Annotated in this window: 45 protein-coding genes and 2 tRNA genes (1 of these 47 cut by a window edge); 20 read left to right on the top strand and 27 right to left on the bottom strand. The window is 62.7% G+C overall.

Annotated features, from left to right (window positions below; all coding sequences use genetic code 11):
- Positions 1-203, bottom strand: a 203-nt coding sequence (locus G7Y51_RS04540) for an IS1 family transposase (protein WP_165175190.1), incomplete at its 3' end; no start/stop codon positions are given.
- 316 nt (positions 204-519) lie between these two features.
- A tRNA-Met gene (locus tag G7Y51_RS04535) sits at positions 520-596 on the bottom strand.
- Positions 597-1,335: 739 nt separating this feature from the next.
- Here G7Y51_RS04535 and G7Y51_RS04530 point away from each other — a divergent pair.
- From G7Y51_RS04530 to G7Y51_RS04490, 9 genes are all read left to right on the top strand, one after another.
- Positions 1,336-2,265, top strand: a complete 930-nt coding sequence (locus G7Y51_RS04530; RefSeq protein WP_165175189.1) for a shikimate dehydrogenase — start codon at positions 1,336-1,338, stop codon at positions 2,263-2,265.
- A 67-nt stretch (positions 2,266-2,332) separates the two neighbouring features.
- Positions 2,333-2,809 carry a type II 3-dehydroquinate dehydratase gene (aroQ, locus tag G7Y51_RS04525; protein ID WP_165175188.1) on the top strand — a complete coding sequence of 159 codons (477 nt, stop codon included), beginning with the start codon at positions 2,333-2,335 and terminating at the stop codon, positions 2,807-2,809.
- Positions 2,810-2,921: 112 nt separating this feature from the next.
- Positions 2,922-3,506 carry a 4Fe-4S dicluster domain-containing protein gene (locus tag G7Y51_RS04520; protein ID WP_165175187.1) on the top strand — a complete coding sequence of 195 codons (585 nt, stop codon included), beginning with the start codon at positions 2,922-2,924 and terminating at the stop codon, positions 3,504-3,506.
- Positions 3,503-4,480, top strand: a complete 978-nt coding sequence (locus G7Y51_RS04515) for a CoB--CoM heterodisulfide reductase iron-sulfur subunit B family protein (protein WP_165175186.1) — start codon at positions 3,503-3,505, stop codon at positions 4,478-4,480. The genes G7Y51_RS04520 and G7Y51_RS04515 overlap by 4 nt, the downstream gene beginning before the upstream one ends.
- Entirely contained in the window at positions 4,477-6,438 is a 1,962-nt protein-coding gene (locus G7Y51_RS04510; RefSeq protein WP_165175185.1) for a CoB--CoM heterodisulfide reductase iron-sulfur subunit A family protein, read from the top strand. Before G7Y51_RS04515 ends, G7Y51_RS04510 begins: the two co-directional genes overlap by 4 nt.
- Complete coding sequence (locus tag G7Y51_RS04505) at positions 6,426-7,874, top strand: hydrogenase iron-sulfur subunit (protein ID WP_165175184.1); 1,449 nt, start codon at positions 6,426-6,428, stop codon at positions 7,872-7,874. Before G7Y51_RS04510 ends, G7Y51_RS04505 begins: the two co-directional genes overlap by 13 nt.
- Positions 7,871-8,944, top strand: a complete 1,074-nt coding sequence (locus G7Y51_RS04500; RefSeq protein WP_165175183.1) for a 4Fe-4S dicluster domain-containing protein — start codon at positions 7,871-7,873, stop codon at positions 8,942-8,944. The genes G7Y51_RS04505 and G7Y51_RS04500 overlap by 4 nt, the downstream gene beginning before the upstream one ends.
- A gap of 326 nt (positions 8,945-9,270) precedes the next feature.
- Positions 9,271-10,131, top strand: coding sequence for an FAD/NAD(P)-binding protein (locus G7Y51_RS04495; protein ID WP_165175195.1), 861 nt, complete (start codon positions 9,271-9,273; stop codon positions 10,129-10,131).
- A 126-nt stretch (positions 10,132-10,257) separates the two neighbouring features.
- Entirely contained in the window at positions 10,258-10,794 is a 537-nt protein-coding gene (locus tag G7Y51_RS04490; protein ID WP_165175182.1) for an HdeA/HdeB family chaperone, read from the top strand.
- 32 nt (positions 10,795-10,826) lie between these two features.
- Here the strand turns inward: G7Y51_RS04490 and G7Y51_RS04485 are convergent, their stop codons facing one another.
- The 6 genes from G7Y51_RS04485 to G7Y51_RS04460 form a co-directional block, all read right to left on the bottom strand.
- Positions 10,827-11,405, bottom strand: a complete 579-nt coding sequence (locus G7Y51_RS04485) for a nitroreductase family protein (RefSeq protein WP_165175181.1) — start codon at positions 11,403-11,405, stop codon at positions 10,827-10,829.
- Between the two features lie 74 nt (positions 11,406-11,479).
- The gene (locus tag G7Y51_RS04480) at positions 11,480-12,307 is read right to left on the bottom strand and encodes an adenosylcobinamide-GDP ribazoletransferase (protein ID WP_241160130.1); all 828 of its coding nucleotides are present in this window, start codon (positions 12,305-12,307) and stop codon (positions 11,480-11,482) included.
- A gap of 282 nt (positions 12,308-12,589) precedes the next feature.
- Positions 12,590-13,231, bottom strand: coding sequence for a redox-sensing transcriptional repressor Rex (locus G7Y51_RS04475; RefSeq protein WP_165175179.1), 642 nt, complete (start codon positions 13,229-13,231; stop codon positions 12,590-12,592).
- Between the two features lie 305 nt (positions 13,232-13,536).
- Entirely contained in the window at positions 13,537-15,036 is a 1,500-nt protein-coding gene (locus tag G7Y51_RS04470) for a flagellar hook-basal body complex protein (RefSeq protein WP_165175178.1), read from the bottom strand.
- A 229-nt stretch (positions 15,037-15,265) separates the two neighbouring features.
- Positions 15,266-15,685 (bottom strand): rhodanese-like domain-containing protein, encoded by a 420-nt coding sequence (locus tag G7Y51_RS04465; protein WP_165175177.1) that lies wholly within the window; start codon positions 15,683-15,685, stop codon positions 15,266-15,268.
- Between the two features lie 62 nt (positions 15,686-15,747).
- Complete coding sequence (locus G7Y51_RS04460) at positions 15,748-16,938, bottom strand: pyridoxal phosphate-dependent aminotransferase (protein ID WP_165175176.1); 1,191 nt, start codon at positions 16,936-16,938, stop codon at positions 15,748-15,750.
- A gap of 89 nt (positions 16,939-17,027) precedes the next feature.
- Here G7Y51_RS04460 and G7Y51_RS04455 point away from each other — a divergent pair, with 89 nt between their 5' ends.
- Entirely contained in the window at positions 17,028-17,462 is a 435-nt protein-coding gene (locus G7Y51_RS04455; protein ID WP_165175175.1) for an MbtF, read from the top strand.
- 225 nt (positions 17,463-17,687) lie between these two features.
- Here G7Y51_RS04455 and G7Y51_RS04450 read toward each other — a convergent pair whose 3' ends face one another.
- The 3 genes from G7Y51_RS04450 to G7Y51_RS04440 all read right to left on the bottom strand — a co-directional run bounded on the left by G7Y51_RS04450 (position 17,688) and on the right by G7Y51_RS04440 (position 21,951).
- Positions 17,688-18,935: a glycosyltransferase family 2 protein gene (locus tag G7Y51_RS04450; RefSeq protein ID WP_241160129.1), complete on the bottom strand. Its 1,248-nt coding sequence runs from the start codon at positions 18,933-18,935 to the stop codon at positions 17,688-17,690.
- A complete protein-coding gene (locus tag G7Y51_RS04445; protein WP_165175174.1) occupies positions 18,928-20,544 on the bottom strand; it encodes a cobyrinate a,c-diamide synthase in 1,617 nt (538 codons plus the stop codon). The genes G7Y51_RS04450 and G7Y51_RS04445 overlap by 8 nt, the downstream gene beginning before the upstream one ends.
- Before the next feature lie 129 nt (positions 20,545-20,673).
- A complete protein-coding gene (locus tag G7Y51_RS04440; protein ID WP_165175173.1) occupies positions 20,674-21,951 on the bottom strand; it encodes an IMP cyclohydrolase in 1,278 nt (425 codons plus the stop codon).
- A 212-nt stretch (positions 21,952-22,163) separates the two neighbouring features.
- Here G7Y51_RS04440 and G7Y51_RS04435 point away from each other — a divergent pair, with 212 nt between their 5' ends.
- The 3 genes from G7Y51_RS04435 (at position 22,164) to G7Y51_RS04425 (ending at position 25,024) form a co-directional block, all read left to right on the top strand.
- Positions 22,164-22,529 carry a hypothetical protein gene (locus G7Y51_RS04435; protein WP_165175172.1) on the top strand — a complete coding sequence of 122 codons (366 nt, stop codon included), beginning with the start codon at positions 22,164-22,166 and terminating at the stop codon, positions 22,527-22,529.
- Between the two features lie 234 nt (positions 22,530-22,763).
- Positions 22,764-24,041 carry an adenylosuccinate synthase gene (locus G7Y51_RS04430; protein ID WP_165175171.1) on the top strand — a complete coding sequence of 426 codons (1,278 nt, stop codon included), beginning with the start codon at positions 22,764-22,766 and terminating at the stop codon, positions 24,039-24,041.
- 80 nt (positions 24,042-24,121) lie between these two features.
- Positions 24,122-25,024, top strand: a complete 903-nt coding sequence (locus tag G7Y51_RS04425; protein ID WP_165175170.1) for a DNA polymerase III subunit delta' — start codon at positions 24,122-24,124, stop codon at positions 25,022-25,024.
- A gap of 112 nt (positions 25,025-25,136) precedes the next feature.
- Here the strand turns inward: G7Y51_RS04425 and G7Y51_RS04420 are convergent, their stop codons facing one another.
- Both G7Y51_RS04420 and G7Y51_RS04415 read right to left on the bottom strand, forming a co-directional pair.
- Positions 25,137-25,946 carry a YkgJ family cysteine cluster protein gene (locus G7Y51_RS04420; RefSeq protein ID WP_165175169.1) on the bottom strand — a complete coding sequence of 270 codons (810 nt, stop codon included), beginning with the start codon at positions 25,944-25,946 and terminating at the stop codon, positions 25,137-25,139.
- A gap of 436 nt (positions 25,947-26,382) precedes the next feature.
- Positions 26,383-26,458, bottom strand: a tRNA-Phe gene (locus tag G7Y51_RS04415).
- Between the two features lie 352 nt (positions 26,459-26,810).
- On the opposite strand from G7Y51_RS04415, the gene G7Y51_RS04410 reads away from it, so the two are divergent.
- The 5 genes from G7Y51_RS04410 (at position 26,811) to G7Y51_RS04390 (ending at position 33,030) form a co-directional block, all read left to right on the top strand.
- Complete coding sequence (locus G7Y51_RS04410) at positions 26,811-28,169, top strand: ClC family H(+)/Cl(-) exchange transporter (protein ID WP_241160128.1); 1,359 nt, start codon at positions 26,811-26,813, stop codon at positions 28,167-28,169.
- A gap of 423 nt (positions 28,170-28,592) precedes the next feature.
- Complete coding sequence (locus tag G7Y51_RS04405; protein WP_165175167.1) at positions 28,593-29,858, top strand: AMP-binding protein; 1,266 nt, start codon at positions 28,593-28,595, stop codon at positions 29,856-29,858.
- 65 nt (positions 29,859-29,923) lie between these two features.
- Positions 29,924-30,325 carry a hypothetical protein gene (locus G7Y51_RS04400; RefSeq protein WP_165175166.1) on the top strand — a complete coding sequence of 134 codons (402 nt, stop codon included), beginning with the start codon at positions 29,924-29,926 and terminating at the stop codon, positions 30,323-30,325.
- A gap of 160 nt (positions 30,326-30,485) precedes the next feature.
- On the top strand, positions 30,486-30,911 hold the full coding sequence (locus G7Y51_RS04395) for a calcium-binding protein (RefSeq protein WP_165175165.1): 426 nt from the start codon (positions 30,486-30,488) through the stop codon (positions 30,909-30,911).
- Between the two features lie 325 nt (positions 30,912-31,236).
- On the top strand, positions 31,237-33,030 hold the full coding sequence (locus G7Y51_RS04390; protein ID WP_165175193.1) for a YgiQ family radical SAM protein: 1,794 nt from the start codon (positions 31,237-31,239) through the stop codon (positions 33,028-33,030).
- A 47-nt stretch (positions 33,031-33,077) separates the two neighbouring features.
- Here the strand turns inward: G7Y51_RS04390 and G7Y51_RS04385 are convergent, their stop codons facing one another.
- Entirely contained in the window at positions 33,078-33,479 is a 402-nt protein-coding gene (locus tag G7Y51_RS04385; RefSeq protein ID WP_165175164.1) for a diacylglycerol kinase, read from the bottom strand.
- Positions 33,480-33,720: 241 nt separating this feature from the next.
- Between G7Y51_RS04385 and G7Y51_RS04380 the strand changes: the two genes are divergently transcribed.
- Complete coding sequence (locus G7Y51_RS04380; protein WP_165175163.1) at positions 33,721-33,945, top strand: SlyX family protein; 225 nt, start codon at positions 33,721-33,723, stop codon at positions 33,943-33,945.
- Positions 33,946-34,140: 195 nt separating this feature from the next.
- Here G7Y51_RS04380 and G7Y51_RS04375 read toward each other — a convergent pair whose 3' ends face one another.
- The 6 genes from G7Y51_RS04375 to aprB all read right to left on the bottom strand — a co-directional run bounded on the left by G7Y51_RS04375 (position 34,141) and on the right by aprB (position 42,641).
- On the bottom strand, positions 34,141-34,860 hold the full coding sequence (locus G7Y51_RS04375) for a DUF4200 domain-containing protein (protein WP_165175162.1): 720 nt from the start codon (positions 34,858-34,860) through the stop codon (positions 34,141-34,143).
- 68 nt (positions 34,861-34,928) lie between these two features.
- Complete coding sequence (gene qmoC / locus G7Y51_RS04370) at positions 34,929-36,110, bottom strand: quinone-interacting membrane-bound oxidoreductase complex subunit QmoC (protein WP_165175161.1); 1,182 nt, start codon at positions 36,108-36,110, stop codon at positions 34,929-34,931.
- A 13-nt stretch (positions 36,111-36,123) separates the two neighbouring features.
- A complete protein-coding gene (locus tag G7Y51_RS04365) occupies positions 36,124-38,406 on the bottom strand; it encodes a hydrogenase iron-sulfur subunit (protein WP_165175160.1) in 2,283 nt (760 codons plus the stop codon).
- Between the two features lie 5 nt (positions 38,407-38,411).
- Complete coding sequence (locus G7Y51_RS04360) at positions 38,412-39,647, bottom strand: FAD-dependent oxidoreductase (RefSeq protein ID WP_165175159.1); 1,236 nt, start codon at positions 39,645-39,647, stop codon at positions 38,412-38,414.
- A 478-nt stretch (positions 39,648-40,125) separates the two neighbouring features.
- On the bottom strand, positions 40,126-42,114 hold the full coding sequence (gene aprA, locus G7Y51_RS04355; protein WP_165175158.1) for an adenylyl-sulfate reductase subunit alpha: 1,989 nt from the start codon (positions 42,112-42,114) through the stop codon (positions 40,126-40,128).
- Positions 42,115-42,152: 38 nt separating this feature from the next.
- Positions 42,153-42,641 carry an adenylyl-sulfate reductase subunit beta gene (gene aprB, locus G7Y51_RS04350; RefSeq protein ID WP_165175157.1) on the bottom strand — a complete coding sequence of 163 codons (489 nt, stop codon included), beginning with the start codon at positions 42,639-42,641 and terminating at the stop codon, positions 42,153-42,155.
- 573 nt (positions 42,642-43,214) lie between these two features.
- On the opposite strand from aprB, the gene G7Y51_RS04345 reads away from it, so the two are divergent.
- Complete coding sequence (locus tag G7Y51_RS04345; RefSeq protein WP_165175156.1) at positions 43,215-44,903, top strand: 3-phosphoshikimate 1-carboxyvinyltransferase; 1,689 nt, start codon at positions 43,215-43,217, stop codon at positions 44,901-44,903.
- Between the two features lie 256 nt (positions 44,904-45,159).
- On the opposite strand, the gene G7Y51_RS04340 is transcribed toward G7Y51_RS04345, so the two are convergent.
- The 7 genes from G7Y51_RS04340 to grdB all read right to left on the bottom strand — a co-directional run.
- Complete coding sequence (locus G7Y51_RS04340; RefSeq protein ID WP_165175155.1) at positions 45,160-46,095, bottom strand: AEC family transporter; 936 nt, start codon at positions 46,093-46,095, stop codon at positions 45,160-45,162.
- 205 nt (positions 46,096-46,300) lie between these two features.
- Positions 46,301-46,777, bottom strand: coding sequence for a glycine/sarcosine/betaine reductase complex selenoprotein A (grdA, locus tag G7Y51_RS04335; RefSeq protein WP_165175154.1), 477 nt, complete (start codon positions 46,775-46,777; stop codon positions 46,301-46,303).
- Between the two features lie 94 nt (positions 46,778-46,871).
- Positions 46,872-47,192, bottom strand: coding sequence for a thioredoxin domain-containing protein (locus G7Y51_RS04330; RefSeq protein WP_165175153.1), 321 nt, complete (start codon positions 47,190-47,192; stop codon positions 46,872-46,874).
- Between the two features lie 99 nt (positions 47,193-47,291).
- Positions 47,292-48,518 carry a glycine/sarcosine/betaine reductase complex component C subunit alpha gene (gene grdD, locus G7Y51_RS04325; RefSeq protein WP_165175152.1) on the bottom strand — a complete coding sequence of 409 codons (1,227 nt, stop codon included), beginning with the start codon at positions 48,516-48,518 and terminating at the stop codon, positions 47,292-47,294.
- An 8-nt stretch (positions 48,519-48,526) separates the two neighbouring features.
- A complete protein-coding gene (gene grdC / locus G7Y51_RS04320) occupies positions 48,527-50,077 on the bottom strand; it encodes a glycine/sarcosine/betaine reductase complex component C subunit beta (protein ID WP_165175151.1) in 1,551 nt (516 codons plus the stop codon).
- 59 nt (positions 50,078-50,136) lie between these two features.
- Positions 50,137-51,054, bottom strand: coding sequence for a thioredoxin-disulfide reductase (gene trxB, locus G7Y51_RS04315; RefSeq protein WP_165175150.1), 918 nt, complete (start codon positions 51,052-51,054; stop codon positions 50,137-50,139).
- 56 nt (positions 51,055-51,110) lie between these two features.
- A protein-coding gene (gene grdB, locus G7Y51_RS04310; protein WP_165175149.1) for a glycine reductase complex selenoprotein B crosses the window boundary here: on the bottom strand, positions 51,111-51,406 show its final stretch. Its footprint extends 1,015 nt past the window's final position; the window shows 296 of its 1,311 coding nt (coding positions 1,016-1,311); its start codon lies off the right edge, out of view — the gene reads right to left on this strand; the stop codon is at positions 51,111-51,113.

The raw sequence follows: 51,406 nt of genomic DNA, 5'->3' as shown, positions 1-51,406 counted from the left end.
ATTCGGGCAATGGCAGACAGGGACAGACCCATGGTATAAAGCGTGACAGCAAGGGCTTTTTCACTTGCCGGGCGGCCGCGTGGAGTGGTGCGAGTAAATTGAAATCCACAATTCTTGCAGCGATACCGTTGTTTTCCCAGAATCTTTCCGCTTCGATATACCGTGCTGGCATGGCACTTTGGGCAGTCGGGCTTTGCTTCCATGTGTTTCTCCTTTTGGAGGGATATAACATATTTACATTATATTGTTAATACTCTCCGGGGACTTTGTGGGATGGATAATTGAGGGCTAGATTTGTGTATGCTCTGACACACGCGGGCAACGCGGATTGAGGCCATACACAAAGAACGTGCCAGAGCGTAAAAAATGCTCCGGCACGTTCTCATTTATCGTGAAAAAAATTCTCATTTTACGCGACAGCTCACATCAGCCGTAGCAAAAGCGCGCCGTGCTAGCAATTTGTTAGCACCGAACGAAAAAAGCGGTCAGCTTTTTACAGCTAACCGCCTGTAATTCTTTTGGTTGCGGGGGCAGGATTTGAACCTGCGGCCTTCGGGTTATGAGCCCGACGAGCTACCGAGCTGCTCCACCCCGCGCCATGCGCGATATTTCTTATCGCGGAAGAATATATAGGCCCTGGGGCCGCGGCTGTCAAGCGGCGACATGTATTTTCCTGTGGATCGCCTGTTTTTCTCTGGTCCGGCTTCTGTTTTCGCTGAGAGTGTTTTGCTCATGAAATTGGCTAAACGCTCTGGCGACAGCGTTAGAGTATTTTCACTTTAAAAATGCTCTGCTGACGCGAAAGCGGCAGCCGCCGCAACGCGGCGTACATTCAGGCGAAAACCGCGTTTTTCGCCTGAATGGCACCTTTGACTTTCATAAAAAGTCAAAGGTAATCTGCTCTAGCTGGCGTCCGCGCCGGCGGTAGCCGTTAGCAAGCTTTGCTTGCTTGCGCCAGCCGTTGGCGAGTCTGCGAGCCTTACGGATGGCGACAGCGGTTTCGTTGCATGTTTTTTGTGGTAACTAATTGCTGTCTCCATCCGTAGCTTCCTTCGTCGCAACGGCTGAAGCCTGGACGCGAAATGATGGCAGCGAAGTGATTAAAAATGAATATTTTCAATCAAAAAATATTCTAACTGAAAGGGGCGGCAAAGAAGAGCTCAGTAAAATCAGGAAGGAGCTGCCCCTCCCTTGGATGCGGCGCGCCCAGCCTTGCCTGCCCATGCGCAATACGCTATGCTGGGGGAACTACGCCACAGCAAAATCCCACACGCGCAGGCGCGGCCTTTTTTCGCGCCGTCTCACGGCGCGTTGCGCAGCCGTGCCGGAGGGTGCATGTCCCCGTCGTTATCCGCTCCATTCCTGCCCGCAGCGCTCTACGGCGTGATCGGCTGGCCTCTGGGCCAGAGTCTTTCGCCGCTGCTGCACAACACCGGCTTTCAGGCCCTGGGCATCCCGGCCGTTTATCTGCGCTGGGAAATCGCGCCCCAACGCCTGGCCGCTTTCATCGACAGCATGCGGCTGCTGGATATTCAGGGCTGCTCTGTGACCATTCCGCACAAAATGGCCCTCATGCCTCTGCTGGATGAGGTCAGCGAGCAGGCGCGCCTGGCCGGAGCCGCCAATACCGTCTATTGGCGGGACGGACGTTTGTGCGGGGAAAATACGGATGTGGCCGGTTTTCTTGCTCCGCTGGCAGGCCTGCCGCTGGCAGGCATGACTGTGCTGCTGCTGGGCGCGGGCGGCGCGGCCCATGCGGCCGCGGCCGGGCTGGCCGCCGCCGGAACGCGCCAGGTCTGGGTGGCCACGCCCTCGGATCGCTCTCATCTGCCCCTGGCCGAGCGTTTTTCGTTCACGCCTCTGGCCTGGAAGGATCGCCATGAGGCGCCCGCGCAGCTCATTGTCAATGCCACGCCCCTGGGCATGCGCGGCAAGCACGAGACGGAAAGCCCCTATGATTTTTTCGCCAACGTGCCCGGCAGTGTCGCGGATGCGATAGACAGCGCGGGCGGGACTTCCTACTGTGACGGCCGGGATGCGGCTGCGCCCTCAGCGCCGCGGGGCCTGGCCTATGACATTGTTTATAACCCGCTGGAAACCCGCTTTTTGCGTCAGGCCCGCCGGGCCGGCCGGCAGTGCGTCTCCGGTCTGGAAATGTTTTTCGGCCAGGCTGACGCCCAGTTCCGGCTCTGGACCGGCCAGAGCCTGCCCCTGGCGGCACGGCAGGCCCTGGAAGCGGCTCTGGGCAAAGAGGCGGCATGCTGACGCGTGCGGCGCATTTACAGGCATACAGTGCGCGGATTCCTCCCAACTTCTTACCCGTGAGCAGCCCATGCCCCATATTCTGATCCTGCACGGCGTCAACCTGAACATGTTCGGCAGGCGCGATCCCGTGCACTACGGCACTGCCGATCTCAAGGAAATCAACGAGCGCCTTGAGGCCCTGGCCGCAGAGCTGGGCGCAAGGCTGAGCTTTTTTCAGACCAACCATGAAGGCGCAATGGTGGAGCGCATTCACCGGGCTCTGGATGAGGACATCCGGGGCGTGGTGATCAATGCCGGAGCCTGGACCCACTACAGCTACGCCATTGCCGACGCTCTGGCCATGCTCCGGGACAAAAAGCCTCCCACGCCGGTGGTGGAAGTGCATATGTCCAATGTGCACGCCCGCGAGGCCTTCCGGCAGGTGTCCGTGCTTTCCGGGGTTTGCGCGGGCAGCATTGCGGGCTTTGGGGTGCAAAGCTATCTTTTGGGCCTGCGCGCGGCGTGCGATCTGGCGCTAAGCATGCGGGAAGCCGGGAGCGTGTGACCATATTTGACTTTCTCCGGCCGGTAGCTAGATTTTTACTGTATCTTCCTGTAGACAAAAAAATCTTGGCTTTCATCCGTCCACATCTTCAGCCTCTAACCAGAGAGTTGCCATGAACGACGCCATCAACCTGAGCCGGATGCGCGACGCCGCCTTTACGGCGGAAGTGGAGGCGCAAAGCGGCCAAAACGTGTCCACCTGCTACCAGTGCGGCAATTGCACGGCAGGCTGTCCCGCCGGTTTCGCCTATGACCGGCAGGTCAATCAGATCATGCGCGGCGTGCAGCTCGGTCTGAAAGACGAGGTGCTCAACTCGCGCGCCATCTGGATGTGCCTGTCCTGCTCCACCTGTTCCCTGCGCTGCCCCAACAATATCGACGTGGCGGCCGTCATGGAGACGCTGCGGCACATGGCCCGCAAGGAAGGCCGGGTTGCCGTGCCCAAGGTGGAAAAGTTCTGGTTTTCTTTTCTGGATACGGTGCGCGCTTTCGGCAGAACCTATGAGATCGGAACCATGGCCCTGTACATGATGCGTTCCATGCACCTGTTCACGGATCTGGATCTTGCGCCCGAGGCCCTGAAAAAGAAAAAGCTGGGCTTCAAGCCCCACGCCATCCCTGACGGCGGCGCCGCGGCCGTGGCCCGCATTTTCAAACGCTACAAGGAACGCGCCAGACACGAGGGGGTGCGGCCATGAAGTTCGCCTATTATCCCGGCTGCTCGGCCAAGGGCTCCTCGGCGGATTACGAAAAATCCACCCAGGCCGTCTGCGCTGCCCTGGGCATGCGCCTGGAGGAAATCCCCGGCTGGAACTGCTGCGGCTCCACCCCGGCCCATGCCGTGGACACCGAGCTTTCCGCGGCGCTCTGCGCCCGCAATCTGGACATTGCGGCGCGGCAGGAGGCGGAAGTTTTGCTCACGCCCTGCCCAAGCTGCCTTTCCAATTTGCGCCACGCTTCCAAACGCATGGAAGACGCCGCATTCCGCGCGCGCGTGGACGCGCTGCTGGACAATCCCGCGGCCGCGCACTTTCCGCCGGTCACCTCGGTGATGCAGGGCATTGCCGCAAACTGCGACGCGGCCGCCATTGCCGCGCGTGTGCGCAAAAGCCTCAAGGGTCTCAGGCTGGCCGCATATTACGGCTGCCTGATGAGCCGCCCGCCGGAAATCATGGATTTCGGCGATCCTGAAAATCCCACGCTCATGGAAAGCCTGCTGACCGCCTGCGGCGCGGAAATGGTCGATTTTCCGCTCAAGACCGCCTGTTGCGGGGCCTCCTACGGCATTCCCGAACGGGCCATGACCGCGCGCAATTCCGGCCGCATCCTGGAGCTGGCCACGCGCCTGGGCGTGGATGCCGTGGTGGTGGCCTGCCCGCTCTGCCAGATGAATCTGGATTTGCGGCAGGCTCAGGCCTCCAGGGCGGTGGATGCCTTTTTCTGTATGCCCGTGCTCTACTTCACGCAGATGATGGGCCTGGCCTTCGGCTTTGCGCCCGAGCACCTCGGCCTGGAAAAACTCCGCGTGAGCGCCGACGGCCTGATCAACAAGCTGGACGGCCTGCGGCAGGCCGAGGCGCGCGAGGCCGCAGCGCGGGAAGCGAAAACGGCCGCAGCCAAAGCGGCTGAACAGCCGGATCGGGCCGAAGCCGCTGAAGGAGGCAGATCATGAGAATAGGCGTTTTTATCTGCCATTGCGGCAGCAATATCGGCGGCACGGTGGACTGCGCCAGGGTGGCTGAAATGGCCCGCGGCCTGCCGGACGTGGTCTATGCCGACGATCCCATGTATACCTGCGCCGAGCCGGGCCAGGCCGCCATTGAGGCCGCCATCCACGAGCACAGGCTGGACGGCGTGGTCGTGGCCTCCTGCACTCCGCGCATGCACGAGCCCACCTTCCGCCGCACTGTGGAGCGGGCGGGCCTGAACCGCTACATGTTTGAAATGGCCAATATCCGCGAGCATGTCTCCTGGATCGGCAAGGACAAGGAAGCCAATACCAACAAGGCCGCCGAACTGGTGGAAATGGCCGTGGCCAAGCTGCGCAACAACAAGCCGCTGCAGGCCAAATCCTTTGACGTGACCAGAAAGGTGCTGATCATCGGCGGCGGCGTGGCCGGCATTCAGGCCGCCCTGGACTGCGCCGACGGCGGCGTGCCCGTGATTCTGGTGGAGCGCGAGGCCACCATTGGCGGCAAAATGGCCAAGCTGGACAAGACCTTTCCCACGGTGGACTGCTCGGCCTGCATCCTGGGGCCCAAGATGGTGGACGTGGCCCAGCACCCCAACATCACGCTCTACGCCTATTCGGAAGTGGAGGATATTTCCGGCTATGTGGGCAATTTCACGGTCAAGATCCGCAAAAAGGCCACCTATGTGGACTGGAGCAAGTGCACGGGCTGCGGGGCCTGCACCGAAAAATGCCCGAGCAAAAAAACTCCCGACGCCTTCAACGAGTTCACGGGCCTGACCACGGCCATCACCATTGCCTTTCCCCAGGCCATCCCCAAGAAGGCGGTGATCAACGCCGCGCACTGCCGCCAGCTCGTCAAGGGCAAGTGTGGGGTCTGCGCCAAGGTCTGCCCTACCGGGGCCATCCGGTACGACATGCAGGACGAGGTCGTCACTGAGGAGGTGGGTTCCATTGTGGCGGCCACGGGCTATGATCTGATGGACTGGACCATTTACCAGGAGTACGGCGGCGGCCGCTACCCGGACGTGATCACCTCCCTGCAGTACGAGCGCCTGCTTTCCGCATCGGGCCCCACGGGCGGGCACATCCTGCGGCCCTCGGACGGCCGCGAGCCGCAGAAGGTGGTCTTCATCCAGTGCGTGGGCTCGCGTGACAAATCCATCGGCCGCCCCTACTGCTCTGGCTTCTGCTGCATGTACACGGCCAAGCAGGCCGTGCTGACCAGGGACCACATCCCCAATTCCCAGTCCTATGTCTTTTACATGGACATCCGCGCGCCGGGCAAGATGTACGACGAATTCACCCGCCGGGCCATGGAGGAATACGGCACAGAATACATCCGGGGCCGCGTTTCGCAGATTTATCCCGACGGCAACGGCCAGTATGTGGTCATGGGCGTGGACACCCTGCTGGGCGAGCCCGTGGAGATCAGGGCCGACCTGGTGGTTCTGGCCGTGGGCATTGAGGCCAGCGAGGGCTCGCCGCAACTGGCCGAGAAACTGCGCATTTCCTATGACCAGTACGGCTTTTTCATGGAAAGCCATGTGAAGCTCAAGCCCGTGGAGACCAATACCGCCGGGGTCTTTCTGGCAGGCGTCTGCCAGGGGGCCAAGGACATCCCGGCCTCCGTGGCCCAGGGCTCGGCCGCCGCGGCCAAAGTGCTGGCGCTTTTCGCCCGCGACAAGCTGGAGAGCGACCCGCAGATCGCCCAGGTGGACATCCGCCGCTGCGTGGACTGCGGCAAGTGCATCCGCTGCTGCCCCTTCGGAGCCATCAAGGAAGTGGAGATCCGCGGCGAGCAGAAGGCCCAGGTCATTGAGACCGTCTGCCAGGGCTGCGGGCTGTGCACGTCCACCTGTCCGCAGGGCGCCATCCAGCTTTCGCATTCCACCGACAACCAGATTCTTGCGGAGGTGAACGCGCTATGCCAGTGCTGAACGGCAAAGAACTGCGGATTGTGGGTTTTCTCTGCAACTGGTGCTCCTACGGCGGCGCGGACACCGCGGGCGTGGCCCGCGCCGGGCAGCCCACGGATCTCAGGATCATCCGCGTGCCCTGTTCGGGCCGCATCGACCCGCTCTTCATCGTCAAGGCCCTGCTCAACGGCGCGGACGGCGTGCTGGTTTCCGGCTGCCATCCGCGCGACTGCCACTACGCGGCCGGCAACTTCTATGCCCGCCGCCGTCTGGAAGTGCTCAAGCAGTTCCTGCCCGTGCTGGGCATTGACGATCAGCGATTCGAGTACACCTGGGTGTCGGCTTCCGAAGGCCAGCGCTGGCAGCAGGTGGTCACGGTCTTCACGGATCGCATCCACAAGCTGGGCCCTGCGCCCCGCCTGGAAGATTCCGAACCCCTGCTGAAAATCGCGGACATGGCCCTGACCTCCCTGCGCCCCCTGGGCACGGGCCAGCACGTCGCCCTGGACCGGCTCAAGGAAGCCATCAAGGCCAGACTGCCGGAACTTGACTGCGTGATCGGCTGGCAGCAGGGCTATGACGGCGCGCATACCGTGCCCTTGTTCATGCGGACCCCTGAAGACGTGGACAAGCTGGTCTGGGGCCCCTTTAACGTGAACAACCCGGCCGTTTACCTGCCCTCGTTCAAGGGCAGGAAAGTGGGCATCGTGGTCAAGGGCTGCGATTCGCGCTCCGTTGTGGAACTCTTGCAGGAGAATCTGATCCGGCGCGAGGACGTGACCATTTTCGCCCTGCCCTGCGAAGGCACGCTGGACATGGCCCGGGTCAATCAGGAGCTGGGCCGCTACAGCAGGATCGACAATGTGGCTTATGACGAGGCCGGCGTGACTGTCACGGCCGACGGCAAGGAACACCGCTTCTGCATGACCGATTTCGCCCAGGGCAAATGCTACGGCTGCGCCATGCCCCTGGCCACTGTGGCTGACACGCGCATCGGCGAGCCGGTCAAGGTGGCTCCGGGCGCGGTCACCCCGCCGGAGCTGGCCCTGCTCGATTCCATGAGTCTGGAAGAGCGCATGGCCTTCTGGCGCGGCCAGATGGAGCGCTGCCTGCGCTGCTATGCCTGCCGCAACGCCTGCCCCATGTGCGTGTGCCGCGACTTCTGCGTGGCCGAAAGCCGCGATCCGCACTGGATGAGCCAGGATGACAGCACGCGCGAAAAACTCTTTTTCCAGACTGTGCACGCTCTGCATCTGGCCGGGCGCTGCACGGGCTGCGGCGAATGTCAGCGCGCCTGCCCGGTGGGCATCCCCATTCTGGCCCTGCGCCAGCAGATCGCCCGGGCCGTGGGGCAGCTCTTTGACGACTACAAGGCGGGCCTGGACCCGGCCGCCGTGCCGCCGCTGCTCGGCTACGAGCTGGAAGAAAAGAACATCCATGAGAGGGACTGGAAATGAGCATCACCCGCTTTGTCACATCCGACGGCCTGCCCGGCCTTCTGGCCTTCCTCTCGCAAAACGGCCGCCGCGTGCTCGTGCCGGTGGAAAAACCGGCCAACAAGCGCTCGGTGGTTTTCGAGGCCTGGAAGCAGGGCCAGCCCTTCACGCTGGAAAAGGCCACCGTGCCGCCCAAGGCGGCTGTGCTGCCCCAGTGCGAAACCCTGCTGACCTACAAAAAAAGCAAGGATCCGGAAAATCCGGAACGCGTGAGCATCAGTCTGGAGGACGGCATCAAGGCGCAGCCCACGGTGGTCTTTGCCTGCCGGCCCTGCGACGCGCGCGGCTTTGCCGTGCTGGATCGGCCCTATCTGGAAGGCCCCTTTGCCGATCCCTACTACAAGGCGCGCCGCGATCAGCTCACGGTGCTCACGCTGACCTGCGCTTCGGGCTGCAACACCTGTTTCTGCCACTGGGTCGGCGGCGGCCCCACTTCGCTTGAGGGCTCGGACGTGCTCATGACCGAGGTGGAAGGCGGCTATGTGCTTCAGGCTGTGACGCCCGGAGGCGAGGAACTGCTGGCCGCCACGGATCTGCCGGACGGCGCGGAGCGCTTCCCCCAGGCCGAAGAAGCGCGCAAGGCGGCCTGGGCCAGTCTGGAACCCGCGCCCAATATCAAGGACGCGCCGCAAAAACTGGCCGCCCTCTTCAGCAATACGGAGTTCTGGCAGAAGCAGACCGATCGCTGCCTGTCCTGCGGGGCCTGCACCTACTTCTGCCCCACCTGCTATTGCTTCAGCATCACGGACGAGGGCGAGGGCCTGAGCGAAAAGGGCGGCCGCCGCCTGCGCAGTTGGGACAACTGCATGTCCTCCCTGTTCACCCGCGAGGCCAGCGGGCACAACCCGCGCGCGCTCAAGGCCTTTCGTATGCGCAACCGCGTGTCGCACAAGTTCTCCACCTATCCTGAAAACTGGGGGGCTTTCTCCTGCAGCGGTTGCGGCCGCTGCATCAGCAACTGCCCCGTCTGTCTGGACATCCGCGCCATAGTGCTTGCCGCGCTCAACGCCAAACAGGCCACCGCCGAGTAGGAGCAAAACGCATGGCAACCAAGAAAACCTCCGGCAAAACCAAAGCCGCTTCCAAATCCGCTTCCAAGCCTGTTTCCAAACCGGCGGTCACGGGCGCTGCGTCCCAAAAGCAGGCCGTTCCGGCTCCGGCCCGCGAGACACAGCCCGCGCTGCGGCCGGATGCGGAACTGGCAACGCGCGAAGTCCATTCCCCTGTGATCCGGGAGGAAGGCGAGCTGGCCCTCAAGGAAAGCGCGGTCCCGGCCACCGTGGAAACGCCGTCCGCTGCCGCCGGGCCGGCTCCCGCAGCCCAGGCCGTCACCCGTGCCCCGGCCGCGGGCAAGGGCATGCGGCGGGAGATCTCTCCCCGGCCCAAGCCGCAGGGCAATCCCTACAAACCCATGCCCGCCACTGTGGCGGAAGTGATTCAGGAGACGGGCAACATCAAGACCCTGCGCGTGATCCTGGACGATGCCGAGGCCATGCGCTCCTTCAGCTACGAGCCGGGCCAGGTGGGGCAGCTCTCGGTGTTCGGCGCGGGCGAATCCACGTTTGTGATCAACTCCCCGCCCTCGCAAAAGGATTATCTGCAATTCTCGGTCATGCAGGCCGGGGAAGTGACCGCGGCCATTCATCGCCTCTCGCCCGGCGACAAGGTGGGCGTGCGCGCCCCCTTGGGCAATTACTTCCCCTATGAGAGCTGGAAGGGCAAGGATGTCTTTTTTGTGGGCGGCGGCATCGGCATGGCTCCCATCCGCACGATCATGCTGCATCTGCTGGAGCGCAAGGCCGATTACGGCAAAATCAGCCTGCTGTACGGCGCGCGCACGCCCAGGGATATGGCCTTCAGCTATGAGCTGGACGACTGGCTGCGGCGGCCCGACCTGGACTGCACATTGTGCATTGACGCGCCCTCTGAGGGCTGGGAACACAAGGTGGGCCTGATCCCCAACGTGCTGCTGGAGCTGAATCCCGACCCGTCCAACTGCGTGGCCGTGCTCTGCGGGCCGCCGATCATGATCAAGTTCACGGTGCAGGCCCTGGAAAAGCTGCACTTCGCGCCGGAAAACATCGTCACCACCCTGGAAAAACGCATGAAATGCGGCATCGGCATCTGCGGACGCTGCAATATCGGCGGCCGTTACGTCTGTGTGGACGGGCCGGTATTTACCTGGAAGGAATTGCAGGAACTGCCGCCGGAGTTATAGTCCCGTTTCTGTGCATCCATCACGGCCGCCGACCATTTTCGGCGGCCGTTTTTGCTTGCCTGTTGACAGGTGGCGCTGCATGGGTAATGGAAGAACAGTCGCAACGATCCATCCAAGGGAGAAAACATGAAAAGATTGCTTATCCTCTGCTGTCTGATGCTGGCGCTGCCCGCCGGGCTTCAGGCGGCTGACGAAAAAATCGATCCCTCTGCGTTCATCTGCGCGGAACTGCTGGCCATTGCCAGCGCCACAGGCCAGCCGCCCCTCTTCGAGGGCCTGCAAATCGACGGCTATGTCGCCGCGGCGCAGGGCAAAACCATCGCCGACCCGGCCATCATGGCGCCGCTGCTGGAGCAGGCCTATGCCGCCTGCCAGGCCAAGCCCACGGAAAAGGTGATCGCCGTCTGGCAGGCGGCCCGCAAAAATCAGTCTGCATCCGCCGAGAGCCCCTGGCGCGCGGACAAGACAACCTGCAAGGAGTACAGCGCCAATGAGGACGACGGCAGCGGCTTTGTGATCTGGCTGGATGGGTATAACCGCCAGCAGAGCGGCAAGCCCGGCTCGGTGCTGGAGAGCAATGAGACGCTCAAGGCCTATCTGGACGCCTGCTCCAAAAAGCCCGATGCCCTGATGATCGACGTGATGCGCGAAAGCGTAAAATAGAGCATTTTCAAAGAGAAAATGCTCTAAACGCTCTAAAAGCGCCGCAGCACCAGATCCTCAAGCGCGCGTTTGGGCACATGGTGAACGCCTTCGGCGTCGCGCCAATACGTCACTGATCCGTCTGCGGGCATGGGGGCCACGACGCGTTTTTCCCTGGCAACGCCCAGGCCCAGAACCAGGGCTATTTTCAGCCCTTGGGGCACGCCGAGCAAAGCGGGAGCGGCCTGGTGATCAAAGGACTGGATCATGCAACAGCCCCAGCCCCGGCCGGCGGCGGCCAATTGAATGGTCTGGGCGGCAATCCCCACGTCAAAGCAGGTCAGCTCCTTGCCGGTCTGCGGCATCAAAATAGCGATAAAGGCGGTGGGGCGCTCGCCGGGATGCGGACCTCCCCAGTCCTTGAGGGCCCCGGCCCAGCGGGTCAGGCTGAATAGCCTTTGGCACATGTCGCCCGGGCCCACCAGGATAAAGCGAAGCTCCTGGGCATTTTTGGCTGAGGGCGCAAGCCGCGCGCAATCCGTCAGCCAGTCGAGATCCGCCAGGCGTAAGGGCGCGTCTTCCTCAAAACGGCGGCAGGTGCGGGCCGCCTCCACATAGTGCTTGAAATCCATATTCCCTCCTTTCTGAAGGCAGAGAGCGTTTTGCTCATTTCATGAGCAAAACGCTCTAAAATCAGCCAGACGCTCTACACCGTGGCAAGCAAAAACCACAACTGGCCCAACTCAATGGCAGCGCCCAGAAAATCGCCGGAAAGGCCGCCGTGTGCGCGCGCGAGGCGGGCCAGACGGCGCGTGAGCCAGCATTGCCCGGCCAGCAGGGCCAGACCCTGCCAGAAGCCGAGCCCGAACGCGAACAGGACAAGGATCGACAGCACGGCGGCGAGCGCGTACGCGCGTGAAAGTGCGGGGTTTGCCCCGGCGCAGGCCAGGCCGCCCAGGGAGGCGCTTTCACGAGCGGGCGCGGACGCCGCAAGCCACACAGCGCAGGCCCGGCCCCAGGCCGGAGCCAGCGCCAGAGCCAGCCAGTGCCCGCCCGCCAGATGCCAGGCCAGAGCGACCCAATGACCACTGAAAACCAGCAAGAGACTCAGCGCGCCAAAGGCTCCCAAGCGGCTGTCGCGCAGAATTTCCCAAAAACGCGCTCCTTGCGCGCCGCTGCCGCAGGCGTCGCCCAGATCCGCCACACCGTCCCAATGCAGGCCGCGCGTACACCAGAGTTCCAGTCCCAGCCAGAGCCAGGCCGCCGCCAGGGCGCCCAGCGTGTGCGCCACGGGGCCTGTGCCCAGGGAAGAGAAAAAAGTCAGCGCCAGAGCGGCCGCCAAGGCAAAAAGGCAACCCAGAACCAGGCCCGCCGCGGCGAACCAGGGCACGCACGCGATCAGAGAGGCGTCCGTAAAACTGCGGGGCGGCGCAAGGCGGCTCAAAAAAGCCAGGGCATCCAGAAAATGCGCGAGCCTGCCTGTGACGGCCCCGGCCATTCGGTTTGGCGGCAAAGGTGTTGCGTATCGTCTCATATCTGATGCCGTCCGGGGCCGGGAACAGTCTCTCGGAGTATTTTCTGCTTGCGCAAAGGCAAGAACGCTTGGGCTGAAGGCGAGCGCGCCCGTCCTTGTTGCGGACTCCGGCCACACAAGCCTGCGTGCCGTGCTTTGCAAGCAGCTATAGAGCATTTTGCTACTGAAATTAGCTAAACGCTCTACTATTCAGATGCGTCTGCGCTGGAGGCGAAAAGCGGCGGCCCGGCCTTGCCTGGGCCGAGAGGCGGCAAGGCTGCCAAAGCGCGCCGCAGGGGAATTTCAGCGGGTTTGAGTATGGTTGAAAGCCAGGGCATAGAGATGGTGAAAAAAATCCACATACTCCACATGAACCCGTTCAGGCACTTTAATGCGGGCAGGCGCGAAATTCAGGATCGATGTCAGCCCCGCGTCCATCAGGTGTTGGGCGGCGCGTTGCGCGCGTTCCGGCGGGGTGGTGATGATCCCGATCTCAATGCCCAGTTCCGCCACCATGCCTTTGAGATCTTTCGTGCAATGCACTTCAAGGCCGTGAACAATTTCACCGATTTTGAAGGGATCGCAGTCGAAGATGCCCACAATATTGAAGCCGCGGGCGCGGAATTCCCCGTGGTTCAAAATGGCCTTGCCCAGGTTGCCCACGCCGATCAGCGCCATGCGCCATTCGCGGTCCACGCCGAGGGAAGCGGTGATGGCAGCGATCAACGAGGTCACATGATAGCCCACGCCACGGATGCCGAATTCGCCGAAGTAGGCAAGATCTTTGCGGACTTGCGAGCCGTTGACCCCGCAGGCTTCGGCCAGGGGATTGGAGGAAATGACCTCCACTTCGTCGCGGGCAAAATTCTCAAGCACCTGCACATAGGTGGCAAGTCGCTGGATTGTGGCGCGGGGGATGTGCTTGCTTTTGGGCTGGTTAGCCATAAGGATACCTTGCGCTTCGGCGGATGACCAAAAGCGAAATTATGTGAAAGTAGAGTTTTTAACAGCATACTGGAAAAGCGACGCTCTCGCAAGAGGGAGCCGTGGGCACGGCAGGGAAGATGCAGCGTATGCCTTAGAGCGTAGCTAGAGCAGATTACCTTTGACTTTTTATGAAAGTCAAAGGTGGCATTCAGGCGAAAAACGCGGTTTTCGCCTGAATGTACGCCGCGTTGTGGCGGCTGCCGCTTTCGCGTCAGCAGAGCATTTTCAAAGTGAAAATGCTCTAATTTCATTAGAAAAACGCTCTAGCGCTTGAGCTCCATGGCCTTTTGCAGCATCTGATCCGCTGTGGTCACGACCTTGCTGTTGGACTGGAAGCCGCGCTGGGTGACGATCATGTTGACCATCTCCGTGGCCATGTCCACATTGGAGGTTTCAATATTGTAGGCGACCACGGCGCCATAGTTTTCCGTGCCGGCCACGCCCATTTCCATGGCCCCGGTCTCGGGCCCGGCGGAAAAAAGATTGTTGCCTTCCCTGCGCAGGCCATCCTCGCTGGTGAAACGGCAGACCGGGATCTGCCAGAGGTTCTGATTCTGGCCGTTGGAAAAGCGCCCTTCCACAGTGCCGTCGGCCAGAATGCTGATCCTGTTCAGCAAGCCCTCGCCGTAGCCGTTCTGCCGGGAAAGAACCGTGGTGGACGCGCCTGCGCTGCTGAACACGGTGGCGTCAGCGGCGCGCGCGGCTCCTTCGCCCAGGGAGGGCAGCAGATTTTGATTGACGCCCACGTCCGCGGCCGAAGCCGGAGCATTTTGCCAGCCCCCGGCCGCGCTGATGCCGAAATTAACGGTCATGGCCGCCCCGTTCAGGGTCATCTGGGGCAAGCCCCCGGACAGGGGTGCAGGCGTCCAGTCCGCAAGATTCTTGCTGCCCTCCGTGTTCGGGGTAAAGGCTGACATGTCCGTAAGCTCGCCCTTGCTGTTGAAATTCAGGGTTCCGCTCATGAGCAGCCCCTGCCCGGCGGGCGGCGTCGTGCCGTCCTCGGCCGCGGCGGCTTTGGTGGCGATCACATATTCCACCACCGACCCCGGACCTGTGTTGGGAGCTTTGTCGAAATAGATCGTGGCCTGTTGCGTGCCGCCTTCAGCTCCGTAGAGCGTGATGTCCTGCGAATAGCCGTAGGTCCCGGAGGCAAGTGGGGGGGCTGCCGTGGCGTCGTACGCGCCGAGCAGGCTGAAATAGGGGCTGGCGGGATCCTCGCTCCTATTGGCGTCAAGCCCCAGCGTGAAGCGCATATCCACCTGACTGGTGGCTTTGGCGGGCATTGTGGCGAATTTGTCGATTTGGACCTGCTGCAAGCCGCCCAGGCTGCCGTCCTCATTATATTTGTAGCCGTTGAGGGCCAGGCCCGCGGGCGTGCGCAGCACGCCCTGGTTGTCGGGACGGAAATTGCCCGCGCGGGTATAAAAAAGATCCACGCCGTCCGTCACCTGGAAAAAGCCCTTGCCGTTGAGAGCCATATCCGTGACAGTATTGCTGGATTCCATGCCGCCTTGCCTGAAGAGCGTGCGCACGCTGTCCACCTGCACGCCCTTGCCGGTCTGGCCCAGGGCCACGCGCGAATCTTCCTGCGCGTTCCACCACTCGCCCATGCCGGCCTGACTGGTGTAAATCAGATCCGAGAACAGGATGTCCTGCTGCTTGTAGCCGATGGTACTGACATTGGCGACGTTGTTGGTGATGACCTGCATGCCCTTGCTCAGGGCCTTCATGCCCACGGCGCCGATAAAGAGTGCCGAATTCACGCTGCTGCCTCCCGAAAAAAAACGGGCAAAGGGAAAAAACTTCCTCTTTGCCCCAAATAAGCAGTATTCATGCCAGGCGCCTGCGTCTGCCCGCGCCTTTTTCCGGAGCCGGATCACAGCCCGACGCGGGATAGAGGCAGGATCCGCCCCTGCAAATCCTGCCGCCATCCCGCATCGGAACGTGGAACCGCCTGCGCGGCGAGAGGCAGAAAACGCAGCGCGCCGCAGCTTATTTTTCCAAAGGCAGACCGGCCTTTTGCCAGGCTTCAATGCCCTCACTCATATGCAGAATATGGGCCGCTCCGGCTTTGCTCATAGCCTCATACGCTCCGGCCGAACGCTGCCCGGCGCGGCAATAGAGCAGCACTGGCCGGTCTTTGGGCATGGCCTCCAGCTGGAGGTCAAAACGGCCGCCGAAAAAATCCATATTCTGCGCGCCGGGCAGATGCCCCTGCCGAAACTCTCCGGGTGTGCGCACATCAATGATTATCAGGCCCGCGGGCGGGGATTTGAGAAGCGCCGCCGCCTCCTGCACGCTGACGTCTCTGGCCGAAGCGTCCGTTGCCGGAAAGAGCAGACAGAGCAGAACCGCAAGCCCCGCCAGGGCGCGCAAAGGCGCGACAGACAGCCGCGAATACAAAGCACGCATGGTTTCTCTCCGTTGGGATATATGCTGTGAGAGCGCTTTGCTACTGAAATGAGCAAAACGCTCTAGTTGCAGGCCGCGCGGGCCCTGGCAAAACCGTCGGCCGCGTTGCGTATTACCCGTTCCTCCACACAGAAGGCCAGCCGGAAGTAGCCGGGGCAGCCAAAGCCCGATCCGGGCACGGCCAGCACGCGTTCTTCCAGAAGCGCGTTGACAAAAGCCACGTCGTCGCCGCCCGGGGCTTTGGGGAAGAAATAAAACGCTCCGGCAGGCATCTGAAATTCATAGCCCGCATTTTTGAGCACCTCGCCCATGGCAGCGCGCCGGGCCGCGTAAATCGACAAATCCACCTGACTGCCCAGGGCCGCGGCCATGAGATGCTGGCCCACCACCGGCGGGTTCACAAAGCCCAGGATGCGGTTGGCGAGGGTCAGACCGGCCATGAGCTCGGCTTTTTCCTGCAAACGGGGGGAGAGGGCCACATAGCCCACGCGCTCGCCGGGCAGGGACATGTTTTTGGAAAAGGAGCTGATGACTACGGCATAGGGATAGAGCGGCAGCACTGAGGGCACTTCGGCCCCGTCATAGGCCAGAAAGCGGTAGGGTTCGTCGGCCACGAGCCAGATGGGCCGCCCGTATTCCTGACTTTTGTTCTCCAGCAGATTGGCCAGCGCAATGAGATCCTTGCGGCTGTAAATCACGCCCGTGGGGTTGTGCGGCGAGTTGATCAGCACCACCCGCGTTTTCTCGGTAAGGGCTTCTTCCAGAGCGCTGAGATCCGGGGCAAAGGTATCCTTTTTGCTCATGACGGCCTTGAAGGAGCCGCCGTGATTGGCCACATAAAAGCCGTATTCCACAAAGTAGGGCGCGAAACTAATCATTTCCTCGCCGGGATTGAGCACGGCGCGCAAAAAGGCGTTCAGCCCTCCGGCCGCGCCGCAGCTCAGGAGCACGTCGTCGGCGGTGAGCCTGACGCCCTGCTCCGCGCTGAGGTGGGCAGCCAGTTTTTCGCGGGCCCATGGATAGCCGCCGTTCGGCATGTAGCCGAAGGCAAAGGGCTCTTCCGCGTGCTCGGCGAAGGCGCGCAACCCTCTGGCCACAGCGGCGGGCGCGGGCAAATCGGGGTTGCCCAGGCTGAAGTCATAGACGTTTTCCGCGCCGAAGCGCGCTTTGAGCTGACCGCCGGCCTCGAACATGCGGCGGATCCAGGAAGCATTCCCCAGATACCCGCTCACGCTGTCGGCAAGAATTGACATAAACGACTCCTGATGGTTGTTGTCTTAGCCATGACTATTGGTTATACCTTTCAAAAGCTGAAGAAAGCAATTGCTCATGGAGGCCTCAGATGTTTTTACGCATATCCTGTGGAGCCGCAAGGGCCATGCTGCCTGTGCTTCTGGCGGCTCTGCTTTTGTCTGCCTGTGCCGCAAAGGACGATGCCGACGGCGCGCAAGACGGCATGACCATATCCGTAAGCCTGCGCGATGTACACCGTTGCTCGCGCATCTCGCCTGAGATCCAGCTCTCCGGCATTCCTGCGGGCACGACATATTTTGACGTGCGTCTCGTGGAATACGGGGATCAGGAGAACTTCTTCGGCGGCGGCTCCTGGCCCAATGACGGCACAAGCACCATTCCGGAAGGCGGCCTGACCAGGCACTACCGCGGCCCCTGCCCGCCCGCCGGGCAGAGCCGGAATTACGCCTTTGTGGTCTCGGCCATGGGCGGCCGCGATATTCAGCCCCTGGCCGTGCGCTTGTATCGTTTCACACAGGAATAGAGCGTTTTGCTCATGAAATGAGCTGAACGCTCTGGCGACAGCGTTAGCTGGCGCCCGCGCCGAATGAGCGTCCAGACCGCGTTCTGGACGCGAAATGATGGCAGCGCAGTGATTGAAAATGGATATTTTCAATCAAAGAATGCTCTGGAGCCTGTTTTTTGGGGGCGTCGGCGCATTTCGGCATAATCTGCCGCAATGACCGGGAGGGCGCGGGGGAATCCACGTTCACAGCCCCTGCGCCTTCCCGGCTCCGTAACGCGCAAGCCAGGCGTTGAGCAGATCGGCCAGCGCCATGTCGCCCCCGGCATACGCTCTGCGGCGGGCCTCCCGCACCTGGGGCCGGTAGCGATCGGCATTGTCTTCCGCCTCCGTCTGCACGTTGCGGATCAAGGACGGCAGGACGTCGTGCCAGCCCTCCTTGCGGGCCAGCCGCAAAACCCGGCTCTGGATCGCAACCTGGGGGAAAAAGCGCAGGGCCGCCATGCCCGCAGCCAGGGCCGCGGTTCTTTGCCCCTGTTCTTCCAGCCGTTGCATCAGCAGCAAACGGCCGCCGAGCCACAGCGGCTCCTGCTCCAGCAGGGCCCGGCAGGCGGCTTCGTCAAACTCCCTGCCCGCGCAGGCGGCGTTCAACTCCTGTTCCCGGCTCTCGCTCAGCGCCGTCCAGCAGGAGAGCGAAGGCCCGATGCACATACGGTACTTGTCAAGCGCCGCCAGATAGTGCAGATCCGGGCGCAGGCTTTGCCCCCAGCGCCGCAGAAGCAGGCCGCCGTTTTGCGTGTCGCGCGCAAAGCGGCCGGGCGTCTGGCTGGCATGATGATACACTACGCTTTGTCCGGCCACGGCCACTTTGAGCCCCTTGTGGCGCAGGCTGCAACAGAGGTCCAGATCTTCAAAGCCGTTGATATATTCCTCGCAAAAGCCGCCGCAATCCTGAAAAACCGTTCGCCGCAGCATCATGGCCGCGCCGGTGATGGCCTGCAATGGCCGCGCCTTGCGGGGCACGGGATGATCGCCTGGAAAGTGCTCGTAAAGATGCCCCACGCGCAGAAAAGGCGTAAGATAAATGCCGCAGTGCTGCACAGTGCCGTCGGGATAGAGCAGCAGGGGTCCGGCCGCGCCCAGAGCGGGATCGTCAAAAAGCCGGATCAGGGGGTCAAGCCAACCCGGGGTCAGGGTGGTGTCATTATTCAGAAAAAAGAGCAGATCCGCCGTGGCGACGCGGGCCCCGGCATTGCAGGCTTTGGCAAAGCCCAGATTTTCTGGCAGGCGCACCCGGCGGAAGGCCCCGCCCCAGAGAGCCCGGCCCAACGGCTCCAGTTCGGTCAGCGTGGCGTCGTCGGAGCCGTTGTCCACCGCCAGCACTTCCACCAAGCCCGCGGGCGTGTGCCCGGCCAGGGATTGCAGACATGCCGCGGTCATCTTCCAGAGATTCCAGACCGGGATAATCACGGAAACGCGCGCTGTCTCACTCAAGGCGGCTCCCTCCCCGTGCGGCTGCCTGTTCCTCCCTGAAACGCCGGGCCGCAAGCACGAAGTTAGGAGCCCAGCAGGGCGTTGCCGGAGCAAAAATATGCGTGTAGCCGGCCCAGACGCGCTTATGGATCAGGGCGTCGCGGCACCGTCCCGCCATCTGGCCCATGCCTTTGCCGCGCTCCAGATCCAGGGCGCAGAGCGGGGCTTCTCCGCTCCAGTGGCAGCGCGAGTAATGAAACTCATGTCCGCGCACTTCCAGACCTTGAGGGAAATACGGGTTCTCCCGCGTCACCCTGCCGCGCACATAGCCCAGGCCCTGCGGTTTGGGGCAAAAGCAGGCTGTGACCGGAAAAACGCCGCTCATGGGCCAGAGTCTCCCTTCGCGTTCAATGCCTTGGGCCAGAAGCATGAAACCGCCGCACTCGGCATAAACGGGCGCGCCTGCGTTGGCGAGGCCGCGCAGCGCGGTCAGATGCCGGGAGCGGCTCAACTCCGGCGCGCTGTCTTCGGGAAAGCCGCCTCCGAGGTAGAGGCCGTCCAGTTCGGGCCAGGGCGCGCTGTGATCCAGCAGGGAAAGACACAGCAGTTCGGCCCCTGCGCGGGAAAGGGCCTCCAGATTTTCCTGATAGTAAAACCAGAGCGCCGCGTCGCGCACATAGCCGATGCGCGGCCCGGCTGTCGCGGCAGCGGCGGCCGCGTGCCGCGACGTTTGCGCAGCCGTTGCCGCGGCGCTGGTCAGTGCGCTGCTTTCATTGTGCGGTCTTGCCGCGTGCAGGGACGCGGCCGCCCCGGCCTCTTGTCCGGGCCAGAAAGGCCCTTCCACCGTCAGCGGCGGGGCCGCCCGGGCCGCGGCCAGCACGGCCGCAAGATCCACATGCGCGCGCGCCAGATCCGCGAGGCTGTCCAGGATGCGCCCGGCATCCTCAGCCAGGGTCTCTCCCCGGCAGGCAATGCCCATATGCCGTTCCGGCAGGGGATTTTCCGGCAGGCGCGGCACTGCGCCCAGCACGGGCAGATCCGTGTATTGCTCCAGCGCGCGGCGCACCGCGCTTTCATGCCGGGACGATCCCAGTTGATTGAGCACCACGCCGCAGAAGGAAAGACCCGGCTCGAAATGGAGCATGCCCTGTACCAGCGCGGCGGCCGTGCGGGTCATCTTGGTGCAGTCCAGGCTGAGCAGGATCGGGCAGGCCAGAATCCGCGCAAGTTCCGCCGTGGAGCAGGAACCCGCCGCGTCCAGCCCGTCGAAAAGGCCCCGGTTGCCTTCCACCAGGGCCAGAGGCAGGGCCGCGCCGTCCGCGCCCGTCTGACGCGCGGCCCGGACAGCCGCGACCGCATGCGCGAACAGCGCGCGCAAGCGCGGCGGCGGCAGAAAGTACGGGTCCAGATTGGTGGCCGGGCATTGCGCAGCCAGGGACAGCCAGGCCGCATCAATATAATCCGGCCCTTTCTTGAAAGGTTTGACGGCCACGCCCATGCCCGCCAGGGCCCGCGCCAGCCCCAGAGACAACAGGGTCTTGCCGCCGCCGCCGGACAAGGCGGACACGCAAAGCCGGGGCACATTGACGGAGGCCGGCAAGGGCGAAGGAGCACAGCGGGGATTGTCCATAGCGATACCTTGAACGCGGCTGGCATGATCGGCAACGCGCAACAGGTTGCCTTGACATTCAGATTTTTGCCCGGTGGCAGGCCGGGGACTGTCTCCAGAGCGTTTTGCCAATGAAGGCGGCAAGCCGCTCTAATGTTTGAAGGATCGCTGGCCGGTAAAGACCATCCCCACCTGCGGTTGCGCCTCATTGCAGGCCATGATCACCTCGGCGTCGCGCAACGAGCCGCCGGGTTGGGCAATGGCCGTGACGCCCTGGGCAATGGCGGCGTCCACGCCGTCCCGGAAAGGAAAAAACCCGTCGGAAACCAGACGCGATCCGATCAGGCCGCCGCGGGCCTCGCGCGTGCGCGCGTCTATGGCGCTCAGGATTTCGGCCAGGGAGGCATCGTTTGCGGCTTTCTGCTTGAGATCATACAGCGAAAGCCCCTGCTCCCTGAACGCCAGGGCGTCGGCATACTTGGTATAGGCCTTGTGCACGGCCAGCTCCACGCAACCGACGCGATCCTGCTCGCCGGTGCCGATAGCCAGAGTGGCGCCGTCCCGGGCGAAAATCACGGAGTTGGAAGTCACGCCCGCCTCCACGGCCCAGGCGAAACGCAGATCCGCCAGTTCGGCCTTGTCCGGCGCGCGCGCAACCACCTCAAGGCCCTCCTTGTCCGTGGCCGCGGCAGGCAGAAAGTCGGCGTCCGCCAGGATGCGGTTTACAAAGGATTTTTGCACGATAATGCCGCCGTCCGCCAGGCTTTTGATGTCCAGAAAAGCCGAGCGGGTCAGCTCTTCCAGGCGGCCAAGGCCGGGGAGTTCCATGATGCGCAGATTCTTGCGGCTCTTGAGGATCTCCACCGCGCCTTCCTCAAAGGCCGGCGCGGCCACCACCTCAAAATAACTGGCGGCCACCATTGCGGCGGCTTCGCGGCTGAAAGGCCGGTTGACCACCACGGCCCCGCCAAAGGCCGCAATGCGATCGCACCAGAAGGCCCGCTCAAGCGCGGCGGCGACGCCGTCATGGGTCCAGGCCGCGCCGCAGGGGTTGTTGTGCTTCAAAATCACGGCCGCCGGGCGTTCGGTGAGATATTGGAGAATATTGGCCCCGTTGTCCACGTCGGTCAGGTTGGTCTTGCCGGGATGTTTGCCCGCCTGGATCATCTGGCCTTCCGTGAGCGCCGAGACAATGCCGTTGCCCGGACCGCGCCAGGTCAGGCCGCCGCAGGAGAGAGAACCTTGCCTGAGGGCATAGAGCGCGGCGGGCTGATCCGGATTTTCGCCGTAGCGCAGGCCTTTTTCTTCCTGCTCCAGCGTCCAGACGCGTTTCTCGTAAACGAGCTTTTCCTCGCCCAGGATGATGGTCATGGTTTCCGGGAAAGCGTCCTTGTGGACGGTGCTGTACATGGCCTTGAGATCCGACATGCTGCCTCCGGTACTAGAGCATATTGCTTTTGACACGCTCTCTGTCAACGACGTTTGCGCCGCCTGCTGCGCGGCCGTGGAAGGCATTCCCTAGCACAAAAGCCTTCTCAGGGCCAGAGCCGCTCTTGCCCAGGGCAGGGCTGACGCACTTGCGCGTTGACGAAGCCGGCGCAACAACATACATAGGTCGGCGACGGGAACCCGGAGGTTACATGGAAAAACTGCTCGCCCGGCTGGCGCGCCAACTGGACGCCATAGACGAAGCCTCGCTCATGTCGCTGTGGAGCAAATACGCCACGGCCTCGGCCCGCTTTGAACCCACCAAGCGTTGGGAAGAAGCGGCGTTGATTTTTTCGCTGATCCAGGCCAAGCGCTGGAAAAACCAGCTTTTCAATTATTATTGGTCGCGCCAGACCCAATTGCGCGGGGAGCCTCCTGCCGACGCTGTGGACAATCTCGTGCCCGGCTTTGCCCTGGAAAACGCGGATCGCGCTCAGGAGCGGTCCGAGAGTCTCTCCCGGCGCTGCCGCGTGCTGCCTTTCAAAAGCGTCAAGCCCGCCCCGGATTCGGATCGCTGACTCCCCTGCCCCTTCCCGCGCCCAGAGCGCCGGATTGGCCGCGCCTGCGGCACGGCAGCACAGATCAGGCATTTGACTTGCCTGGTCATCCGGGGTAGGTAGTATCAAGATCTTGCGTCCCCTGATCCGCCTTTGCGCGGCGATCTTTTCCCGCGCGCAGCCGCGCGCCACGGACGCTTGCTGCTGTACGACAACAGGCCGCTTTTACGGCCGGACTTTCAGGCAGGGACAGTCATGGCAAACACGGTTATCATCGGCGCACAGTGGGGAGACGAGGGCAAGGGCAAGATCGTGGATATGCTCAGCGCCCAAAGCCGGGTCATTGTGCGCTTTCAGGGCGGCAACAATGCCGGGCACACCATCAGGGTCAAGGGCGAGGAGACCATTCTTCACCTGATTCCTTCCGGTATTCTGCACGAAGGCAAGATCTGCCTGATCGGCAACGGCGTGGTGCTGGACCCCGAAGTTTTCCTGCGCGAGGCGGACCACCTGAAGGCCAGGGGCATTGACGTTTCGCCCGCGCGACTGGGCATCAGCAAAAAGGCGCATCTGATCATGCCCTACCACAAAAGCCTGGACAAAGCCCGCGAAGCCAAGCGCGCCGGGCACAAGATCGGCACTACCGGCCGGGGCATCGGCCCCTGCTACGAGGACAAGGCCGCCCGCGTGGGCCTGCGCGCCGGGGATCTGGCCAATCCCGAACTGGTGCGCCAAAAAGTGCGTCACGCCCTGCTGGAAAAAAACGTGCTGCTGCGCGAGCTGTACAAATACGACACGCTGGATGAAGCTGCGGTCTGCGACGAGTTGCTGCAACTGGCTCCGCGCCTGATTCCCTATCTCACGGACGTGGAAAGCCGCATCCATGAGGCCGTAAACGCCGGCGGGGACGTGCTTTTCGAGGGCGCGCAGGGCATTCACCTGGACATTGATCACGGCACCTACCCCTTTGTGACCTCTTCCAACACCGTGGCGGGCAACGCCTCGGCGGGCAGCGGCGTCGCGCCCTCCAGGCTCGACCGGATTGTGGGCATCGTCAAGGCCTATACCACCCGCGTGGGCTCCGGCCCCTTCCCCACGGAGCTGCTGGACGACACGGGCAGCTATCTGCGCAGCAACGGCCACGAATTCGGAGCCACCACGGGCCGCCCGCGCCGCTGCGGCTGGCTGGACGCCGTGATCCTGCGCGAAACCGTGCGCCTCAACGGGCTCACGGACATTGCCCTCACCAAGCTGGACGTGCTCCGCAACCTGCCCGCCCTGCGGATCTGCGTAGCTTACGACTGCCAGGAGCGGCGCTTTGAATATCTCCCGCAGGAAGAAGGCGCGCTCGAACGCGTCACGCCCGTGTATGAGGAACTGCCCGGCTTTGAGGAAGACATTTCCCAATGTTCGTCGTTTGCGGATCTGCCGGCTGCGGTGCAGACCTATGTGCGGCGCATTGAAGAACTGACGGGCGTCAAGGTTTCCCTGATTTCCGTGGGCGCGGATCGCCAACAGACCATTGTCCGCTGAACAAGGCGCGTTACCTCCGCGCGGCGCGGCCGGGCGCACATATTGGCCTGCCCTGCCGCATCCGGCTCTTAGGGTTTTCTATGGATCAGGCCTTGCTTCCCGCCATTGCCCACGCGGCTTTTGACCGCCTCAAAGGCGCTCTGGACCGTCTGGGCGACGCGCCGCCCCAGGTGCTCCTGCTGGAAGGCGGCTGCGAGGAACAGCGCCTGGATCTGGCCCGCTACTGGGCCTGCCGCTGCAACTGCCCCCATGCGCGGGAAAGCCGAAGCCCCTGCCTGAGCTGCGCGATCTGCATGCAGATCGCTTCCGGCGAATATCTGGATCTCTGCGCCTATGACGGGCGCATCGGCAATCGCGAGGATGAGGAAAATCCCGGACTTGTGCGGGCTTTCAACATGCAGCGGGTGCGCGAGCTGAAAAGCCGTTTGCGCGACGCGCCGCACGGCGCCGGGCGCAGGGTGGTGCTGCTCATGGGGCTGAGCCTGACCCGCGATGAGGCGGCCAACGCCCTGCTCAAAACCCTCGAAGAACCCTCGCCCTCCACGCTTTTCGTGCTGCTGGCGCCGCAGCGCGAGCAATTGCTGCCCACGCTGGTTTCCCGCTCTTTCTGCCTGACCCTGCCCTGGCCGGACAGCCGCGCGCAGGACGCAAGCCTGGCCCCTTGGGAAGAAGCCCTGGCTGTTTTTTTGCGCGAGGGGCGCGGCTTTCTGGAGCGCGTTTCCGCCAGGGGCGCTGTAGACGCGGCCCTGGCCGGGCGTTTGCTGCTCTGCTGCCAGAAAGCCCTTGCCCGGGTGCTGGCCGGGGAGGCGGAACGCCCCCTGGACGCGGCCCTGGCAACCCTGGACGCGCGCGGCCGCGCCGTCTGCGGCCACTGGCTGGCGGAAGCGCAGGAGGCCCTGCGCTACGGCGTCACCCCAAGCCGCGTGCTGGAAGCTCTGGCCGCCAGACTTTTTGTGCTGCGCGGGCCCGACTCCCAGCCCTGACCCTGCGGCAGGCCGATCTCGCGCAGGCGCTTTTCAGCCAAGGCAGAGCTGACGCATCTTCTGCGGCAGCCCTGACGGCGCGCGGCGCGCATGATCAACATCGGCAGGGGGCTCACTCTTCCCGCTGCGCTGCGCAGGCCTTGAGCACGGCGGCAGCGCCCGACTCCAGCCAAAGCCGCACAAGTTCCGCCAGCATGCGCGGCCTGGTCTGCGCGGGCTCAAGGCCCACGGATTTCCACAAAAGAGCCAGCGCGGCCTCACGCGCCTTTTTGTGCGGGGTGTACGCGGCGAGTTCCATATTATGCATGCCCGGTTTTTCGCCCGGCTGCGTCGGGCTGCGGCATTCCCCGGACACGGCCACGCAACTGCGGCAGGCATAAGGCCTGACCGGATAGATGCGGCAGCGGCCGTTGTCCAGAAAAGGGCAGGCCAGATAATAATCCAGCAGACAATGCGTGCCGTCGTTCACGCCGTTTCTGTAGCGTTGTATTGCCCAGGCCAGATAACTTTCCCGGAAATCCTTTGTGGCGGCATCCCACTTTTGGTGGGACTTGAGAAAAAAAGCCCCAAGATCGGGGCGCGGCCGCATGTACATGCCGATCAGCGCGGCTTCAAAAGGAGTGCAGAGCACAAGCTGGAAACAGCAGCCCGTGCAGCCAGGGCCGCAGGCCAGGGTTTGGCCCTGCCGGGCGAAGATCGCGCCAATCTCCCGACATTCCTCGTCAAGCTCGGCATTGGCGGCCTGCATGACCAGCGCCGCGGCGCGCAAACCCTCGGCCTTTTCGCCACGGACATGCCGCTCCAGCAAGGTGAGCCCGGCCGCGTCCGGAGAAAAAAAATACCCGTACGCGGCCTTGGAAAGCGCGCGTTCCGCCGCGCTTTCGCAGGGAAGCGCCGCATCTTTTGCATCCCATTCCGTCATTGCCTGTCGTCCTCTGCGCCGCGGCGCCCGTTGAGCGCGTCCTCACATTCAAGCAATCCTGACCGAAATTGCGGGCGGCTGTTTTCAGAAGCGCCAGTACGCGCCCGGCCAAAGACAGGCCTGCATTTTCGACGGTCGAGCACGCGCAAAACAAAAATCCGCTGCTTTTTCCGACGCCCGACGCTGCGCGCTCTGCCGCAACAGGCGGCGCAGGATGTTCGGATACACGATTCACGTTGCTTATGGCCTGGTTCTGCCGATCGTCCAGGGGCAGCCTCCAGGATCCGTATACATGTAAGATGCAAACACGGATCAATCAAGGGGACAACATGGCGGCCAGGGCTGCCTGACGAGACGTGGCGAGATAATGAAAATCCGCAAAAGCAAAGTCCCGCAAGGCTTTCTGGCTCTTGCGGGACTTTGTGGGATTTTCAGATGGTGCCGAGGGACAGAATTGAACTGCCGACACGGGGATTTTCAGTCCCCTGCTCTACCAACTGAGCTACCTCGGCTTTTGGGCGCCAGCGCGCCACTGTGGATGAAGATGTCTTGTACCCGCTTGCCCCGGCTTTGGCAAGCCCTTTTTGACAAATTGGCCCCCTCAGGGGCATCTAAAAAAATATCTTCAAAAATATCGCCATATTGCCACGGAAGAGGTAAAAGCAGCCGGGGAGGGATCGTGCTGCGTGCGCGGCGCATCAGGGCCAGGGGCTGGCCACGGCCGGGGGAAATGCCCTGGCATCCGGGCGGATGCAGACGTGCCCGCTGTCACTGCGTCGGGCCCATTGCGCAGGAAAACTTGAATGTTGCGCGGGTTCCGGCCATACTTCTCTCTACGTTGCAGCACCCGCAAGGAGCTTTTTCGTGGCCTTTCACACTCTTATCCCCCCCACCCTGCGAGATTTGCAGGCCCTGCGCACCATGGGCGTCTGGCAGCTTTTGCTGCAGGCCCTGCTCACCGGCGGCATCACCGGCGCGGTGATCGGCCTGTTCCGCCGGGCCTTTGACCTGATCAACATTCTGACTGTCCGTTATGTGGAGGGCCACAGCCTGGCCGATCCGTGGGTGGGCGCGAGCATTTTCGCCGCATTGTTCGTCCTGGCGGCCCTGGCCTGGCTTTTTCTGCGCTATGAGCCTCTGGTCGCAAGCAGCGGCATTCCTCAGGTGGAACTTACTGTGGCCGGGCATCTGCCCATGCGCTGGGCCACGGTGATCTGGGCCAAGTTTCTGGCCACCCTGGTTTCCCTGACCGGCGGCCTGTCCGTGGGGCGCGAGGGGCCCTGCATCCAGATGGGCGCGGCCGTGGGCTGCGGTGTGGGGCACATCTGGCACGAGGATCGGGCCGCGACAATGCCGCGCTATCTGATTGGCGGCAGCGCGGCCGGGCTGACCGCGGCTTTCGGCGCGCCCGCTGCCGGGCTCTGTTTCGCCTTTGAGGAAATGAAGACCCCGATCAGCGCGCCCATGCTGATCTTCACGTCCGTGGCGGCTTTTGCGGCCTGGTTTGTGATCCAGGTGCTCTTCGGATTCGGGTTGATCTTTCCTTTCAGCCGCACGGAACTCCTGAGTCTGCTGCAATGGTGGATCGTGCCCCTGCTCGGTGCTGTGACCGGCATGTTGGGCGTGCTGTACAACGGCATCCTGATCCGCATGGTGCTCTGGGCCGACCGCTCGCGATTGCCGCAGCCCTTGCGGGTGCTGACCCCCTTTCTGCTCAGCGGCCTTCTGCTCTACTTTTATCCGCAGGTGCTGGCCAGCTTCGGGGTGAGCGCCCCGGCCCTGGAAAAGCTGCCCCTGCCCCTGAGCGCGCTTTTGCTGCTGCTCGGCGTCAAAGTTCTTTTTTCCTGCGTCAGTTCGGCCTCGGGCGTGTCCGGCGGCCTGCTGATGCCCATTTTACTCGGCGGGGCCATTGCCGGCGCCTGCGTGGCTTCCATGCTGCTTTCCCTGTCCTGCATCAGTCCGGATCAGATTGCCACGGTGCTTCTCGTGAGCATGGCCGGTTTGTTCGCGTCCACGGTGCGCGCGCCGCTTACGGGCGCGGCCCTGGTGATCGAAATGACCAACTCTTTCCAGAACATCCCGGCGGTGCTGGTGGCGACCTACATAGCCGCCCTGACCGCCAACAGCCTGGGTTCGCAGCCGGTGTACGACAGCCTGAAGCAACGCGCCGTGAACCTGGAAAAGGCGCATCAGGCCCGGATCAAACGCGGAAAAGCGGGGTAGGGCAGTTGCCGCACGACGGATCTTCCTGCCTCCGCGGCTTTGGCCGAGCCTGGCCGGAGCGCAGAGCATTTTCTCTTTGAAAATGCTCTGCTGACGCGAAAGCGGCAGCCGCCGCAACGCGGCGTACATTCAGGCGAAAACCGCGTTTTTCGCCTGAATGCCACCTTTGACTTTTAGAAAAAGTCAAAGGTAATCTGCTCTAGAAGAAAGGCCGCAGCCTCTTGCCGGGCTGCGCGCGATACGCCCACGTCTGGCGCGAACCGGCGGGAAAAAATAAGCGCAAGAGCGCGCCCGCCGCTCTGCTGTGTATTTGCATAACTCATGCAAATTATTAATTTTTATAAAAAAGACTTGCGCTTTCCCAATGGAGTGGCTATGTTCTGCTTCCTTAGTGTTCTCTAACATCGGCCATCTGGAGTGGGTATGACCCGTAAAGACCGTACAGAAGGCATATACAGCCGCCGCGAAGTGCTTGATGAAAGCGAGCGCCGTCAGTATTGCCTGATCCAGCTTAAAGACTTGCTCTCGTATGCCTACCGCTATTCCGAAGACGTCAAAAAACGTTTCGATCGCGCGCAGTTCAATGTTGAAAAATTCAAAACCCTTTCGGATATCAAACACATCCCCATCCTGAAAAAGAAAGAACTGATCTTTCTGCAGTCCATGGGGCCGCGCCTGGGCGGGCTTCTGACCAAGGACATCGGCGAGCTCAAGCGCATCTTTCTTTCGCCCGGTCCCATCTTTGATCCCGAAGATCGCGGAGAGGATTACTGGGGCTATACCGAGGCCTTTTATTCCGTGGGCTTCCGCCCCGGCGACGCGGTGCAGAACACCTTCAATTACCAGCTCACGCCCGCGGGCCTGATGTTTGAGGAGCCCTTGCGCAATCTGGGCTGCGCGGTGATTCCGGCCGGGCCGTCCGACGCGGCCACCCAGCTCGACATCATGCAGAAGCTGCGCGTTTCCGGCTATGTGGGCACGCCCAGCTTTCTCATGCATCTGGCCCAGAAAGCCGAAGAAAAGGGCCTTAACCTGCGCAAGGATCTCTTTCTGGAAGTGGCCTTTGTCACCGGCGAGCGCCTCTCGGAAAAAATGCGTTCCCAGATGGAAAAGAAATACGATCTGATCATGCGCCAGGGCTACGGCACCGCGGACGTGGGCTGCATCGGCTATGAGTGCTTCCACAAGGTCGGCCTGCACATCGCCAACCGCTGCTATGTGGAGATCTGCCACCCGGATACGGGCATCCCGCTCAAGGACGGCGAAGTGGGCGAAATCGTGGTCACGGCCTTCAACAAGACCTATCCGCTGATCCGCCTGGCCACGGGCGATCTCTCCTACATCGACCGCAGCCCCTGCGCCTGCGGGCGGACCAGCCCGCGCCTGGGCAGCATTGTGGGCCGCGTGGACACCACGGCCCGGATCATGGGCATGTTCGTCTATCCGCATCAGGTCGAGCAGGTCATGAGCCGCTTTGAGGAGATCAAACGCTGGCAGATCGAGGTCACCAATCCGGGCGGCATTGATGAAATGACGCTCTTCATCGAAACCAGCGGCTTCAAACGCGAAGAAGAACTGCTTCACCAGTTCCGCGAAAAGATCAAACTGCGTCCCGATCTGCGCATTCTGGCTCCGGGCAGCCTGCCCCCGCAGATCCGGCCCATTGAAGACAAACGCCACTGGGACTGACCGACCTTGCAAAAGCCCGGCTCGCGGCCGGGCTTTTGCCTGTCCCCAACGCAAAGGAGAAGGCCATGAGCGAGCAGACCACCGCCAGAGGCGAGGCCCTGGCCCGGCTTATCCAATGGCTCAGGGAACGGCACGCCACGATTATGACGGTGGAGCGCGAGGCCCTGCAACGTCTGGAAAAAGGCGACATCCCCGGCTATACTGAAAAAATGCGTGAAAAAGCCGAGCTGCTGGCCGCGTTGAGCGAGCAGGCCAAGCCTCTGCTCGCGCCCTTGCCCGGCGAGCCGCGCTTCAATCTGGCCCTGGCTCTGGAGCGCTTTTCAGGCAGCGCGCGCACCGCCTTGCAGCTCAAGTCCGTTTTTTACATGTCCGCCCTGCTTTACCCGGACGATCACAAAAAAGGCGAGCCCGACAACCTGCTGCTCTTCATCGAGCGCGTGGAGCGCGAAGGGGAAAATTTCGCCTGAGCGGCCCGCGCCGCTTCACGGCAAGACTGGACAGCGCGCCCGGATTAAAGGATACTGGATGGGGCGGGCTGAAGCCGACCGGCATCCCCGCCGCACGCGATCTTGAGATCGCTGCCTAGAGATAACCGCAACCGTTTGGTTGCCTTACAAGGAGCATACTATGACGCGTTTATTGCGTTTGCCTGATCTGTCGGCCTTCTGGCAGATGTTCGGCCTGCTGGCTTTGTTGAGTCTGCTGGCCCTGCCCGCCCTGGCCGCGGAAAAGCCAGGCACGGCCCCCAAGGACAAATTCGCTGAAATGGACAAGAACAACGACGGCAAGGTGGTTCTTGAGGAATTCATGGCCACCTTTCCCGGTATGCGGGAAGAGGCCTTCAAGTCCATCGACAAAAACGGCGACGGCGTTGTGGTGCGTGAGGAATGGGAAATCTTCAGCAAGGATCACGCCGCAGGCATGAGACCGGGCACTATGCCCCCGGCCGCCAAGACACAGGGCGTGCGGATGAACAATATGCCCGGCGATCCGATTATTCCCCCGCCGAACAGCGCCAACATGCCTTTGCTGACGCCGCCTGATGGCCGATAAATCCAAGACTCCGCCCTTTCCCGTTCCCTGGCGGCTTGTGGAACCGCAAACGGACGGAAAAGGCGCGGATGACACGCAGCGGCGGCCTGAAGCGGCCGCCGCTTCCGCTTCGGGCCCGCGCAACAGCGCGGCACGCGCTCCGTGTGACCGTGGAAAAGCGGCACGGGGCCGCCGCAACGCGTTGCAGCCCCAAAGCAGGCCCGTCTTCCCGGATTTTCCGCACGGCCAGGCGTCCGAGGCTGCGGGCGGCGGAGAGCCCGCGTCAGGCAAGCCCCACGGCCGGGCCCAGCATGCCTTCGCCAACGGCCAGCCGCGCTTTGTGCCCATGTCCGCCGCGGAAATGCGCGCCCTGGGCTGGGACGGGCTGGACGTGCTGCTGATCACGGGCGACGCCTATGTGGATCATCCATCCTTCGGCTGCGCGCTGCTGGCGCGCTGGCTGATCCGGCACGGCTTTAAAACCGGCCTGATCGCCCAGCCCCGCTGGGACACGCCCGATGATTTTCTGGTCATGGGGCGGCCGCGCCTGTTCGCCGGAGTCAGCGCCGGGGCTTTGGATTCTCTGCTGGCCCATTACACGGCCTTTCGCAAAAAACGTCATGACGACGCCTATACCCCGGGCGGCAAAGCCGGGGCGCGGCCCAACCGGGCCTGCCTGGTCTATGCCAATCTGGCGCGCCGGGCTTTTCCGGGCCTGCCCGTTGTGCTGGGAGGCATTGAGGCCTCCCTGCGCCGGGTCAGCCACTATGACTTCTGGACCGACACCCTCCGCCGTCCTCTGCTCATGGACGCCAAGGCAGATTTGCTGATCTGGGGCATGGGCGAACGCGCGATTCTGGAATGCGCCCGTCGACTGGAGCAGGGGCGCGATCTGCCGGGCATTCCGGGCACGGCCTGGATCGACAGGCTGGACGCCGACGGCCGCCCGGCCAATCTGCCTGAAACGCTTGCCGCTGCACCGGGCATTGCTCTGCCCGGCCATGAACGCCTTCTGGCGGAACCGGAGCAATTGCTCAGACTTACGCAAGAGCTGGAGCGCCAGGTACACCGCGGCGACGCCTGGGCCTTTGAGCCTGTCCAGGGCCGCGCTCTGGTGCTGGCTCCTCCGGCAGCGCCGCTGAGCACAGCGGAAATGGACGAGCTCTACAGCCTGCCTTTTTGCCGGGAGGCTCATCCGGCCTATACGGAGCCCATTCCGGCCGCGGAAATGCTGCGCACCAGCATCACCAGCCACCGGGGCTGCGGCGGCGGTTGCTCCTTTTGTTCCCTGGCCTTGCACCAGGGACGAAAAATCAGCTCACGCTCGGCCGCGTCCATTCTGGCCGAAGCGAAGCGCCTGGGAGCGGAAAACATGGCGCGGGGCAAAGGACCGGTGGCGATTTCCGATGTGGGCGGCCCCACGGCCAATATGTGGCAGGCACATTGCGCCCTGGACGCGGGAACTGCGCAGGGCGGCGCCGCGTCTCATGCCGGCGGCTGCCGCCGCTCCAGTTGTTGCTTCCCTTCTGTGTGCAAGGCTTTTGTGACCCCGCAACGCAAACATGTGGAACTGCTGCGCGCGGCAGCGGCCCTGCCCTGCGTAAAGCAGGTGCGCGTGGCCAGTGGCGTGCGCGCGGATCTGGCGCTGCGCGAGCCCGATGCCCTGGCCGCCTATACCGGGGAGTTTACCGGCGGCCAGCTCAAGGTAGCCCCGGAGCACTGCGCGCCCTCGGTGCTGGCCCTGATGCGCAAACCGCCGCTCGCGGTTTTTGAACAATTTCTGGAAAGCTTCGCGCGCCAAAGCCGGGCCGCGGGGCGCGAGCAATATGTGGTGCCCTACCTGATGAGCGCCTTTCCCGGCTGCACGGACGAGGATATGCGTATCCTGGCCCGCTGGCTGCGGCAGCGCCGCTGGAGCCCGCGCCAGACCCAGTGCTTTATCCCCACGCCGGGCACCATTGCCACGGCCATGTATTATTGCGGCCGGGACGAAAGCGGGGAAGCCATTTATGTGGCCCGCTCCGACGCTGCCCGCCTGCGCCAGCATCGCATCCTCATGTCCACGCTCGCCGGTTCTGACGAACGCCAGGCCCCACGCGCTGCAGAGCGGCGGAAAAGGCCGCGTTCCGGCTCAGGCTAGAGCGCTTTGCTAAGGAAATTCGCTAAGCGCTCTAAAAGAAATATGCTCTACAGAAAACGGGAGACCACATATGTGCCCCAGACCAGAAGGATGCCCATCTGGGCAATGAGCTGCGCGGCGCTGCCCATGTCCTTCGCTTTTTTGGACAAGGGGTGCAGATCCGGCGAGATACGATCAACCACGTTTTCAATGGCGCTGTTCAGGAGCTCCACCAGGAGGGCAATGAGCAGCACCAGGCTGAGCAGCGCGCGGTCCCCCCAGGTCTGGCCCAGCCAGCAAGCCAGGGGCAGACCGAACACGCAGCCCCAGACGATCTGGCGAAATGCCTGCTCGTCCCGCCAGGCGGCACCAAAGCCGTCACAGGAATAGAGACAGGCGTTCCAGAGCCGCCGCAGGCCGGAACGCCCCTTCAGATCATTGCGAAGATTGCGCGGTGTTTGCTCAGTCATGGCTGTGTACCTTTAGAGCATTTTGCTTTTGAAATTATTCAATTTCAAAAGCGGCGCTGCCATCATTTCGCCTGAAAAGCGTGGTTTTCAGGCTCATTCGGCGCGGGCGTCCGCTCCCGCGGCCGCCAGAGCAATTTCAAAGTGAAATTGCTCTAGAGCCTTTCAAAGGTAACATGCGCTCTTTCCGCACCTGCCCGGATTGCAGCCGGTAAAAAGCCCCCTCAGCCTGCAAGGAGAAAAAATGTCTGAGGCCGAAGATCGCCTTACCCGCCTGGAAGAGCTCAGCTTTTTTCAGGAAGAGCAGCTCAGGGAACTCAACGACGCGCTCACGCTCCAACAGGAGCAGTTGGACAGGCTGGAGCAGCAAGTCGCCGACGCGCTGGCAGTCATCCGGCTCTTGCGCGACAAATTGGCCGATCAGCCTGAAAACGCCCCGCCCCCGCACTTTATGCCGGAGCGCTACTAGAGCAGATTATCTTTAACTTTTTATGAAAGTCAAAGGTGGCATTCAGGCGAAAAACGCGGTTTTCGCCTGAATGTACGCCGCGTTGCGGCGGCTGCCGCTTTCGCGTCAGCAGAGCATTTTCAAAGAGAAAATGATCTAGAGCGGTTGCCGTTTTCAACAGCAAACCGCTCTAGATCATTTCATGAGCAAAACGCTCTAAAAGCCGAATCCGTCGGCGTCACTGCCGGAAGAACCGAAGCCGAAGTCATCCGGCACGCTGCTTTGAGCCGCGGGCGCGGCCTCCTCGGCCCCGGCAGCGGCGGCTCCTGCGGCAGCGCCGCCCACCACCATGCCTTTGAGGCCGTCCTTGATGGCGTCCTTGATAGTCTGCATGAGCTCGTCATGATTCACGGCCACTTTGCCCTGATACTCGGCAAGCTGTTTGCGCAGGCCGCCCATGTCCGTATTCAGGGACTTGATTTTCGCTTCCAGCTCGTCGCACTTTTTCTGCAAGGCCTCGGCTCTGGCCTCGGCAGGCTCAAGGGCGCGCACGCGCTCTTCCAGCTTCGCGGCCGCGGCTGTTTGCGTCACAAGGCTGCCATAGGTCTCGGCCAGGCAGTCCAGCGTCTGCGCGGCAAGGGCCCTGGTGCGGCCGTCCATGGGCGTCAGCGAGATGTTGTCGCCCAGCGCGCCCCTGGCGCGGCTGACAAAACCTTCCCAGGACTGATCCTCGCTCCAGGTCAGATCCATGAATTTCGGATACCAGCGGGCCAGCCACGCCGCGGCAAACGGCCCTACGGCCCTGGCGCAGCAGTCGCAGGCAACGGAGCGCCCCACCACATAGCCGGCGAGATCCTTAACGTCCACGCCCTCTTTGCCCACCACCAGGGCCAGAACCGATTCCACGGGAAACACTTTGCGATCACTATCAGACATGGCGGCCTCCTCCTCGGAGATCGTATTTTTTACTTTGATGCGTTGCTCTTTCTTTCTGCCTTGCCCGCTCAGCTTCGCCCGTACATGCGGACGTACAGCAGCGCCGCCGTGCGGTACACAAAATGCCCCAATTTGGACCAGGGCAGATACGCAAAGAGCATCCAGACAAAGACCAGATGCAGGTAATAAATCACGAAAGCGGGCCTGATGGCGTCGGCCAGGCGGAAGCACTGGGCCAGGACGCCTGTCACGGCCACCAGCCAGATGATCCCCAAAAGATACCAGTCCTGAAAGCTGGAGCCGTGATCCGCGGGGTTCAGGCGCATGCGGCGCGCGGTCAGCAGGGCCAGGCCGATGAGCAGGAGCAGCGCGCCGATATTGGCCAGGATTTTGACCGGGAAGGTCAGGGGCATGGGCGTCTCGATCTTGATCAGGGGAATAATTTTGCCGCCCCAATGGCCCAGGGCCACGATGGCCGTGACGCAGGCCAGGATCGCGAAACTCCAGAACAGGATCGCATGCCCGTACTTGCGGTTGGGCGTATTTTTGCCGGTGACCGGGCCGTCCTCGCACTCGTCGAACTTGCGGTGGGTGATGACTTCCTCCCAGAGCACATCCCAGAGGTGGAAGACCCAGCTTTTGGTTTTGCCGATCACCATGAGCGTGCCGTCAGGCTGGAACATCTTCCAGAGTTTGCGCACTCCGAGATAGAGGATGAACAGCGCGCCGAAGAAGGTGAGCATGAAAATGGGGTCAATGGTGTAGTCGCCGTAGAAAATCTGGCCGAAAACGATCCGGCCGTCAGCCGCGCGCGGGAACCATTCGCCGTTGTTGCAGCCGGCGCGGATCCACCAGACGATCAGCCAGAGCACCGCCGGGATGGCGAAAAGAATGGGCAGACCCGACGCTTTGCTCATCCATTTGCCCACAATGGCGGGCGCGGTCAAATCCTTGTAGAGCACATTGCGGGCCGCGGCCATCACGTCCGCGGGCTTGGCGCCGCGCGGGCAGAGATCCGAGCAGTTGCCGCAATTGTGGCAAAGCCAGAGATCCACGTCGCCGCGCAGTTTTTCCTTCAGGCCCCAGGAGGCCCAGACCATTTCCTTGCGCGGATACGGAGCGTTGGCCGGGGAGAGCGGGCAGGCCACCGAACAGGTGGCGCACTGGAAGCATTTCTTGAGGGACTCGCCCCCGGCTTCCCCGAGCTCCCGGGCAAACTCCAGATCCGGTTTAAGCGTAGATTGTGCCATTGCTGCCATCCTCCTACATGCCCTTGAACGGGTTGGGGCCCAGCTCCATGATCCGGCCCACAAAGCCGTCAATCAGGTCGGGAACCGTGTCGTATTCGTCAATGGCCACTTCAAGTTGTTCCACCCGTTCGGGCTGCACGCCCAGACGGTCAAGGGTCTCGGCAATATTGTCCCTGCGCTTGGCGCAGATCTCGGAGCCTTTCACAAAGTGGCACTGATAGTCGTCGCCGTATTTGCAGCCCAGGAGCATCACGCCGTCAAAGCCCTTGCTCATGGCGTCGGAGACCCATATGGCGTTGACCGAACCCAGGCAGCGCACCGGGATGATACGCACATAGGGGCTCCAGGCCCTGCGACGCATGCCCGCCATATCCAGGGCCGGGTAGGCGTCGTTCTCGCAGGCCAGAATCAGGATGCGCGGACCTTCCTTCTTGAAGTCCTTGGGCACCTGAACTTCGCGGATCATGGAGCCGATCTGGTCAATATTGTAGTTGGCAAAGGAGATCACGCGTTCGGGGCAGGCCCCGAAGCAGGTGCCGCAGCGCCGGCAGCGGGCCGGATTGGGCTTGGGCGTGCCTTTTTCGTCGTCATCCAGGGCGCCGAAGGGGCATTCCTCAGTGCAGCGCTTGCATTGGGTGCAGCGCACGAAATTGAACACCGGGTAGGAGGCATCGCCGGAACGCGGCAGCACAGCAACCCCGTGCCCGGCCGCCTCAATGCTCTGCACGGCCTTGAGCACCGCGCCGCGCGCGTCTTCCTCGCAGGCGTCCATGGTCATGGGCTGGCGCACGCAGCCCGCGGCGTACACGCCGGTCCGCCGGGTCTCATACGGAAAACAGATGTAATTGGAATCGGCAAAACCGTCAAAAAGTTCCAGATCCGGGAAGTCCGGACCCTGGCGGTAGGCGAATTCCACCACCACATCCTTGGCCGTGGTGGGCACCAGGCCCGTGGGCAGCACCACCAGATCCACGTCCAGATCGAAATCCATGCCCAGCAGGGTATTCTGGCAGGAAACCACCATGTGATCGCCGGCCTCGCGGATATCGGTCACATCGGCCTTGGTCATCATGATCCCCAGGCGATTCTGCATCTTCTTGTAGAAGCGCTCCAGAATGCCGGGCACGGTCATGTTCTTGTACAGGATAAAAGCCTGAACCGCGTCGTTGGTCTTTTCGCAGACGATATTGGCCAGCCGCAGCATGCCCACGCTGTTCACCGCGTTGGAGTAGGCAAGGTGGCGGATGGATTCCAGATCTTCCTTGACAAAAGGCTTTTCCTCGCCCTCGGCCCCGGCTGCTGCGGGCCTGGCGGCTTCGGCCACGGCTTGGGCTTCGGCGGCGTCGGCCTGGGCCGCGGCAGCGGCTACGGCTTCCTCAGCCAGAGTGGTATCCAGCACAAAGGCAATACGCCGGGCAGTCACTTCCCCTGCGGCCAGCATTTTGCCGAACTGGGCCGCGTGCACCACCCTGGGGCTTTTGCCCAGGCCCATGGGGGCCAGGTATTTTTCATCCAGAGGCGCCCAGCCAGAGGCCAGAACCACGGCGCCCACTTCCACGGAAACCGGGCCCCCGGCCGTGGCAATCACAGCCGTGAACGCGCCGGGCTGGCCTTCCAGCTTTTGCATATGCGCGTTCAGATGCGTTGTGATTTTGGGATCATCCGTGACCCGGCTGATCTTTGCGGCCAGATCCGCGGGCTGTTTGTCGGTCCAGAGCGGGCCCTGGGGCGACGTCACGGGAATATTGTTGACTGCGCCGCCCAGTTTGTCGGCCTTTTCCACCAGCACGACCTCATAGCCCGTGGCCGCGGCTTCGGCAGCCGCAGTAAGGCCTGTCCAGCCGCCGCCGATGACCAGAATGCGCGGCGTGCCGGGAACGGCCGCCGAATCGGGAACCTCGCTTTTCTGCAGCTTGACCACGCCCATGTTCAGATAATCGCGGGCCATGAGCGTGAGCAATTCGGGCGCGCCGTCCCTCGCGGGCGCGGAGCCGGCCTGGGGATCCTTGAACGCCAGCACGCATTGCTCGCGCAGGTTCACATGTTCCACCTGCACGGGGAAGCGGTAGAGATCCGCGTCCACGCGCGGCGAAGCGCCGCAGAGCAGCACCCCGTCAAGGCCCTGCGCCGCAATGTCCGCCCTGATCTCGTCCACGCTTTCGGCAAGCACCGGGCAGATCTTGACCACAGGCGTGAGATCGCCCCATTTTTCGCGTAACTGCGCGGCCAGGGCCTCCACGTCGAGCCCCCCGCCGATATTCTGCAGGTCAAAATAGACGCCAATTTTACCGGCCATGCCGCCTACCTCCCTTTCACCGTTTGTACCGCCTTCAGGGCGGCGGCTGTGCCGGACTGCGCCGAGCGCGTCACATCCAGAGGCATGCGCGCGCAACCGGCGGCGAAAATACCGGCCTCCTCGCCGCCCGCAATGAAGCCGTCTTCATCCAGCGGCACGGGCAGCGGCAAATTTTCGCCGGCCAGCGAGGGCTGCATGCCTGTGGCCAGCACCACGAGCTCATAATCCAGAGTGAGTTTTTCGCCGCGCACGGCGTCCTCCACCGTGATTCTCACCATATCGCCCTCGGCCTGGACCGCGTCGGCCACCTTGCCCTTGACAAAACGCACGTTGGGCAGGGCCTTGACTTTCTCAAGCACATTCACATAGCGGCCGGGCGCGCGCAAATCAATGTAGTACACGGTAATCAGAGCGTCCGGATTCTGCTCCGCGATGTACAGGCACTGTTTCAGGGTGGCCATGCAGCAGATGTAGGAACAATAGTTGAGATGATTCTGATCGCGTGAACCGGCGCACTGCACAAAGGCGATTCTGCGCGGCGTCTTGCCGTCCGAAGGCCGGACAATGCGGCCTTTGGAAGGGCCGAACGGCGAGGCGAGCCGTTCCATCTGCATATTGGAAATGCAGTTTTTCACTGTGCCTGCGCCCAGATTGCTCAAACGGGTAACGTCATAGGGCTTCCAGCCTGTGGCGAGCACAATGGAGCCGACCTTAAGCTCAATTTCGCGCGCCTCTTCGACAGGATTGAGAAACTTGTTGCCCGCCACCCGGGCCGCGTCGGACTTGGAGAGCGTCTGCACATCCAGGACGTAGCGCCCGGGAAAAGCAAAGGGCATGGATTTGTAGAGGGCCTTGCGCCTGGAAAGCCCCAGCTCAAAGGCATCCGGGGTTTCGCCTTCAAGCGCGGAGGCCAAAAGGCTGAAATCCACATTGTGGGGAGCAACGCGGCGCGGGCTCAGGCGCACCCGCACGCTGTAATCGCCTTTTACGCCCGTCAGCCCTGTGACCTCGGCCAGGGTGAAAAATTTGATGCGCGGATTTTTCCTGATGCGCTGGAACTGAATCTCCAAGCCGCAGGAGGGGGGACAGAGTTTGGGAAAATATTTGTTGAGCTGGGCCACACGGCCGCCAAGCCAGGGCGACTTTTCGACGATATAGACGTCATGGCCCAGTTCCGCCGCTTCATTGGCGGCTGTGAGGCCTGAAAAGCCGCCGCCCACGACGAGAATGGCATTGGACATCCTGGATATCCTCCTGCGTTGTTGCATCGCGGCTGAGGAAGGTGAACCGCCCCTCCGCCGCAGGAAAAAAGGGGCGGCCGCCAGGCGGCCGGCCCAGAGCGTTGACAACGCAAGGCAATCGAAAACCAGGAGCCCGGCGCGGCTTTTGCCCGGAAGGCATCCCGCAGGGACGCTGCCGTTACCGTGTCCGGCACGGCCGGAGGCCGCGGGGATTGCCGCGTTTCTGCGGCCGCGCGTTTCCCCGGTCGCAAGGAGCATGAGGAGCCGGCCGGCAAGGCCTGGTTTTTGCGCCGCCCGCCCGGCGGCGTGAAGGCCGTAAAGCGGGTTTTGTCAACATTCTGGGGCGGCCGCCACACGGTCGGCCCCGGCAAACGGGCACGCAGCGCCCTTGTCTTTCGCGCCGCGCCGGGATTGCCGTTGGTTTGCGGCAATCCGGGGGCGGCCTTGCGGCCGCCCCTCTTGCAATGGCAATCGCCGACTAGTCGGGGATGATCTGATAATAGGGCTTCTTGAAGATTTTGGTCTCGCCGGTGGCGGGATCAAACTTGGAGTTCACGAAGCACTTCCACTTGCTGTCGTCCAGGCCCATGAAGTCGGCCCGGTAATAGAAGCCGGGATAACGGGATTCCTCGCGGAAGGCGATGTGCTGCATGTGCAGGCGCACCGTCCAGAGGCGATGGTAGTTTTCCCAGCAGCGCAGCAGTTCGTGCAGATCGCGGGCAGCCAGCTTTTCGGAGTCTTCTTCCATCATGGTCAGCAGGTCGAAGCCCGTGTTCAGCAGAGCCTGAGAGGTGGTGTAGTAGGTGGCCACGCCGCCGCCGTATTCATCGGTACACTTGATCAGGCGCATCATGAAGTTTTTGGGCGAGACGTAGTTGGGGTTGACCACCGGATCCGTGGACGCGGCCTTGCCGGCCATGAAGTTGTCATAGGGGCGGTAGATGAGCTTGCGCAGCTCTTCGGCCGTTTCCTTGAACTCGGGCTGATAATCCTTGTGATCCACGCACCAGCGCACCATCTGCTTGCCGGCGATGCGCCCTTCGGCGTGCGAGCCGGAGGAGAACTTGTGGCCGGAAGCGCCCACGCCGTCGGCGCAGGTGAACAGGCCTTCCACGGTGGTCATGCGGTTGTAGACCTTGCCGTTGGCGGCTCTGACCTTGTAGTCTTCAGGAACCCAGTCTTCGTCCGGGCCGGAGACCCAGATGCCGCAGCAGCCGGAGTGCGAGCCGAGCAGGTAGGGCTCGGTGGGCATGATCTCGGAGCCGCGTTCTTCGGGCTGGGTGTTGGTGCAGGCCCAGAGGTTGGCCTGGCCCACGCACATATCCAGGAAGTCTTCCCAGGCTTCGGACTCAAGATCCTTCTGCTCCTCTTCGTTCAGGGAGGCGAAGGTGTTGACCAGGGCGGTCTTGGTGTCCATATAGATGGGCCCGCGGCCTTCGCGCATTTCGCGCAGCATCATATGGTTGCGCAGGCAGGTGGGGATCACGTTGCCCTTGGCGTAGCCGCGATCCTCATAAGGTTTGAGCATGGCCTTGTTGGTCACGCAGTAGTCTTCGCCCTTGGAGTTGGTGGCCTTGGCCTTGAAGAGCAGGAACCACGCGCCCACAGGGCCGTAGCCGTCCTTGAAGCGGGCGGGCACGAAGCGGTTTTCCATCATGGTCATTTCCGCGCCGACCTGAGCGCACATGGTATAGGTGGAACCCGCGTTCCAGACCGGATACCAGGCGCGGCCCATGCCCTCGCCCGTGGAGCGGGGACGGTACACGTTCACCGCGCCGCCCGCAGCCACCATGATGGCGTTGGCCTTGAAGATATGCACTTCGTTGGCGCGCAGGTTAAAGCCCACGGCGCCCGCAATGCGGTTGGGGGTGTTTTTGTCGAGCAGCAGTTTCACCACGAAGATGCGTTCCATGATCCGGTCTTCGCCCAGGGCGTTCTTGGCCGCTTCGGCCACGATGCACTTGTAGGACTCGCCGTTGATCATGATCTGCCAGCGGCCGGAACGCACGGGTTTGTCGCCGTTGCGCAGGGATTTGCCCGCGGCCTTGGCGGCCGCGCCGTTCAGGTTGTGGCCGTCGTCGGCCTTGATCCAGCAGGGCAGGCCCCAATCCTCGAACAGATGCACGGAGTCGTCCACATGGCGGCCCACGTCGAAGATCAGGTCTTCGCGCACCAGGCCCATGAGGTCGGTGCGGACCATGCGCACATAGTCGTCGGCGCTGTTTTCGCCGAGGTAGGTGTTAATGGCCGAGAGGCCCTGGGCCACGGCGCCGGAACGCTCCAGCGCGGCCTTGTCGCAAAGCATGATCTTCAGACCATGCTTGTCCCCCCAGCGCACGGCCTCGTAAGCGGTGCCGCAGGCGCCCATGCCGCCGCCCACGATCAGCAGGTCGACTTGATGCTCTTTGATTTCAGGTTCGGAAATGGGCACGCCCTTGGTCGCTTCCTTCACGGGAATCATAGGCATAATGGTTTCTCCTTATCGCACTGATGGTTGAAAGCGGCTCAGCGGCCGTGTACCTGAGAGGTGTAGACCTTGTCGGCTTCGGTCACGTCGAACTTCTTGCCGAGCACTTCCTTGGGCCTGGCCAGTTCTGTTTCGGTGAACAGCAGTCCATCGTCGAGGCTGGCGCCTTCGGGCCGGCCCTCGTAAGGTTTGATCGAGCCTTCAGGCGTGGTGCGAATGGGGAATTTGAAACGCTTCACATTGCCGCTGCGGAACTTGACGGTCCACATGATCGAATCGGCCGAACGCATGGGGATACAGGTGCCGCCCATGGGCGCGAAGTCCGCATAGGGGCGGGCCGTGATGGCGCCCTGGGGGCAGATTTTCACGCAGGAATAGCATTCCCAGCAGGCGTCGGGTTCCTGGTTGTAAGCCTTCATTTCCTCGGGATCGAGGATCATCAGGTCATTGGGGCAGATGTACATGCAGGCCGTCTTTTCGCCACCCTTGCAGCCGTCGCACTTGGACGGATCGACAAACGTCGGCATACGTATCCTCCAACTCTTAAAGTGTTACAAAAAATCCGCAGCCCTGGGCGAGGCACGCGCGATTGCCCGTGAGCGCGCCTCGTCATTGCGCCGCTCGAAAAGATGAGGGCGCATGGCTTGCGCATTTAGTAACAAGCGAACGCTCTCCGCGTCAAGCCCCTTTTGCAAAAATTCGCGGGTTCTTCACAGGCCAGTGCCCTGAAAAGGCTGTATGGAGACTCTTTGAAGACTATAGCGAAATCTGGAGCGTGTAAAGCCCCTTGCAGAATTTTACCCGCCGCGTGAGGCAACAAATGCCCCCGCGCGGGCACATCGGCCTTGCCAGCAGGCGCGTTTCGGGCTAACAGGCTTGCGCAGGCCGGGCGCCGCCTGCGCCGCATGGCCGAAACCCGCCGGGCATCGCCACCAATCTTTCAGAGCGTTTGCTCATGAAATGAGCGAAACGCTCTGGCGACAGCGCTAGCTGGCGCCCGCGCCGAATGAGCGCCCAGACCGCGTTCTGGACGCGAAATGATGGCAGCGCAGTGATTGAAAATGGATATTTTCAATCAAAAAATGCTCTAAGGATGCAGCATGAACGACAGACCGCACGACACACGGCCTCGCCGCGCTTTGCGCGACGTGGTCTCGGACATTGACCGCGACATACTCAAGTTATTGCTGCGCCGCCGCAATCTGTTGACGCGCATGTACAACAGCAAGGGTTTTCTGGAGCCCTCCGAAGAAAAAATCCTGCGGAAATCCTGGGAGGCCGCCGTCTCCCGCGTCAGCCGCGACGCGCGCCTATCAGGCCGTTTCTTTTCATTGATGCAGGAGGTGGAATTTCTGCCCCGGCCAGGCGCCGGGCAGGAGGATCAGGACGCGCCCGATCGCGGCGCGGATCGCCGCACAGCCTTCAACCTCGCGCCGCCCGCGCGGCCGGTGCGCCTGCTCATGCCCGCGCCCCTTGCCTGCCGCGCCACCAGGGCGTGGCTCATGCTGGCCGCGGCCACGGGCCAGGGGCTGCGCCTTGCGCCCTGCCTGATGAACGACCCCATTGTGGATTGCGTGAAGATGCTCAACCAGTTGGGCGCCGGCCTGAACCGCGAGGAAGACGGCGTGACCGCCCACGAGACCGCGCCTGTGGGCGCGCCGGACAAGGTGCTGTATGCGGGCGACAGCGCCTGGAATTTTTTTCTTCTGCTCGGGCATTATCTGGGCCGTCCTTCGCGGGCCAAGATCAGCGGCGAGTCGGCTCTGAAACTGGCGGATTTTTCTTCGACCCGCCGTTTTCTGCCCGCCCTGGGCGCGCGCCTTGTGCATGTGGTGCCCAAAAGCAACGGCTTGCCCGCGCGTCTGGAGTGTTCCGGCATTCTGCCGGATACGGCGACGCTGCCCGCCGATGTTCCGGCGGAGCTGGCCGAAGGCATTCTGCTGGCCGCGCCCTTGTATGAGCGCGCCCTGACCCTGGATCTTGCGGCCCATCCGCTGCAAAAACTGATTCTGGCCCGCACGCTGCCCATTCTGCGGGCGGCCGGAGCCGACGTGGTTGTAGAGAACGCCCGCGTGCGCGTTGCCCCAAGCCCCTTGCGCCTGCCGCCGCAGCCGGAGTTGCCGCTGGAGCCGGAACTGGCCGTTTTTTTGCTGGCCCTGCCCCTGGCCCTGGGCGGCGAAGCGCGCCTCGCGGGGATCTGGCCCCAATGGCCCGGAGCCCTGGCCGGGTGGGATCTGCTCCAGGCCCTTGGCCTGGATCTGCGGCAGGCAGGCGGGGAGATTCGCGCCAGGGCCGCGACGCCGCTCAAGGATTTCCCTGCCCAGGCCTTGGCCGCGCTTTCGGATTTTCCCGCAGACTGGACGCCCCTGCCCCTGGCCCTGGCCGCCTGCGCGGCTCTGCGCGGCGGCGAGGCCGTGCTGCCGCCGCTGCCCTCTGCCGCGGACACGGATGAAGTCGCAAGTTTTCTGCATGCCGTGGGTTTGGAAAGCGATGCCGAAGGCAAATTGTGCAAATCATCACAAGAAGGCATCGCCTCGGCCTGGAATGCGCCCACTCCGACCTGGGCCCTTGGCCTGGCCCTGGCCGCCTGTGCCAGACCGCATTTGAAACTGGGCAATCCCGGCATCATGACCGCGCTTTACCCGGCCTTCTGGTCTCTCTACAACGGTTTGCCAGAACCATCCCTGAGGCGAGCGGCCGTGGAAGAAAGCGTGATAGCTCCGGCACGGCGGCGAATCCTCACCACCAGCGTAGCCGTACCTCCCGCGATCAGGGATGAGGATGCCTAGAGCAATTTCACTTTGAAATTGCTCTGGCGGCCGCGGGAGCGGACGCCCGCGCCGAATGAGCGTCCAGACCGCGTTGCGGTAGCCGTTAGCAAGCTTTGCTTGCTTACGGATAGCGACAGCGGTTGCGTTGGCTGGCTGCCGCAGTAACCAGTTGCTGTCTTCATCCGTAGCTTCCTTCGTCGCAACGGCTGAAGCCTGGACGCGAAATGATGGCAGCGCCGCTTTTGAAATTGAATAATTTCAAAAGCAAAATGCTCTAAAGCAGGGTCATGTACAGAGGAATCGTAATGATCGAAAACAGGGTGGAGAGTGAAACCATCAGAGCGCCGAATTCCGCGTCCGCGCCGTAATGGGCGCTTAAAATGGCGGCCTGCATCAAAACCGGCAGCGCGGCCTGCATGATGAAAACCTTGGCCATCAGATCGGGAACCGGAAAAAACGGTATCAGAAGCATGATCACAAGAGGGCTGACCACCAGGCGGCCAACCAGGGCCAGAATCAGATCTCGATCAAAACGGACTTTGCGCAGATCAATGGTATACAGGGTGATGCCGATGAAAAGCAGGGCCAGCGGCGTGGTCAGGTTGCCCAGGAGTCTGGCCGCGTCCAGGAGGAAAGGCGGCAGGGTGATCTTGCACAAAATCAGGGTCAGACCGGTCAGAAAGCCCAGCATGGGCGGCGAAAATATGTGCCGGATATTGTCCATGATCCGGACTTTTCCCTTGCCCTGCCCGCCGTCTTTGCTGATCGCGTAATTGCCCACAGTCCAGAAAAAAATGGTGCTGGCAAAGTAATAGAGCAGCACATAGGGCAGGGCTTCTTCCCCGAACAGGGCCACATTGACCGGAATGCCCACAAAAATGGTATTGGAGTTGGAGACGCAGGCGCAAAAGAGGCCCAAATGACGGCGTTGCACCCGGAACAGCCTGGCCGCCGCAAAGGCAAGGGCAAACGTCACCGCCAGCGAGCTGAAAGGCAGCAGCGAGCCGTAGATCAGATGCAGAAGGTTGTCGCGATCAAAGGAGCTTATGAGCGTGGACATGAGATAGGGCGGCAGCGCCACACAGGTGACGAGCCTGGGCAGCAGCATCTGTGATTCCGTGGAAAACCAGCCCCTCCAGGCCAGCAGATAGCCCACCATGCCGACCAGCAAGAGGCCGAAAATTCCACCCAGGGCATGTAAAAAAATCATGGCGTTTTCTTTACGGGCTTTTGTCCGCTCCGTAAACAGCAGATTGCCGCAAAGCGCCTCTCCGGACTTTCCTCCCACGGTCAGGGCCGTGTCAGTTGAGAGCGTTTTGCTACTTTCATGAGCAAAACGCTCCAGGAGAAGACACAAAAACCCCGCAGGGCAGAACACCCTGCGGGGTCGGATTCCTTGCGCTTTTGCCCACGGCTTACAGCATATATTTGCTGTTGGCCTCGCGCATTTTTTTTACTGCCGCGGCCAGAGCTTCGGTGTTCAGCACCATTTCCATCATGGCGATCTGCTCTTCCCAGGCCGCGGGATCAGCCTCGCTTTTCATTTCCTCTCCAAAAATGTGGTACACGCAGAGCCCCAACGGGACTCCGGCCAACGGACCGGCAAAGGTAGGGTCGCCCAGAGTGACGGTTTCGGCATAAATTTCCGCCCCTTCGGGATCGGAAGAGCCGAGCACCACCACCAGGTTTTCCGCCCCGACCTTTTCAGCGGCGTCTTTCACGCGCTGCTGATTTTCCAGGTCCATGGCGCCTGCGGCTGTTCAGACAAAACATTCGGTGGCCGAAAACAGCACTTCGGCTCCCGAATTGGCGAATACCGCTGCCATAGCCGGGCCGGGAACGCCGTCCCGCTCGCCCAGCAGCAGCAGTTTCTTGCCGGTTAACTTGCCCATGCCAATCTCCTTTTGGTTTACACGCTTATCCGCCAGAGTCATGCGCCGCCGCGCAATCCGGCGGCGGGGGAAAGGATTCCCCCTGGCGAAGAGTTTACTGCAACAAGCTTTCCGCGCCTGCCCTGATGGCTTCCAGGGTCACCTGGTCGCTGCTGATCCGCTGCACGTTTTGCCCGCCCTTGTAAAAAAGAATGGTGGGCACGGCCATGACCTTCAGGGAAATGACCAGGCGGCGGTTTTCGGCCACATTGAGCTTGCAGAATTTGATTTTGCCTTCATATTGACCGGCCAGTTCCTCCACCTGCGGCATGAGCGCAAGGCAAGGGCCGCACTGCGGGCCCCAGAGATCCACAATGACCGGCACAGCACTGTTAAGCACCTCGGCTTCAAAATTTTCCTTGTCCACAATGAGCATAATCCACCTCGCTGGTTGAGTTGTCGCGGCAGTGTCGCCTGAGCCCGGCCCTTCTTCGCCCTACTTCAGGGCAGAATGCTCCCGCGCCGCACGCCGGGCCTATACATAGCCCGCTGCCCTGAGCACTTCCCCGGCCCGCGCCCTGGCCGCGGCCGCCAGCTTAATCACCGGGCCGGTGCAGCCCATGGCGGCTTCGGCATAAATGCCCACTTTCCACAGGGCATGCACCGCATTTTCCAGATCCAGCACGTCAATGCCGTGGATTTCTTCATCCGTGGGCTCGACCGGCGGCATGGCCGGCGGCGCGTCCTGCGCGGACGCGGCCTGCGGTTCCAAAGCCGCCAGTTCTCCGTCCAGGCCCGCAGCCCGCGCAGCTCTGAGCTCCTCGGCCACCCTGCCCGGCAGATTGCCGCGCACGGCCTGCGCCGTGCAGGCCAGAGCATTGGCGATGACCGGCGCGCCCGATGCGCGGGAGATGATGGAAACCACCTTGTCCCAGCCTTCCCCGGCCGAAGGGCCGTACCCCCAGCCCGCAGTCTCGTAGACGCCGCCGCTGTTGAAAGCCGCGAAGACCTTCATCAGCACGTTGCCGGTCAAGGTGTCGCAGACGCAGACATCCGCCGCGCCCGCGAGGAGATCGTTGCCGCGCAGCAGCGCGCCGCCGTCGCTGCGCACGCTTTCTCCAAAGCGCACGGGGTAGCCCCGTTCCCGCAATCGGGCCAGAGCGCGCAGAACCTGAGGCGCGGCATCCAGATTGAGCACGCCCAGGCTCGGATTTTCCACGCCCAGGGCCTTGGCCGCCGCAATCCCGTAGAGGGCATTGCGCAGCATGGCGCAGGCCCGGTGCGGCGCGCTGATGCCCGTGGAAGAAGCCAGGATCATGGGTCTGCCCCTGGCCGGGGTCTGGATGCGGCCCAGCGTGGCAACGCCCACCGGAAAGGGATAGTGCAGCGCCACAGCGCCGTGCAATGCCCCGTGGCCAGTGCTTTCCAGGGCTTTTTCCATAGCCGCGGCCATATCGGCCTCGCAGGCCGGAGTCTCAATCCAATCCATACCGGGGGGCAGAAGCGCGTCGGGCCTGGGGCCCAGGCCCACGGCCTGGATGCGGGGATCGTGGCGCATGGCCAGGGCCGCGCCCTGCAGATAGTCTTCCACCGGCACTTCGCCGCCCGCGGCCATCAGGCCGATACGCAGGCGCGGGCCGCCCCCTCCGGCCGCGGCCACCAGCTCCGCCAGGGCTTCGCCGATCAGGGCGCGTTTGTTGCGGCCGGAAGTATCGGGGTCAGGGCTCTGCCGCGCCTGTTTGCTTGCATATGTATCCGCCATGACAGACCTCAGCTTTTCTGCAGGTTGGCGGCCAGTTCCGAAAGCGCGTCCAGCAGCATTTCCCGCACATCCTCCCTGCTCACGCCCGCTGCCGCGCTTGCGGCGGCCCGGGGCGCGCCGCGGCCCGGACCCTCCATGATGAAGGACGCGCCATCGGCCAGATTGGTCAGGCGGCCCAGAAACAGACTGCCCTTGCCGATGATCATGGCGCGCCGGATTGTTCCGGCCGCCAGGGCGTCGCAGGCATGTCCCATGTAGGGCACGCCCGACGGAATGTGGCCCTGGGTGTGCACAAAGCCCGGAATACCGCGCTCTGCCGCGAATTGCGGGATTTCCTCCCGCTTGAGCTGGCCCTTCATGACCGCCAGCGCCGCGATCATCTTGTAATTGGCCTCCGGCACGTTGCCCGCGCCCGCGGGCAGGGTGATTTCAGCGTTGTGCAGTTCGGGCGCGTACTTGTCCACATCCGTGAGCCTGAGGCCCAGACGGGCGAGCGGCTCAAAGGTCAGGGCCGAAGTAATGGCCTGCGGGGCCGCGCCTGCGCCCACAGTATGCTTGCCGATGGAATCCAGGCGGATCACGGGCAGGCTGCCTTCATCCGGCACAAGCAGGATCGCGAAACTGCCCATGCAGTTTTCCAGGGCCGGGAGCCCCTTTTTGATGTGATCGCGGGAGTTCATATACAGCTTGGGCAAGGATCCGCCGCCAACCACGGCCACGTTTTTGCGCAGGCCAGAGGCCACCATGCCCGCTCCGGCGATCACGGCCGCGGCCGGCCCGGCGCAGAAGCCGCGCACATCAAAGCCGCTGGCATTGGCGCAGCCCGCGATTTCGGCCACGGCCTTGGCCATGTTGCCGCCGCCGCGCTGCATCACGTCGCCCACGGCCTCTTCGGAGCATTCCACCACAAAGTCGATGTCCGAAGGCTCAAGGCCGCAATTTTTGATCATGTGCAGCAGCGCCAGCACGCCGCTGGCCTTGCAGGCCAGGTTTTCCAGCATCACATGCGCCGAAAGGTTTTCGTCCGAGTCATGGGCCCGGCGGCAGCAGCCCGCCACACTGCCCTTGCTGTACAGGGGCAGCGCGCCGTGCTTTTCCACGGCCTGGGCGATCTCCGCGGCCTCATGCCCGGCTTCCAGGCGGGCCAACTGACTTTCGCCCACGGCCGGATCCCCGGCCAGCTTTTCCCGCACAGCGGCCGCAAAATCCTTTTCCAGCCAGATCAGATCAAAAACGTCGCAAATGTCCAGAAAGCCGAGGAACTCATCCTCAGGCATGATCTCCCCGAACCTGCCGTAACGCTCGGGCGCGCCCGGATGTTCCAGCCAGGGCGTCGGCGCCCTGGCCAGATCGTCCACGGACATGGCGCCGATGTAGACCTTGTTGGGCGCGTAGCCCGCGGCCTCCTCGTAACTCTGGGCGCGGCCGGGCAGGGTCTGCAAATACTCGGAATCCGGCTTGGCGCGCCGCTCCTGAGAGGGTGTGCCGCCGTAGTGCAGGGCCAGCTCGGGCGCGAAATTCAGGCAGTAGGCCGTGCCTTTGATGCCGACATTGCCCATGTGTTGCTCCTTAGCGTAAAAACAGCCGTCGCGGGACGCTCCGCGCGCCCGGCAAGCCGCTATTTCTGTTCCATGATATAGGCATACGCGGACATGGCGGCCCGCGCCCCGTCCCCGGCCGCGGTGACCACCTGGCGCAGCGCGGTGTTGCGCACGTCGCCAGCCGCGAAAATGCCGGGCGCGGAGGTTTTCATGTTCTCGTCCGTGACGATCCAGCCGCCGTCCACGGTGTGCACAACGCCGTTCAAAAACGCGGCATTGGGCAGGGTGCCGATGAAAATAAAGACGCCGTTGACCGCAAGCGCGTTTTTCTGATCGCTCTTCACGTTTCTGAGCACGATCCGTTCCACCAAGCCGTCGCCTTCAATGGCCTCCAGCACGCTGTCCCAGATGGGCACGATTTTGGGATTGGCCAGAGCCCGCTCGGCGACCAGCCGATCCGCGCGGAACTGATCGCGGCGGTGCACGATATAGACTTTTTCCGCAAAACGGGTCAGGTAGCAGGCTTCTTCCACCGCGGTATTGCCGCCGCCGATGACCGCCACCTCAAGATCCTCGAAAAAAGCCGCGTCGCAGACCGCGCAATAGGAAACGCCCTTGCCCATGAATTCCTTTTCACCCGGACAGCCGTGCTTGCGGAAATTGGCCCCGCTCGCCACAATCAGGGCCTGGGCCTCGATTTCGCCCTTGTCCGTGATTACCACGGTTTTGCCGCCATCGGGCCGCAGACCGTTGACCTGCGCGGTGCGGAATTCAGCCTTGAAGTGCTCGGCATGTGCCCGGAAACTGTCGGCCAGGGCCGCGCCCGATGCAGAGATCGTGCCCGGCCAGTTTTCGATCTCACTGGTGATTAAAATCTGGCCGCCGGCTTTGCCTTTTTCCAGCACCAGCACGTCCAGGCCCGCGCGTTTGCCGTACACCGCCGCGGTAAGCCCGGCCGGTCCGGCCCCGATAATGACCAGTTCACGCTGTTCCATGCTCTCTCCTTGAGCCGCGCCGCTCTGCTCCGGCGGCGCGGCCTTCTCCCTGTTTCTTATTTGTTGAAGACCGTCTGCTCGGCCACGGGCGTGGACAGCGCGGTCAGGGCCCGCTCCACCAGTGCGCGGCGCAGGGCCTTTTCCGCATCCGGAGAAAGATCGGGATTGCCCAGGGGGTACGGGATGGACACGGTGGGCACAATGCGGTTGGCCCCGATACTCAGAGAGATGGGCACAATGGTGCACATGTGAACCACCGGCACGTCGGCGGTGTCCTCAATGGCTTTGGCGAGCGTTGCGCCGCAACGCGTGCAGGTGCCTCAGGTGGAGGTGAGGATCACCGCCTGCACCT

It is taken from the genome of Desulfovibrio sp. ZJ369 (genome assembly GCF_011039085.1).
Taxonomy (GTDB): domain Bacteria; phylum Desulfobacterota; class Desulfovibrionia; order Desulfovibrionales; family Desulfovibrionaceae; genus Desulfovibrio.
This window is presented reverse-complemented; position numbering and strand designations above follow the sequence as displayed.

Excerpts from the sequence above, each read along its gene's own strand:
- G7Y51_RS04530 (WP_165175189.1), top strand. The coding sequence starts at position 1,336 with ATGTCCCCGTCGTTATCCGCTCCATTCCTGCCCGCAGCGCTCTACGGC.
- aroQ (WP_165175188.1), top strand. The coding sequence starts at position 2,333 with ATGCCCCATATTCTGATCCTGCACGGCGTCAACCTGAACATGTTCGGC.
- G7Y51_RS04520 (WP_165175187.1), top strand. The coding sequence starts at position 2,922 with ATGAACGACGCCATCAACCTGAGCCGGATGCGCGACGCCGCCTTTACG.
- G7Y51_RS04515 (WP_165175186.1), top strand. The coding sequence starts at position 3,503 with ATGAAGTTCGCCTATTATCCCGGCTGCTCGGCCAAGGGCTCCTCGGCG.
- G7Y51_RS04510 (WP_165175185.1), top strand. The coding sequence starts at position 4,477 with ATGAGAATAGGCGTTTTTATCTGCCATTGCGGCAGCAATATCGGCGGC.
- G7Y51_RS04505 (WP_165175184.1), top strand. The coding sequence starts at position 6,426 with ATGCCAGTGCTGAACGGCAAAGAACTGCGGATTGTGGGTTTTCTCTGC.
- G7Y51_RS04500 (WP_165175183.1), top strand. The coding sequence starts at position 7,871 with ATGAGCATCACCCGCTTTGTCACATCCGACGGCCTGCCCGGCCTTCTG.
- G7Y51_RS04495 (WP_165175195.1), top strand. The coding sequence starts at position 9,271 with ATGCGGCGGGAGATCTCTCCCCGGCCCAAGCCGCAGGGCAATCCCTAC.
- G7Y51_RS04490 (WP_165175182.1), top strand. The coding sequence starts at position 10,258 with ATGAAAAGATTGCTTATCCTCTGCTGTCTGATGCTGGCGCTGCCCGCC.
- G7Y51_RS04485 (WP_165175181.1), bottom strand. The coding sequence starts at position 11,405 with ATGGATTTCAAGCACTATGTGGAGGCGGCCCGCACCTGCCGCCGTTTT.
- G7Y51_RS04480 (WP_241160130.1), bottom strand. The coding sequence starts at position 12,307 with ATGAGACGATACGCAACACCTTTGCCGCCAAACCGAATGGCCGGGGCC.
- G7Y51_RS04475 (WP_165175179.1), bottom strand. The coding sequence starts at position 13,231 with ATGGCTAACCAGCCCAAAAGCAAGCACATCCCCCGCGCCACAATCCAG.
- G7Y51_RS04465 (WP_165175177.1), bottom strand. The coding sequence starts at position 15,685 with ATGCGTGCTTTGTATTCGCGGCTGTCTGTCGCGCCTTTGCGCGCCCTG.
- G7Y51_RS04460 (WP_165175176.1), bottom strand. The coding sequence starts at position 16,938 with ATGTCAATTCTTGCCGACAGCGTGAGCGGGTATCTGGGGAATGCTTCC.
- G7Y51_RS04455 (WP_165175175.1), top strand. The coding sequence starts at position 17,028 with ATGTTTTTACGCATATCCTGTGGAGCCGCAAGGGCCATGCTGCCTGTG.
- G7Y51_RS04445 (WP_165175174.1), bottom strand. The coding sequence starts at position 20,544 with ATGGACAATCCCCGCTGTGCTCCTTCGCCCTTGCCGGCCTCCGTCAAT.
- G7Y51_RS04440 (WP_165175173.1), bottom strand. The coding sequence starts at position 21,951 with ATGTCGGATCTCAAGGCCATGTACAGCACCGTCCACAAGGACGCTTTC.
- G7Y51_RS04435 (WP_165175172.1), top strand. The coding sequence starts at position 22,164 with ATGGAAAAACTGCTCGCCCGGCTGGCGCGCCAACTGGACGCCATAGAC.
- G7Y51_RS04430 (WP_165175171.1), top strand. The coding sequence starts at position 22,764 with ATGGCAAACACGGTTATCATCGGCGCACAGTGGGGAGACGAGGGCAAG.
- G7Y51_RS04425 (WP_165175170.1), top strand. The coding sequence starts at position 24,122 with ATGGATCAGGCCTTGCTTCCCGCCATTGCCCACGCGGCTTTTGACCGC.
- G7Y51_RS04420 (WP_165175169.1), bottom strand. The coding sequence starts at position 25,946 with ATGACGGAATGGGATGCAAAAGATGCGGCGCTTCCCTGCGAAAGCGCG.
- G7Y51_RS04405 (WP_165175167.1), top strand. The coding sequence starts at position 28,593 with ATGACCCGTAAAGACCGTACAGAAGGCATATACAGCCGCCGCGAAGTG.
- G7Y51_RS04400 (WP_165175166.1), top strand. The coding sequence starts at position 29,924 with ATGAGCGAGCAGACCACCGCCAGAGGCGAGGCCCTGGCCCGGCTTATC.
- G7Y51_RS04395 (WP_165175165.1), top strand. The coding sequence starts at position 30,486 with ATGACGCGTTTATTGCGTTTGCCTGATCTGTCGGCCTTCTGGCAGATG.
- G7Y51_RS04390 (WP_165175193.1), top strand. The coding sequence starts at position 31,237 with ATGTCCGCCGCGGAAATGCGCGCCCTGGGCTGGGACGGGCTGGACGTG.
- G7Y51_RS04385 (WP_165175164.1), bottom strand. The coding sequence starts at position 33,479 with ATGACTGAGCAAACACCGCGCAATCTTCGCAATGATCTGAAGGGGCGT.
- G7Y51_RS04380 (WP_165175163.1), top strand. The coding sequence starts at position 33,721 with ATGTCTGAGGCCGAAGATCGCCTTACCCGCCTGGAAGAGCTCAGCTTT.
- G7Y51_RS04375 (WP_165175162.1), bottom strand. The coding sequence starts at position 34,860 with ATGTCTGATAGTGATCGCAAAGTGTTTCCCGTGGAATCGGTTCTGGCC.
- qmoC (WP_165175161.1), bottom strand. The coding sequence starts at position 36,110 with ATGGCACAATCTACGCTTAAACCGGATCTGGAGTTTGCCCGGGAGCTC.
- G7Y51_RS04365 (WP_165175160.1), bottom strand. The coding sequence starts at position 38,406 with ATGGCCGGTAAAATTGGCGTCTATTTTGACCTGCAGAATATCGGCGGG.
- G7Y51_RS04360 (WP_165175159.1), bottom strand. The coding sequence starts at position 39,647 with ATGTCCAATGCCATTCTCGTCGTGGGCGGCGGCTTTTCAGGCCTCACA.
- aprA (WP_165175158.1), bottom strand. The coding sequence starts at position 42,114 with ATGCCTATGATTCCCGTGAAGGAAGCGACCAAGGGCGTGCCCATTTCC.
- aprB (WP_165175157.1), bottom strand. The coding sequence starts at position 42,641 with ATGCCGACGTTTGTCGATCCGTCCAAGTGCGACGGCTGCAAGGGTGGC.
- G7Y51_RS04345 (WP_165175156.1), top strand. The coding sequence starts at position 43,215 with ATGAACGACAGACCGCACGACACACGGCCTCGCCGCGCTTTGCGCGAC.
- G7Y51_RS04340 (WP_165175155.1), bottom strand. The coding sequence starts at position 46,095 with ATGATTTTTTTACATGCCCTGGGTGGAATTTTCGGCCTCTTGCTGGTC.
- G7Y51_RS04330 (WP_165175153.1), bottom strand. The coding sequence starts at position 47,192 with ATGCTCATTGTGGACAAGGAAAATTTTGAAGCCGAGGTGCTTAACAGT.
- grdD (WP_165175152.1), bottom strand. The coding sequence starts at position 48,518 with ATGGCGGATACATATGCAAGCAAACAGGCGCGGCAGAGCCCTGACCCC.
- grdC (WP_165175151.1), bottom strand. The coding sequence starts at position 50,077 with ATGGGCAATGTCGGCATCAAAGGCACGGCCTACTGCCTGAATTTCGCG.
- trxB (WP_165175150.1), bottom strand. The coding sequence starts at position 51,054 with ATGGAACAGCGTGAACTGGTCATTATCGGGGCCGGACCGGCCGGGCTT.